This window comes from Pseudomonas sp. GV071, from assembly GCF_003050835.1.
Classification (GTDB): domain Bacteria; phylum Pseudomonadota; class Gammaproteobacteria; order Pseudomonadales; family Pseudomonadaceae; genus Aquipseudomonas.
Map to the genome: position 1 here is coordinate 1 of NZ_QAOJ01000019.1, position 55,577 is coordinate 55,577.

General features: G+C 58.8%; 56 protein-coding genes and 1 pseudogene. 26 read left to right on the forward strand and 31 right to left on the reverse strand.

Annotation, left to right across the window (positions count from 1 at the left end; all coding sequences use genetic code 11):
* From C8K61_RS25570 to C8K61_RS25590, 5 genes and pseudogenes are all read right to left on the reverse strand, one after another.
* Positions 1-131, reverse strand: a pseudogene (locus C8K61_RS25570) (electron transfer flavoprotein subunit beta/FixA family protein); the annotation flags it as partial.
* A 21-nt stretch (positions 132-152) separates the two neighbouring features.
* A complete protein-coding gene (locus C8K61_RS25575) occupies positions 153-1,391 on the reverse strand; it encodes a CaiB/BaiF CoA-transferase family protein (protein ID WP_108099686.1) in 1,239 nt (412 codons plus the stop codon).
* A gap of 26 nt (positions 1,392-1,417) precedes the next feature.
* Positions 1,418-2,620 (reverse strand): 3-oxoadipyl-CoA thiolase, encoded by a 1,203-nt coding sequence (locus C8K61_RS25580; protein ID WP_108099688.1) that lies wholly within the window; start codon positions 2,618-2,620, stop codon positions 1,418-1,420.
* 22 nt (positions 2,621-2,642) lie between these two features.
* Complete coding sequence (locus tag C8K61_RS25585; protein ID WP_108099690.1) at positions 2,643-4,172, reverse strand: 3-hydroxyacyl-CoA dehydrogenase; 1,530 nt, start codon at positions 4,170-4,172, stop codon at positions 2,643-2,645.
* 2 nt (positions 4,173-4,174) lie between these two features.
* Positions 4,175-4,960, reverse strand: coding sequence for an enoyl-CoA hydratase (locus C8K61_RS25590; protein ID WP_108099692.1), 786 nt, complete (start codon positions 4,958-4,960; stop codon positions 4,175-4,177).
* A gap of 236 nt (positions 4,961-5,196) precedes the next feature.
* Between C8K61_RS25590 and C8K61_RS25595 the strand changes: the two genes are divergently transcribed.
* Entirely contained in the window at positions 5,197-6,063 is an 867-nt protein-coding gene (locus tag C8K61_RS25595; protein WP_108099694.1) for an IclR family transcriptional regulator, read from the forward strand.
* A 60-nt stretch (positions 6,064-6,123) separates the two neighbouring features.
* Positions 6,124-7,278 (forward strand): acyl-CoA dehydrogenase family protein, encoded by a 1,155-nt coding sequence (locus C8K61_RS25600; RefSeq protein ID WP_108099696.1) that lies wholly within the window; start codon positions 6,124-6,126, stop codon positions 7,276-7,278.
* 40 nt (positions 7,279-7,318) lie between these two features.
* Here C8K61_RS25600 and C8K61_RS25605 read toward each other — a convergent pair whose 3' ends face one another.
* The 3 genes from C8K61_RS25605 to C8K61_RS25615 all read right to left on the reverse strand — a co-directional run bounded on the left by C8K61_RS25605 (position 7,319) and on the right by C8K61_RS25615 (position 11,487).
* A complete protein-coding gene (locus C8K61_RS25605) occupies positions 7,319-8,731 on the reverse strand; it encodes a UvrD-helicase domain-containing protein (RefSeq protein WP_108099698.1) in 1,413 nt (470 codons plus the stop codon).
* Positions 8,724-10,481 (reverse strand): ATP-dependent endonuclease, encoded by a 1,758-nt coding sequence (locus tag C8K61_RS25610; RefSeq protein ID WP_158272542.1) that lies wholly within the window; start codon positions 10,479-10,481, stop codon positions 8,724-8,726. Before C8K61_RS25610 ends, C8K61_RS25605 begins: the two co-directional genes overlap by 8 nt.
* A gap of 121 nt (positions 10,482-10,602) precedes the next feature.
* Positions 10,603-11,487, reverse strand: a complete 885-nt coding sequence (locus C8K61_RS25615; protein WP_108099702.1) for a LysR family transcriptional regulator — start codon at positions 11,485-11,487, stop codon at positions 10,603-10,605.
* 143 nt (positions 11,488-11,630) lie between these two features.
* On the opposite strand from C8K61_RS25615, the gene C8K61_RS25620 reads away from it, so the two are divergent.
* Genes C8K61_RS25620 through C8K61_RS25635 form a run of 4 tightly spaced genes read left to right on the forward strand, consistent with a single transcriptional unit; the run spans position 11,631 to position 15,283 of the window.
* Positions 11,631-12,635: an LLM class oxidoreductase gene (locus C8K61_RS25620; RefSeq protein ID WP_108099703.1), complete on the forward strand. Its 1,005-nt coding sequence runs from the start codon at positions 11,631-11,633 to the stop codon at positions 12,633-12,635.
* A 1-nt stretch (position 12,636) separates the two neighbouring features.
* Positions 12,637-13,437, forward strand: a complete 801-nt coding sequence (locus C8K61_RS25625; protein ID WP_108099705.1) for a sugar phosphate isomerase/epimerase — start codon at positions 12,637-12,639, stop codon at positions 13,435-13,437.
* A gap of 47 nt (positions 13,438-13,484) precedes the next feature.
* Positions 13,485-14,249, forward strand: coding sequence for a sugar phosphate isomerase/epimerase (locus C8K61_RS25630; protein ID WP_108099843.1), 765 nt, complete (start codon positions 13,485-13,487; stop codon positions 14,247-14,249).
* A gap of 47 nt (positions 14,250-14,296) precedes the next feature.
* Complete coding sequence (locus C8K61_RS25635; protein ID WP_108099707.1) at positions 14,297-15,283, forward strand: LLM class flavin-dependent oxidoreductase; 987 nt, start codon at positions 14,297-14,299, stop codon at positions 15,281-15,283.
* On the opposite strand, the gene C8K61_RS25640 is transcribed toward C8K61_RS25635, so the two are convergent.
* From C8K61_RS25640 to C8K61_RS25650, 3 genes are all read right to left on the reverse strand, one after another.
* On the reverse strand, positions 15,280-15,564 hold the full coding sequence (locus C8K61_RS25640; protein WP_108099709.1) for a YciI family protein: 285 nt from the start codon (positions 15,562-15,564) through the stop codon (positions 15,280-15,282). The genes C8K61_RS25635 and C8K61_RS25640 overlap by 4 nt on opposite strands.
* Before the next feature lie 79 nt (positions 15,565-15,643).
* Positions 15,644-16,258, reverse strand: coding sequence for a nitroreductase family protein (locus C8K61_RS25645; RefSeq protein ID WP_108099711.1), 615 nt, complete (start codon positions 16,256-16,258; stop codon positions 15,644-15,646).
* Between the two features lie 53 nt (positions 16,259-16,311).
* Entirely contained in the window at positions 16,312-16,668 is a 357-nt protein-coding gene (locus C8K61_RS25650) for a putative quinol monooxygenase (protein WP_108099713.1), read from the reverse strand.
* Between the two features lie 165 nt (positions 16,669-16,833).
* On the opposite strand from C8K61_RS25650, the gene C8K61_RS25655 reads away from it, so the two are divergent.
* On the forward strand, positions 16,834-17,733 hold the full coding sequence (locus tag C8K61_RS25655) for a LysR family transcriptional regulator (protein ID WP_108099715.1): 900 nt from the start codon (positions 16,834-16,836) through the stop codon (positions 17,731-17,733).
* Here the strand turns inward: C8K61_RS25655 and C8K61_RS25660 are convergent.
* Positions 17,730-19,085: an MFS transporter gene (locus C8K61_RS25660; RefSeq protein WP_108099717.1), complete on the reverse strand. Its 1,356-nt coding sequence runs from the start codon at positions 19,083-19,085 to the stop codon at positions 17,730-17,732. The genes C8K61_RS25655 and C8K61_RS25660 overlap by 4 nt on opposite strands.
* Positions 19,086-19,300: 215 nt before the next feature.
* Here C8K61_RS25660 and C8K61_RS25665 point away from each other — a divergent pair, with 215 nt between their 5' ends.
* From C8K61_RS25665 to C8K61_RS25685, 5 genes are all read left to right on the forward strand, one after another.
* Positions 19,301-20,125, forward strand: coding sequence for a class III extradiol ring-cleavage dioxygenase (locus C8K61_RS25665; RefSeq protein WP_108099719.1), 825 nt, complete (start codon positions 19,301-19,303; stop codon positions 20,123-20,125).
* Positions 20,122-20,793: an alpha/beta hydrolase gene (locus C8K61_RS25670; protein WP_108099721.1), complete on the forward strand. Its 672-nt coding sequence runs from the start codon at positions 20,122-20,124 to the stop codon at positions 20,791-20,793. The genes C8K61_RS25665 and C8K61_RS25670 overlap by 4 nt, the downstream gene beginning before the upstream one ends.
* Positions 20,794-20,804: 11 nt before the next feature.
* On the forward strand, positions 20,805-21,107 hold the full coding sequence (locus tag C8K61_RS25675) for a helix-turn-helix transcriptional regulator (protein ID WP_108099723.1): 303 nt from the start codon (positions 20,805-20,807) through the stop codon (positions 21,105-21,107).
* Between the two features lie 21 nt (positions 21,108-21,128).
* Positions 21,129-21,416, forward strand: a complete 288-nt coding sequence (locus tag C8K61_RS25680; protein WP_108099725.1) for a LysR family transcriptional regulator — start codon at positions 21,129-21,131, stop codon at positions 21,414-21,416.
* 166 nt (positions 21,417-21,582) lie between these two features.
* Positions 21,583-21,903 (forward strand): hypothetical protein, encoded by a 321-nt coding sequence (locus C8K61_RS25685; RefSeq protein WP_108099727.1) that lies wholly within the window; start codon positions 21,583-21,585, stop codon positions 21,901-21,903.
* 66 nt (positions 21,904-21,969) lie between these two features.
* Here C8K61_RS25685 and C8K61_RS25690 read toward each other — a convergent pair whose 3' ends face one another.
* The 5 genes from C8K61_RS25690 to C8K61_RS25710 form a co-directional block, all read right to left on the reverse strand.
* The gene (locus tag C8K61_RS25690; protein ID WP_108099729.1) at positions 21,970-22,614 is read right to left on the reverse strand and encodes a thioredoxin domain-containing protein; all 645 of its coding nucleotides are present in this window, start codon (positions 22,612-22,614) and stop codon (positions 21,970-21,972) included.
* Positions 22,611-23,042, reverse strand: a complete 432-nt coding sequence (locus tag C8K61_RS25695) for a disulfide bond formation protein B (protein WP_108099731.1) — start codon at positions 23,040-23,042, stop codon at positions 22,611-22,613. Before C8K61_RS25695 ends, C8K61_RS25690 begins: the two co-directional genes overlap by 4 nt.
* 139 nt (positions 23,043-23,181) lie before the next feature.
* Positions 23,182-23,511, reverse strand: a complete 330-nt coding sequence (locus tag C8K61_RS25700) for a hypothetical protein (protein ID WP_108099733.1) — start codon at positions 23,509-23,511, stop codon at positions 23,182-23,184.
* A gap of 73 nt (positions 23,512-23,584) precedes the next feature.
* A complete protein-coding gene (locus C8K61_RS25705) occupies positions 23,585-24,544 on the reverse strand; it encodes a cation diffusion facilitator family transporter (RefSeq protein ID WP_256589557.1) in 960 nt (319 codons plus the stop codon).
* Positions 24,545-24,639: 95 nt separating this feature from the next.
* Positions 24,640-25,494 carry a DNA-binding protein gene (locus C8K61_RS25710; RefSeq protein WP_108099737.1) on the reverse strand — a complete coding sequence of 285 codons (855 nt, stop codon included), beginning with the start codon at positions 25,492-25,494 and terminating at the stop codon, positions 24,640-24,642.
* A 78-nt stretch (positions 25,495-25,572) separates the two neighbouring features.
* Between C8K61_RS25710 and C8K61_RS25715 the strand changes: the two genes are divergently transcribed.
* The 3 genes from C8K61_RS25715 (at position 25,573) to C8K61_RS26710 (ending at position 28,512) form a co-directional block, all read left to right on the forward strand.
* Entirely contained in the window at positions 25,573-26,694 is a 1,122-nt protein-coding gene (locus C8K61_RS25715) for a site-specific integrase (RefSeq protein ID WP_108099739.1), read from the forward strand.
* A 402-nt stretch (positions 26,695-27,096) separates the two neighbouring features.
* Positions 27,097-27,573, forward strand: a complete 477-nt coding sequence (locus C8K61_RS25720; RefSeq protein ID WP_146174336.1) for a hypothetical protein — start codon at positions 27,097-27,099, stop codon at positions 27,571-27,573.
* A gap of 45 nt (positions 27,574-27,618) precedes the next feature.
* The gene (locus tag C8K61_RS26710; RefSeq protein ID WP_146174337.1) at positions 27,619-28,512 is read left to right on the forward strand and encodes a hypothetical protein; all 894 of its coding nucleotides are present in this window, start codon (positions 27,619-27,621) and stop codon (positions 28,510-28,512) included.
* A gap of 59 nt (positions 28,513-28,571) precedes the next feature.
* Here C8K61_RS26710 and C8K61_RS26715 read toward each other — a convergent pair whose 3' ends face one another.
* The 6 genes from C8K61_RS26715 to C8K61_RS25745 form a co-directional block, all read right to left on the reverse strand.
* Positions 28,572-29,618 (reverse strand): hypothetical protein, encoded by a 1,047-nt coding sequence (locus C8K61_RS26715; protein ID WP_146174338.1) that lies wholly within the window; start codon positions 29,616-29,618, stop codon positions 28,572-28,574.
* Positions 29,619-29,627: 9 nt separating this feature from the next.
* Positions 29,628-30,497 (reverse strand): TniB family NTP-binding protein, encoded by an 870-nt coding sequence (locus C8K61_RS25725; RefSeq protein WP_158272543.1) that lies wholly within the window; start codon positions 30,495-30,497, stop codon positions 29,628-29,630.
* An 8-nt stretch (positions 30,498-30,505) separates the two neighbouring features.
* Positions 30,506-32,332 (reverse strand): Mu transposase C-terminal domain-containing protein, encoded by a 1,827-nt coding sequence (locus C8K61_RS25730; protein WP_108099745.1) that lies wholly within the window; start codon positions 32,330-32,332, stop codon positions 30,506-30,508.
* Positions 32,333-32,618: 286 nt separating this feature from the next.
* Positions 32,619-32,861 carry a hypothetical protein gene (locus C8K61_RS25735; RefSeq protein WP_108099747.1) on the reverse strand — a complete coding sequence of 81 codons (243 nt, stop codon included), beginning with the start codon at positions 32,859-32,861 and terminating at the stop codon, positions 32,619-32,621.
* Positions 32,862-32,960: 99 nt separating this feature from the next.
* On the reverse strand, positions 32,961-33,260 hold the full coding sequence (locus C8K61_RS25740) for a hypothetical protein (protein ID WP_108099749.1): 300 nt from the start codon (positions 33,258-33,260) through the stop codon (positions 32,961-32,963).
* Positions 33,261-33,316: 56 nt separating this feature from the next.
* On the reverse strand, positions 33,317-34,327 hold the full coding sequence (locus C8K61_RS25745) for a TerC family protein (RefSeq protein ID WP_108099751.1): 1,011 nt from the start codon (positions 34,325-34,327) through the stop codon (positions 33,317-33,319).
* A gap of 235 nt (positions 34,328-34,562) precedes the next feature.
* On the opposite strand from C8K61_RS25745, the gene C8K61_RS25750 reads away from it, so the two are divergent.
* Positions 34,563-37,118 (forward strand): EAL domain-containing protein, encoded by a 2,556-nt coding sequence (locus tag C8K61_RS25750; protein ID WP_371920029.1) that lies wholly within the window; start codon positions 34,563-34,565, stop codon positions 37,116-37,118.
* 10 nt (positions 37,119-37,128) lie between these two features.
* On the opposite strand, the gene C8K61_RS25755 is transcribed toward C8K61_RS25750, so the two are convergent.
* The 3 genes from C8K61_RS25755 to C8K61_RS25765 all read right to left on the reverse strand — a co-directional run bounded on the left by C8K61_RS25755 (position 37,129) and on the right by C8K61_RS25765 (position 40,142).
* Complete coding sequence (locus tag C8K61_RS25755) at positions 37,129-39,294, reverse strand: bifunctional diguanylate cyclase/phosphodiesterase (RefSeq protein WP_108099755.1); 2,166 nt, start codon at positions 39,292-39,294, stop codon at positions 37,129-37,131.
* Positions 39,291-39,839, reverse strand: a complete 549-nt coding sequence (locus C8K61_RS25760) for a heme NO-binding domain-containing protein (protein WP_218277843.1) — start codon at positions 39,837-39,839, stop codon at positions 39,291-39,293. The genes C8K61_RS25755 and C8K61_RS25760 overlap by 4 nt, the downstream gene beginning before the upstream one ends.
* A 141-nt stretch (positions 39,840-39,980) precedes the next feature.
* Entirely contained in the window at positions 39,981-40,142 is a 162-nt protein-coding gene (locus C8K61_RS25765; protein WP_108099757.1) for a DUF2986 domain-containing protein, read from the reverse strand.
* A 133-nt stretch (positions 40,143-40,275) separates the two neighbouring features.
* On the opposite strand from C8K61_RS25765, the gene C8K61_RS25770 reads away from it, so the two are divergent.
* On the forward strand, positions 40,276-41,169 hold the full coding sequence (locus C8K61_RS25770; RefSeq protein ID WP_108099759.1) for a hypothetical protein: 894 nt from the start codon (positions 40,276-40,278) through the stop codon (positions 41,167-41,169).
* Here the strand turns inward: C8K61_RS25770 and C8K61_RS25775 are convergent, their stop codons facing one another.
* Positions 41,170-41,874 (reverse strand): FadR/GntR family transcriptional regulator, encoded by a 705-nt coding sequence (locus C8K61_RS25775; RefSeq protein ID WP_108099761.1) that lies wholly within the window; start codon positions 41,872-41,874, stop codon positions 41,170-41,172.
* Positions 41,875-42,147: 273 nt separating this feature from the next.
* Between C8K61_RS25775 and C8K61_RS25780 the strand changes: the two genes are divergently transcribed.
* From C8K61_RS25780 to C8K61_RS25795, 4 genes are read left to right on the forward strand one after another with little or no spacing between them, the layout of a single operon-like run.
* Positions 42,148-42,933: a transporter substrate-binding domain-containing protein gene (locus C8K61_RS25780; RefSeq protein ID WP_108099763.1), complete on the forward strand. Its 786-nt coding sequence runs from the start codon at positions 42,148-42,150 to the stop codon at positions 42,931-42,933.
* A gap of 13 nt (positions 42,934-42,946) precedes the next feature.
* Positions 42,947-43,612, forward strand: a complete 666-nt coding sequence (locus C8K61_RS25785; protein ID WP_108099765.1) for an amino acid ABC transporter permease — start codon at positions 42,947-42,949, stop codon at positions 43,610-43,612.
* On the forward strand, positions 43,609-44,259 hold the full coding sequence (locus C8K61_RS25790) for an amino acid ABC transporter permease (protein ID WP_178086510.1): 651 nt from the start codon (positions 43,609-43,611) through the stop codon (positions 44,257-44,259). Before C8K61_RS25785 ends, C8K61_RS25790 begins: the two co-directional genes overlap by 4 nt.
* Positions 44,246-44,974, forward strand: coding sequence for an amino acid ABC transporter ATP-binding protein (locus C8K61_RS25795; RefSeq protein WP_108099769.1), 729 nt, complete (start codon positions 44,246-44,248; stop codon positions 44,972-44,974). Before C8K61_RS25790 ends, C8K61_RS25795 begins: the two co-directional genes overlap by 14 nt.
* Positions 44,975-44,992: 18 nt before the next feature.
* Here the strand turns inward: C8K61_RS25795 and C8K61_RS25800 are convergent, their stop codons facing one another.
* Complete coding sequence (locus C8K61_RS25800; RefSeq protein ID WP_108099771.1) at positions 44,993-45,898, reverse strand: LysR family transcriptional regulator; 906 nt, start codon at positions 45,896-45,898, stop codon at positions 44,993-44,995.
* Between the two features lie 321 nt (positions 45,899-46,219).
* On the opposite strand from C8K61_RS25800, the gene C8K61_RS25805 reads away from it, so the two are divergent.
* The 5 genes from C8K61_RS25805 (at position 46,220) to C8K61_RS25825 (ending at position 52,638) form a co-directional block, all read left to right on the forward strand.
* The gene (locus tag C8K61_RS25805) at positions 46,220-47,350 is read left to right on the forward strand and encodes an MFS transporter (protein WP_108099847.1); all 1,131 of its coding nucleotides are present in this window, start codon (positions 46,220-46,222) and stop codon (positions 47,348-47,350) included.
* Between the two features lie 175 nt (positions 47,351-47,525).
* A complete protein-coding gene (locus C8K61_RS25810; RefSeq protein WP_108099773.1) occupies positions 47,526-47,996 on the forward strand; it encodes a (2Fe-2S)-binding protein in 471 nt (156 codons plus the stop codon).
* Positions 47,996-50,242 (forward strand): molybdopterin cofactor-binding domain-containing protein, encoded by a 2,247-nt coding sequence (locus C8K61_RS25815; protein ID WP_108099775.1) that lies wholly within the window; start codon positions 47,996-47,998, stop codon positions 50,240-50,242. The genes C8K61_RS25810 and C8K61_RS25815 overlap by 1 nt, the downstream gene beginning before the upstream one ends.
* A 15-nt stretch (positions 50,243-50,257) precedes the next feature.
* Positions 50,258-51,604, forward strand: coding sequence for a cytochrome c (locus C8K61_RS25820; protein ID WP_108099777.1), 1,347 nt, complete (start codon positions 50,258-50,260; stop codon positions 51,602-51,604).
* Between the two features lie 14 nt (positions 51,605-51,618).
* Positions 51,619-52,638, forward strand: coding sequence for an XdhC family protein (locus C8K61_RS25825; RefSeq protein WP_108099779.1), 1,020 nt, complete (start codon positions 51,619-51,621; stop codon positions 52,636-52,638).
* On the opposite strand, the gene C8K61_RS25830 is transcribed toward C8K61_RS25825, so the two are convergent.
* The 3 genes from C8K61_RS25830 to C8K61_RS25840 all read right to left on the reverse strand — a co-directional run bounded on the left by C8K61_RS25830 (position 52,623) and on the right by C8K61_RS25840 (position 55,310).
* Complete coding sequence (locus C8K61_RS25830; protein WP_108099781.1) at positions 52,623-53,201, reverse strand: NTP transferase domain-containing protein; 579 nt, start codon at positions 53,199-53,201, stop codon at positions 52,623-52,625. The genes C8K61_RS25825 and C8K61_RS25830 overlap by 16 nt on opposite strands.
* A gap of 36 nt (positions 53,202-53,237) precedes the next feature.
* Complete coding sequence (locus tag C8K61_RS25835) at positions 53,238-54,908, reverse strand: hypothetical protein (RefSeq protein ID WP_108099783.1); 1,671 nt, start codon at positions 54,906-54,908, stop codon at positions 53,238-53,240.
* A gap of 141 nt (positions 54,909-55,049) precedes the next feature.
* The gene (locus C8K61_RS25840; protein WP_108099785.1) at positions 55,050-55,310 is read right to left on the reverse strand and encodes a DUF3077 domain-containing protein; all 261 of its coding nucleotides are present in this window, start codon (positions 55,308-55,310) and stop codon (positions 55,050-55,052) included.
* Positions 55,311-55,577: the final 267 nt, after the last annotated feature.

Genomic DNA, 55,577 nt, shown 5'->3' on the forward strand with positions numbered 1-55,577 from the left:
TCTACGGCGATTTCGCAGAAGGGATTCATCGACATTTTGACGTTGGCGAGATCAACGCCGGAGTTGTCCGCTTTGACGCGAACCTTGACGTTGTAATCGACCACACGCTTGATCGCTACGAGGACTTTCATAAACGCTCCAGTTGGAAAAATTCAACGATTGCCGAGCTGCTCGATAATGCCTTGGGCTTTGAGCTGCGCCAGGCGTTCATCGTCCAGACCCAGCTCCCGCTTGAGCACTTCATCGGTGTGTTCGCCCAGCATCGGCGCCGGGCGCAGGTATTCGACCGGGGTGCCTGACAACTTGATGGGGCTGCCAACCGTGACGAAGTCGGCCTTCAACGGGTGAGGAATATTCACCAGCATGTTGCGGGCGAGCACCTGCGGTTCATCCAGCGCCTGGGCGATGCTGTTGATGGCACCAACCGGTACGCCCTGCGGGTGTATGCGCCCTACCCACTCGTCTGCACTGGCGCCGAGGAAATGCTTGGCCAGAATGGCCACGATGTCTTCGCGGTTGCTGACGCGGTCGGCGTTGCGGGCAAAGCGTGGATCTTTTGGCAGGTCGGGCAAACCAATGGCGTTGCACAGCGAGACAAACTGAGAGTCGTTGCCGCAGGCGATGATGAAGTCGCGGTCGCTGGCGCGGAACACCTGGTACGGCACGATGTTGGCGTGGGCGTTGCCGTAGCGGCCTGGCGGCTTTCCGGACGCCAGGTAGTTCTGGCTTTGGTTGCACAGGGTGGCTACCTGTACGTCGAGCAGGGCCATGTCGACATGTTGGCCGAGGCCGGTCTTTTCCCGGCTCAGCAGCGCGGCCTGAATGGCCACTGTCGAGTACAGGCCGGTCATCAAGTCCGCAAAGGCCACGCCTACTTTCTGTGGGCCTCCACCGGGAAGATCGTCGCGTTCGCCAGTGATGCTCATCAGGCCGCCCATGCCCTGAATGATGAAGTCATAACCGGGCTCTGCAGCGCGCGGGCCTGTCTGGCCGAAGCCAGTGACCGAGCAGTACACCAGGCGCGGATTGATCGCAGCGAGGCTGGCGTAGTCCAGACCGTACTTGGCCAGGGAGCCTGCCTTGTAGTTTTCGATCAGTACGTCGCAACTGGTGGCCAGGGCACGGATCATTTCTTGCCCTTCGGGGCTGGCGATATTCAGCGCCACCGACAGTTTGCCGCGGTTAGTGGACTGGTAATACGACGCCTCGCCAGAGGACTCGGCGTTCTGCCCTTTCATCCAGGGCGGCCCCCAGCCACGGGTGTCATCACCCGCACCAGGGCGTTCAATTTTGATCACTTCGGCACCCAGGTCAGCCAGGGTTTGGCCACACCAGGGGCCGGCCAGCACGCGGCTCAAATCCAGCACGCGAAATCCAGTCAAAGCACCCATTTCAATTCACCTTTGCTTGCGTGCGCTTACACACGTTCGATGACCATCGCCAGGCCTTGGCCGACGCCGATACACAGGCTCACCACCGCGTAGCGTTTGCCACCCTGTTGCAAGGCACGTGCAGTGCTCAGTGCCAGCCGCGCGCCAGAAGCGCCCAGCGGGTGGCCAACAGCAATGGCGCCGCCGTGAGGGTTTACCCGTGGGTCGTCGAAGGCAACGTTGAGGCCTTTCAGGCAACCCAGTACCTGGCTGGCGAAGGCTTCGTTGATTTCGATGATATCCATGTCCGCCAGGCTCAGCTCGGCGCGTGCCAAGGCTTTGTTGATCGCCTCCACCGGGCCGACGCCCATGATGCGCGGGGCAACGCCGGCTGCGGCGGCAGACAAAATGCGCGCCATCGGTGCCAGGCCGTGACGCTCGCCCGCAGCGGCCGAACCAATCAACAAGGCCGCTGCGCCGTCGTTAACGCCAGAAGCGTTGCCGGCAGTCACCACGCCGCCTTCGGAAAGCGGCTTCAGGCGGGCCAGGGCTGTCAGGTCCGATTGCGGGCGCGGATGCTCGTCGTGTTCAACCAGGTTGGGTGGGGACTTGCGCCCGGTGGGCACGCTGACCGCAAGCAATTCGTCCTGGAAGAAGCCGGCACTGCGCGCAGCTTCATAGCGGGCTTGGGAGTTGGCGGCAAAGGTGTCGGCTTGCTCGCGGGTGATGCCGTATTCCTGGGCCACGTTGTCGCCGGTCTGCGGCATGGTGTCGTTACCAAACTCGGCGACGATTTTCGGGTTCGGAAAGCGTGCACCAATGGTGCTGTCGAACACCGTCAGCTCGCGGCTATAGGCCGCCTCGGCTTTGGCCATGACGAAGGGGGCGCGGGACATGCTTTCCACACCACCCGCCACAAACAGATCGCCTTCTTTGCAGGTGACGGCGCGGGCAGCATCAATCACTGCAGCCAGGCCGCTGGCGCACAAGCGGTTTACGGTTTGGCCCGGGACGGTCACTGGCAAACCCGCCAGCAGCGCGGCGTGGCGAGCAATGTTGCGGCTGTCTTCACCGGCCTGATTGGTATTGCCCAGAATCACGTCTTCAATGGCTTCGCCGGGAATGGCGTGGCGGGACAGCAGTTCGCGAATAACGTTGGCAACCAGATCGTCGGGGCGAACCGGTGCAAGCGCGCCGCCGTGGCGGCCGAAGGGGGTGCGTAATCCGGCAAAAATGTAGGCGTCGAGCATGGAGAAATCCTGGCGTTGAAAGTCAGTTAAGGGACGGTTCGGTATGGCGCAGCGACAGGCCAAGGGTGGCGCGGCGACGCAACCAGGGGCCGGGGCGATAGCGAGGGTCGCCGGTAAGCTGTGTCATGCGCTCGAGTACGGTGTGCAAGCGCTTGGGGCCGACACTGTCGCCCCACGCCAGCGGACCTTGCGGATAACCCAGGCCGCGGCGCACGCCCTCATCCAGGTCATCCACGCTGGCAATGCCTTGTTGCACGATATCGCCGGCGAGGTTGACGATCATGGCCAGCACGCGTTGGGCCACAAAGCCAACGCTGTCATTGATCACACTCACGCCCACGCCATCGCTGGCCAGCAGCGCATGGGCCGCGTCGCGCATGTCGCTGCGGGTAGCTGGGTTAAGCATCAGCGTGCGGTAGCGGGCGGTGTCCAACAACGGGTCGATGCACAGGGTACGAGCGGCGTCAGTTCCAAACAGGCCAACGGCGCTGGTGGCGTCCAGCCCGTAGGGTGCCAACAGGCACAGTGCGTCTGCACTGGGCTGGGCACCCTCTTCCACCTGTGCGCCCAGTTGTTGCAGCAGTTCGCTAAAGCGGGTGTGGTCTTCTTTGTTCTCGGTACCCAGCCAAACCGGTGGCAGGCTGGTCACGCTCGGCACAGGTTGTGGCGCAGGAGGATCAATCATCTTGCCGTCGGCGTAACGGTAGAAGCCGCGGCCGACTTTGCGACCCACATAACCGGCGTCGAGCATTTGTCGGGTTAGCGCTGCCGGTCGATACCGCGGTTCTTGGTAGAACTGGTTGTAGATCGACTCGATCACCGGGTGGGAGACGTCCAGCGCCGTCAGGTCAAACAACTCCAACGGCCCCATGCGAAAGCCCAGACCTTCACGCAGGATGCGGTCTATTTCGGCCGGCTCGGTAACGCTTTCCTTGAGAATCTGCAGGGCTTCGGTGCTGTATGCGCGGCCGGCGTGGTTGATGATAAAACCGGGGGTGTCTTTGGCGCGGATGCCGCGATGGCCCATGCGGGTGGCCAGCGCTTGCAGGCAATCGCCCACCAGTGGGTCTGTGGCCAAGCCGTCAATGACCTCGACCACTTTCATCAGTGGCACCGGGTTGAAGAAGTGAAAGCCTGCCACTCGCTGTGGCACACGGCAGTTGCGTGCGATGGTAGTGACCGACAGCGACGAGGTATTGGTGGCCAGAATGCAGGTATCCGCCACCACGGCTTCAAGGTCGGCAAGCAAGGCTTGCTTCGCGTCGAGGCGCTCGATAATGGCTTCTACCACCAGGTCGACCTCGCCCAGCTCGGCAAGCACCGTTGCCACCTGAACCCGGGAAAGCGTCGCCAGCGCATCGGCAAACGGAATTTTGCCCTTCTCTACCAGCTTATCCAGCGTGCCTTTCAGGGTGTCACGGGCGGCTTGCGCGGCGCCTTCACGGTTGTCGAACAGCATCACGCGCACGCCTGCCTGGGCGGCGATCTGGGCAATGCCGGTGCCCATGATGCCGGCGCCGACTACGGCCATCTGATTAATGGTGCGTGTCATGGTCACTCTCCCGAGAAGATCGCTTTGCGTTTTTCCAGGAAGGCTTGAGCGCCCTCTTTCTGGTCGCTTGAATCGAATAGCAGTTGGAACGCTTTGCGCTCCAGCACCAAGGCGCTTTCCAGCGGCAGGTCGGCGCCGGCGAGCATCACTTCTTTGATTTGCGCGACGGCCAGTGGTGGCAGTGCGGCAATTTCAGCGGCTAGTTCCAGCGCGCGGTTGATGGTCTGTTCGTCGTCCACCACTTCACTGAGCATGCCTATAGCCAAGGCTTGTTGGGCGGACACCAGGCAGCCCGTCAATGCGATGCGCATGGCTTGGAATTTACCTACCGCGCGTATCAGTCGCTGGGTACCACCGGCACCCGGCATCAGGCCGAGCTTCACTTCCGGCTGGCCAAAGCGCGCCGAGGCGCCAGCCACGATCAGGTCGCAGTGCATGGCCAGCTCACAGCCGCCCCCCAGGGCGAAACCGTTCACTGCAGCAATAATCGGCTTGGGGCAACGTGAGATGGCTTCCCACAACAGCTCGGTGTGGCGCAGGTACATCTCAATCGGGCTGGCTTGCGCGAATTCACGAATGTCCGCCCCCGCCACAAAGCACTTGGCGCCGCCGGTCAACACGATGGCTCGCACCTTTGGGTTGCGGGCGACGGCACGGAAGTGCTCGGCGAGTTGTTCACGCACGGCGCTGTTAAGGGCGTTCTTGGCTTCTGGTCGGTCGATGCGCACAACGGCAACGCCGTCGTCGCGAATATCCAGATGCACTACAGATTCAGGTTGCTGACTCATACCCACCTCTAAAAGTGTTTCGCTATACGAAACTGCATTCCGTATTTACGAATTATCATAGAGACGGCCTGGAATTCGTGTAAACCAAAAAACCAAACTATTTATATAAAGCCTTTATTTACAGCTATTTAGGCTCACTAAAAACGCTATTCCATTTCGGTAGCGCTTTAAAATATAATTTCGCCAGACGAAACACGGTTTTATTTTCTTGCATTTGCCAAAAGTGGGGTTCTACCATGGCTCGCAACAAAGCGGATCAGCAGAACGCTGAGAGCAGCACGGGAGCGGATGAAATCGGCTTACTGAAGATGGGCATGCTCGACCCGGCCACGGCGCTCGGCGAGGACGAAGCCGGTGGCCAATTTGTCACCGCGCTGGCCCGTGGCCTGGAACTGATGCGCTGCTTTACCCCGCGCGACAACGTGCTGGGTAATCAGGATTTGGCGCGCATGACCGGTCTGCCGAAACCGACTGTCACTCGTTTGACCAACACCCTGATGCGCCTGGGCTGCCTCAAGCGTGAAGTGCACTCGGGCAAGTACCAGCTGGATGTCGGCGTGCTGGGGTTTGGCTACGCCATGCTGACCAACCTGTCGATTCGTTCGGTAGCCCATCCGCTGATGGAAGAACTGGCCAACCACGCGCAAGCCGCCGTGGCGATGGCAGCCCGAGACCGCTTGCAGATGGTTTATCTGGATGTGGTGCAGGGCCAAGGCAACACCACGATGCGCCGCCAGATCGGCAGTTATCTGCCCCTGGCACAAAGTTCGGCAGGCCGCGCGTGCCTGGCAGCGATGCCGGAAAGTGAGCGGGAGTTTCTGCTCGACCACATTCGCCAGCGCGAAGCGGACCAGTGGCCGGCCATTCGCAAAGGCCTGGACCGTGCGTTTCGCGATTACACCGATTACGGCTTTTGCCTGTCGATCGGCGAATGGCACCGCGACGTCAACTCCGTTGCCGTGCCGTTATTACACCCGCAGTTCGGGTTACTGACCTTCAACTGCGGTGGCCCGAGCTTTCAACTGCCACGGGACAAGCTTGCAGACGATATCGGGCCTCGCCTGATCAACATGGTTAACAACATTGGCGCCGCTGCCCGGTAACCGTTCAGGGGTCGGCGCCCCTTACGAAACAGGCCCACGTGTTGGGCCACAGGAGCGCACATGATCCGTGATACCGAAACCCTGCAGATACTGGTGGATTCGCTTCGCCAGTTCGTCAACGAAGTGCTGATTCCCCGTGAAAACGAGGTGGCCGAGACTGACGCGATACCTGCCGATATCGTCGATCAGATGCGCGACATGGGCCTGTTTGGTTTAACCATTCCGGAGGAATACGGCGGCCTGGGCGTGACGATGGAAGAAGAGGTGAACATCGCCTTTGAACTAGGCCGCACCTCGCCGGCGTTTCGCTCCTACATCGGCACCAACAACGGCATCGGCTCCATCGGCATCTTGCTCGACGGCACCGAAGAACAACGCCAGCACTACCTGCCCATACTGGCCAGCGGCGAGCTGCTCAGCTCCTTCTGCCTGACGGAGCCAGACGCCGGCTCCGACGCTGGCTCGTTAAAAACCACCGCCGTGCGCGATGGCGATTTCTACGTGCTCAACGGCACCAAACGCTTTATTACCAATGCGCCCGAGGCCGGCATCTACACCGTCATGGCGCGCACCAATCCGGCAATCAAAGGCTCTGGCGGCATCAGCGCTTTTATTGTTGAGCGCGGCACCCCTGGCGTTGTGCTGGGCAAGGCCGACCACAAAATGGGCCACAAAGGCGCCCACACCTGCGACGTGATTTTCGACAACGCCCGTGTGCCCGCCAGCCAACTCATCGGCGGCGTAGAAGGCGTCGGTTTTAAAACAGCGATGAAAGTCTTGGACAAAGGCCGTCTACACATCGCGGCCCTCAGCGTTGGCGCTGCCGAACGCATGCTAGACGACGCCCTGCACTACGCCCTGGACCGTAAGCAATTCGGCCAACCCATCGCCGAATTCCAGCTAATTCAAGCGATGCTCGCAGACAGCAAAGCCGAGATCTACGCGGCCAAGTGCATGGTGTTGGACGCTGCGCGCAAACGTGACGACGGTAGGAACGTCAGCACCGAGGCCTCATGCGCGAAGATGTTCTCCACTGAAATGTGTGGCCGTGTCGCTGACCGTTGCGTGCAAATCCACGGCGGTGCCGGCTACGTCAGCGAGTACGCCATTGAGCGATTCTACCGTGATGTGCGGTTGTTCCGGATCTACGAAGGTACGACGCAGATTCAGCAGGTGGTGATTGCGCGGAATATGATTCGCGAAGCGCAGCGGTAACCAAGGTATGAGGCCTCGCGAGCGGGGCCTTTGCAGTTACCTACCAAGTTAGCGTGGGGGACTTCGAGCAGATAATTAACTGCTTGCTACCTCGAGTCATTGCGACGTAAAGGTTTTTAGCATTCATCTTCTCGGGCTCGAGAATTATGGCTACGTCAGCTTCGAGCCCTTTCAGCAGCAAGGTACTTCCCACGGATTTGGAGTTCATCGTACGAGGCATATGCCGAAAGCGCTCTCGCTCCCGTACCACAGCTTCTTGGAATGTAAATGTCCCGCTTACTGCTCGGAGCGCCCTCGAGCATAACCGAACAATGTCGGGTCGGAACGCGAAAACACCAGCAGCTTTTTGAAAAGCATCCAACATATCCGCGGCACTTCGATGCGAGGGCGCGCCCAAGTACGCCAACGCAATAGCCTCAATCTTTGTGGCGCTAGTCTTCGCCCTCCCCCCATGCAAAGAACGGCTCCGCGCAATCAACTGCACAGGAGATAGCCCTGATAACAACGTGCCAAAGAAGGCCACTGCATCGTCCAACGACGATTCTGCAACTGGATCAAATGCTGCAGCAAACTTCATGAAATCCACCATGTCATTTGCTTCAACCATTGTCGCTCGTGCTCTCCTAGCAGTTTCCCATTGAGCTTCCTTGTTTTTCGAGTCAGCAATGATTAGGGCTGAGCCCGAAAATTTTCGCTTCGCAATTGTCAGCCGCGTTTCACTCATTTGCGCTGGCGTGCCTTCAATGCAAACCCATTCCACGCCCTTGGGGGCCTTGGAAAGATCAATCGAGCCGCTAGCTTGACTCAACGCCGGACGAACTGAATTGAGGAGCCAATTTCCTAGCTCAGGGGCGTCAGCGTTTTTCCAGCGCCAAGGCTCGGGCTTCCAAGCTAAAGGAGGAAATGAAACGACAACGTCTTTTTGCCAATCAACAACTGGACCTGCAAAGTCAAAGATGACTTGGAGGGGATCACCTAAAACTACTGTTGGGAGCAACCCCGCAAGCGAAAGAACCATTTGATGTTGCAGGCTCCCACAGTCTTGGTACTCGTCAACAATGATCCTCGAGTATGTCGCTACCACGATTTCGTCTACATGGCCGGCGGCAAGAATTTCCAGCGCGGCCTCCCGAATCGCCACATAGTTCGCGTTGTTTCCCTTGACCTTCAATATTGACGGGGAGAGACGAGATCGCCCAGGAAGGCTCTGGACCAAGCGAATAGCCCAACTATCGAGCGTAGCCACACGCACAGTGTTACCGCCTACGCCGCGCCGCTTTAGGCGTTGTTCAATAGCTGCTCTGCCTGCATTGGTGTGGGTCAACACAAGAGCGGGCTTGCTATCGCCGCTTCGCAGGAGCGCTGAGGTTATAAGCTCCGTTTTGCCACATCCCGCAGGAGCACTGACACTCCCACGACGATGTACAAGAATGTCCAATTCAGCGTCACGCATTGTCTTGCCTAAACAACTGAGAAATCGGCTTTCTGAGTGCTGGATCGGCACTCTTCAAATATGGCCCAAGGACTTTCTCCCCCACCCATTCCATTTTACTGATGGACTTGAACCACCCCTTACGACCTGGGCCAAGCTTGGAGTCCTTGGTGGTTAGTTTGGCAGCCCGACCTAAAACTGCTCGCTCGTCGTCGTCGTATGCTGCGTCCCCGCCAACAAGGCCTAAGACATACTCCAAATCGAACATTTTCTTAGAGACCTCTTCCAAAGCCCCACCGACCAAGTCACCTGAATTGAGCTCAATAGCCAGATTAATAAGTTCATCTACTCCGTCATCAGGCAGCCACTTGAAAAGTGCTTCCTCAAGGGCAAGCGACTCACCCCACGTGCAAACCGTAACACCCTCTGCCTCCGCGGCATCTCGAGATGGCTGAGGGATAGGTACATCTGCGTCCAAGAACGCTTTGGTTCGATACCCCCACTGTGCGAATACCAGAGCCCGTTCTAGGATGTGCTGCGGACTTCTTCCGCCAGCATCCACAAAAGCTGTGGCATTTGCATAAGCGGATGGCCGTCCTAGCGACACTCGGTATCGATCAAGCCCTCTGAGAAGCCCAACCTCGCTGGCCCCTTCACAAACAATCACAGATCTCGCCAGAAACGCTTCAGGATAAAGCCGAGCAACACCTTGAATGGCGTCTTCACTGCTGACCACTTTCATCTCGTGCTGTCCGTCAGCCCCTTTACGAACAATGATGAGCTGATCACCACTGAGCTCGCGCACAACTACTGCAGAGTGGGTTGTCATGAAAACCTGAAGCGGCGTATCGGCTTCTTTCGAGCCAAGAGAGTGCAGAAGCCGGATGATTCGATGCGGCTCAAGACCATGCTCTACTTCGTCAACCAACAGGCAAGTCGCTGCGTCCGAAGCTTCCCTATGAAGAGCTGCAAGAAGAAGGCGGCTCGAGCCCGTTCCGAGATTTCGCAGGGGAATCCCACCTTCAGAATGTAGAGCAATCGCCCCGTCTGAGAACGAAAGCGCTCTGGGGTCCAGCAAAGCCTTGGCCTCGTCTCCCACGTCAATGCCCATTTCCTTGGCTTTCTCCACAACCAGCTTGAGCATGTCGCCTATCGTCGCACCCGCCTTATCGCCAAATGCGAGACGAGCCTCTCTTGCCGCGGAGACTAAGTCGTTTCCTATAGCCAGTTTTTCTTCTGACAGACGCGTCAATACAGAGTTTTTTGTCCACGAAAGATTCGTGCTCGCGTGGTTACCAATCCGGTTCGGTGCGAGCTCAGCTTTGTCCTTCCATTGGAGTTGACGCTGATAGGGGTCGAGCTCCGTGCGCTGTGAATACAACGCCCGCTTGGGCTCCAAGTCGTCTCCGACCACTAACTGGAAGGTAAGAACGACTTCCAGACCTTCACCTGGTTCATCTTCGACCGATCCATCGTCGATGTTAAAGCCGCGCAGCATCTCACCAAGAGTGTCCAAATCCATCAGGCGATCCGGGAGCGCGCCAACAGTGACTCTTATGATGATGGGCTCGGATACATCCATCTCGAAGAAATCAGCATCCGAAAACTCCGTGGTCCGGCGAACTGACATGCAGGATTCGATGGCATCTAAGATTGATGTTTTTCCACTATCCCCTGGGCCAATAAGACAATTGATGCCTTCGCTGGGAGCCCAACTCAGTTGTTTGATACCTCTGAAATTTTTAACTTCGACATGTCTTATCTTTGCCATCCTTGACCTCTCACTACGCAGCGGGATTTTATTTTTAGAAGTACATCGCCATCTTACATACATGTCTGCGGTCGGACGTTCTACGGGCACTTGAGTTGCGCTTGACGATTTCTGTAGTGGGTCAGGGCGTCAGCCGCGCCGCAATAAAATCGACAAACGCGTTTATCTTTGGCAACGGCTGACGGCTGGAAGGCCAGAGAATGCAGAAGGTGCGCCGGTCCTGAATAAAGCTATCGAGCAACGGCACCAGGCGCCCCTCCTCGATCGCGGATGCCAAGATAAAGTCTGGCAAACACGCAATGCCTTGTCCCGCTTCGGCCATGGCCAGTAACGGGTCGATGGCATTGGTGACGGCGGTTTGCGGCAGGTCCAGGTTTAGCTGTTTGCCCTCGGTGTACAGCGGCCACGGGTCCAGCTTGCCGCTGGAGGGATAGCGGTAGTGCAGGCAGGCGTGGGCGCTCAGATCGGCTGGTTTTTTGGGTGGCCGGTGAGTCTTGAGGTAGGCCACAGAAGCCACCAGGCGATGGCTGAAGCCATTTAACTTGCGCATCATCAGGCGCGAATCCTGTAACTCTCCGATGCGCATCACCGCGTCAAACCCTTCTTCGATGACATTCACCAGCCGGTCGCTGAAATCCAGTTCCAGTTCGACGGCGGGATAGGTCTGCTGGAAAGCAATCAGGTGCGGCATCAACCGCATGCCCAACTGCGGCAGGCTGATGCGTAGTTTGCCTTGAGGGTTGCCCGCGGCCTGGGTCAGTTCACGCTCGGCCACTTCCAACTCAGCAAAGATGCGGTGACAGCGCTCGAGAAACAATGCGCCTTCAGCCGTCAGAGTGATCGCCCTCGTGGAGCGATGAAACAGGCGTACGCCCAGTCGTTCTTCCAACTTGGTGATCGCTTTGCCAATCGCCGATGACGACACCTCTAATCGTCGCCCTGCTTCGGTAAAACTTCGCCCATCGGCCGCATGCACAAACGCCGACAGCGCGCCCAGCTGATCCATTTTTGCGCTCACAATTCCATCCTTACGTTCCGCAATGTTTGGAATTCTAGCTTATTTTTCTTTCTCGCCTGGCAGCCTATAGTCCCTGGCATTCTGACTAGGGCCTTCGCTGCCCTGGGTCTCTCGTCATTGTCGAGGTATCCATGACCTATCCCGAACTTCCCAAAGAGCTGGCCGAGCACCGTGGGTATGCCCGCGTTTTCCAGCCTGGCCACCTGACCTTCGGTTTTATCGCACCGTTGGAAAGTTACCCTGATAGCCCCGGCCCTACCCTGGCCAATCACGCGGATATGGCGCGCAAGGTTGACCAGGCCGGCTTCTCGGCAATCTGGCTACGCGACGTGCCGTTTTATGATCCGAATTTTGGGGATGTGGGCCAGGTGATCGATCCTATGGTGTACGCCGGTTACCTGGCCGCCATCACCGAGAATATTGCTATCGGCACGGCTGGCATCGTGCTGCCGCTGCGCGACCCGCTGATCGTGGCCAAACAGGCCGCCAGTGTCGATCAACTGCTGGGTGGGCGTTTTATTCTCGGCTTGGCCACCGGCGATCGGCCCGTTGAGTACCCGGCCTTCGGCGCCGATTTCGACAACCGCGCCGACCGCTTTCGCGATGCGCTGGCGCTGGTTCGTGCCGCCACCGAGCGTGCGTGGCCGGTGCATGGTTCTGCTTATTACGGCGAACTCACTGGCAACCTGGACCTCGTGCCCAAACCTGTGGCGCCGCGCCTGCCTACCATTGTGGTGGGCATGGCCGGCCAGAGCATGGAGTGGATCGCAGAAAACACCGACGGTGTGCTGTGGTATTTCACCGACCCGGCAAAAATCCCCGACATGATCAACCGTTGGCAAGACGCCAGCCGTGGCCAGCCGTTCAAACCCTACGGTTACGGCACCTTCTTCGACCTGGCGGCCGACCCCAACCTGCCCCTGCAAACCGGCCGCGTGCTGCGTGCCGGGCGTAACACCCTGATCGACCTGTGGCGCCGCCAGCAAGACCAAGGCGTCAATCACGTGGCCCTGAACTTCAAGCCACAACAACGCCCCGCTGCTGAAGTGATCGACGAGATGGGCGAGTACATCCTGCCGCACTTCCCCAGCCTGGAACCGGCCCTGACCACCTCTTCTTCGCTACGGAGCCGTTGATATGCAGCACGCCGCTCACGCCATGGATTTTATTTTCCAGACCAAGCTCGGCACCTACCCGTTGGCGGTGCAGTGCGAGATGCTCGCCGAACTCGGTTACCAGGGCATCACCGTTTCGTCCTGGAGCAAAGAGCTCAAGGACTTGCCCAAGGTTAAGGCCCAATGGGGCCTTGATGTGGGCGGTGTCTATGCGATCTACCGCCAGGGCCTGGAGGCCTGGCTGACCCACTTGTTCGAAACCATCGAAGGGTGCAGCACCATCGAATTGGCGTTGCATTCCGGCGACAAAGTGCAGGAGCAGGACGTGCGCATGCTTGAGCACCTGTTGCTGATTTGCGAACGCCGCAATCTGAACATCGCCCTGTACCCGCACATTCGCTACGGCATGCAAACCACAAGCGAAGCGGCGCAACTCTGTGAGCGTTTCAACCATCCGCGCCTGGGCATTGTGTTCAATGGTTATCACTGGTTCGCCGCCCAGGAAGGCGAGCTGGAGCAGCGTCTGGACGCCCTGTGGCCGTGGCTGAAGCAGGTAAATATTGCCGGCTGCCGACTCTCGCCATTGGGTTGGGGCGGCGCGGCCACCATTGAGCCGTTGGATGAGGGCGAGATGGATAACTTTGTGTTGCTGGGCGCGCTGAAGCGCCGGGGTTACACCGGCAAAGTTGGCTTTCTCGGCTGGGAAAGCATGGGCGGCGATGTGCACGGCAACCTCAATCGGTCGATCAACGCGTTTCGCTCCATGGAGCGGCGCCTGACGCGCAATCCGCATTGGGCATTGATGGCGGACGTTCCCCGGTGAGCGGCGCCAACCCCATTCACGCCCTGGACTCGTTTTTCTACACATCCATGGGGGTGTACAGCTTTCAGGCGCAGTGCGAGATGGTCGCCGAAGTGGGCTATGACGCCATCACTGTCGCGGCCTGGGGCGGTACGCCGCTGACTGATCTGACCCAACTCAAACACGTCAAAGACCGGCATGGCCTGGATATCGCCGCGCTGTACCTGGTGCTGCACGAGGGGCGCAACGATGCCTTGGTGCGGCAAATTGTCGAGTCGGTTGAAGGCGTTGAGCTTATTGAACTGGCGGTGCAGACCTCAGTGAATGGTCTGCCGGCCATCCTCGCTGTGATCGAACGCTTGTTGCCGATTGTCGAGCGTCGCGGCCTGCGACTTGCCCTTTACCCCCATCGAAACCACGTCACGCAAACCACGGCACAGGTAGTGGACATCTGCACCTATTTCCACCACCCGCGGCTTGGCGCGGTGTTCAACGGCTACCACTGGTACGCCAGCCAGGAAGGTGACTTGCAGGGCTGCCTGGACGCCATGGCGCCGTGGCTGATGCAGGTCACCACCTCCGGTTCGGCCCTCTCGCCGCTGGGTTGGGGTGGCGTCGCCACCATGGAGCCGCCAGACCGCGGCGAACTGGACAACTTCGCCCTGCTCGCCGCGCTCGCCAACATGGGCTACAGCGGCCGAATCGGCGTACTGGGTTGGGATTACGGCGGCGATGTGTACCTGAAACTGCAGCGCTCGTTGAATGCCATGCGCGGTATTCAGCAGCGCCTGGCCAATCATCCGAACTGGGGTGATATCCCGCTCAATCGTTAACCCGGGCAAGGCGTCACCTCGCCGGCCTCTACCGAACTGGAGTTGTTATGACTGCACTGTCCGTGCTGGACCTGATGATGATCGGCGAAGGCAAAACCTACGCCGACACCCTTGAGGGCGCACGTCTGCTCGCGCGCCACGTTGAGCAACACGGTTACAACCGCTACTGGATTGCCGAGCACCACGATCTGCCGGGTATCGGGTCCATGGCCACGCCTCTGATCGTGCAGCACCTGGCTGCCGCCACCAGCACGCTGCGGGTGGGCGCCGGCGGCGTGATGCTGCCCAACCATTCCCCGCTGATTGTGGCCGAGCAGTTCGGCACGCTGGACACCTTGTTCCCGGGCCGCATCGACCTTGGCCTCGGCCGCGCACCCGGTAGCGGCGGCGCGACAGTGCGCGCCATTCGCGGCATCGCGCCGGAACGGGACTTTGACCAGGACGTACAAAAGGTGCGCAACTACCTGGAAGACAATGGCCGTGAAGCTGTGCACGCCCTGCCTGGCCGTCACGACATACCGATGTGGATTCTGGGTTCCAGCCTGCAAGGCGCCGACCTGGCCGCACGGCTGGGGCTGCCCTACGCGTTCGCCTCGCACTTTGCGCCACAAATGCTGATGCACGCCCTGGCCCATTACCGGGAAAATTTCCGCCCCTCCGCGTACTTGCAAAAGCCGTACACCATGGCCGGGGTGAACGTCATTGCCGCCGATACACGCGCCCAGGCGCAATATCTGGCCAGCTCTCATCAACAATGGGTGGTGAGGCTGCACGCAGGGCGTCCAACGCTGCTGCCGGCACCGGAGGAAGGCTACCTGGCAAGCATCACACCAAGGGACCGACAGGGACTCGACCAGGCCATGGCCTGCACGGCTATCGGGGATAAAGAGGATGTCGGCACGTGGCTGCGCGAATTCATCGCCACCACCGGCGTAGACGAGTTGATGATCGATGCGCGCATCTACGATTCAGCTGCGCGTTGCCGCTCGTATCAGTTGGCGGCGGAATCGATTGGCGACCTGCTCACTCGTTAACGGTTGTCGACGCGCTTGATAAAGGGACGGACGTCGATAGAGGCCCAGACATTCGCCTGGTTAAAGGGGTCGTTTTGCAGAAAGCGGGTCACGGCTTCTAGGCTGGCGGCTTCATAGAGAAAGAAGCTGCCGATCATGGTGATGCCGTCCGGTTTGGTCAGCGGTCCCGAGATGAGCGTTTTGATCGGGGCCGTATTGAGGTACGCCTTGTGCGCCTCGTAGTGTGCCAGTCGCCGCTCCAGAGCATCGTCGTGATCCAGGCAATAGACGGTGATGTTCATCCGTTCATTTCTCCGAGTTCGCCTTGATAAGGGTGTGTCCGGTCGCCGCGACCGAACACACCGCTCAGCCTAAGGCTGCTTAAGCAAAGGTCAGTACTTGAGTAACAGCCAGACGCGGCTTTTTCGGCCAGTTGTCTGCAGCGGCACGCCCGACGGTAACCAGCATGACAGGCACATCGCTAGCCTCAAGATTGAATGCCTCAGTCACGGCGCCCGCATCAAAACCAATCATTGGGCAAGAGCCCAGATCCAGACCTTTGGCAGCGAGCATCAGGGTCATGGCAGCGAGCGATGCGGAGCGAACCGCTTCATCGCGCTGGAACGCCGGGCTTGGGCCGTACATGTTGCTTGCCGCGCCTACCCAGCCTTCGTACGTGGCGTCGTCAAGGATACCGACGGATTTTGCTGACGCCAGGGCGGCGGGCAAGGTCTCTTGAATGCCCAGTTTGCCGCACACGATAAAGGTGACAGCAGCGTCCAGCACTTTCTGCTGACCGTAGGCAGCAGGATGCAGACGGGCTTTGGCTTCGGCCGAGCGCACGGCGATGAACTTCCAGTTTTGACCATTGAACGCGCTGGGCGCTTGGGTGGCCAAGGCAATCAGCTCGCCGATTTCTGCATCTGATAACTGATGGGTTGGGTCGTAGTTGTTGACCGATGTGCGGGAGGTAATGGCTTCAATAACGGGGTTCATGGTTCATCCAAAAAGGCCGGGGAATGAGAAGAGATGGCTGCCTGGGCGGAGCCTCAGGTGCGCGTAAAACCGTCGAACGAATTCATGTACACCGCGCCGAAGGCGTCGAGGTGTTTGCGGGTTGGCGCGTCTGGATTGCCGTAGACCAGCAGGCTGGTGATCTCTACCAGTTCAAGAAATTTGGCCCCATAGGGCGCGAAGGTTTCTTCGATATGGCTGACCACAGCGTCGGCACGGTAGCGCTCAATGATGTGCGCCTCGGTGTGCGCATCGTTCACGCTGTATTCGTACATCAAAGTGCCGGGCTCTTTGCTGGTGGCGGCGACGATCTTGGCCACAAGTGCTTTGAACTCAGGGAAGTTCTCTGGCGCCAGGCGCAGGGTAAAAATGCTGATGACTTCGTCTTTCATGGTGGCGTCCTCACAGAGGTAAAGGGCCAACCGTGCTGCAGATGCAGGCGGCCGGTTATAGCGTCAGCGGCCATGCTAAGGTAGAGCGACAGGCGGATAAACAGCCTACAAATCACAGATAGGTAGCATCATTTGCTACCAGCGTTTACTTCCAGGAAAGCGGCAATGACCTCCGAAGATTCGTTCAGCGGCATCCATATTTTTCTCGCGACCGCGCGCTCGGCGACTTTTACCGAGGCGGCGGAACGACTGGGACTTTCGAAATCGGCGGTGGGCAAGGCGATTGCCCGCCTTGAGGCTCGGGTGGGTACCAGCTTGTTCTATCGCTCCACCCGGCGCTTGTCGCTGTCGCCGGACGGCGAGGCCTACTTCACCGTGTGGTCTGCCGCCTTGGAAGAAATCAAAGCCACGGAAAGCAACCTGGGCAACAAGCTCGGGGTGCCCACCGGACGCTTACGGGTAGACATGCCGGTGGCCTTTGGCAAACAGGTGGTACTGCCGGTACTGCTGGAAATGAGCAAACGTTTTCCGCAACTGCAACTGACCCTGACGTTCAGCGATCAACTGGTCGACCTCACCGAAGAAGGCATCGATCTGGCCATTCGTTTTGGCAGCGTAGACAGCGTGCCCGGCCTGGTCGCCCGACGCCTCACCTCGCACCGCTGGGTCACCTGCGCATCGCCTGCCTACCTGGCCGAACACGGCACCCCGCTCGCTCTTGAAGATTTGGCGCACCATCGCGGCATCGTTGGTTATCGACGCGGCAGCCTGATGCCCTGGAAGATGACCCAAGCCGGTCAGCCGGTAAAATTCGCGCCGCCACCGACTTACCAATTCGACGATGCAGAAGCGATGATCGAAGCCGCCCGCGCCGGCCTCGGCATTTGCCAAATGCCGCTGTGCCTGTTTGAAAAAGATATCGCGCGCAACGCAGTGGTTACGGTACTGGAGCCGTTCGAGCCGGCACCGGTAGAGGTGCATGCGCTGTGGTCAAAGAGCAACCACTCGCGGCCGAAGATTCGCTACCTGGTGGACGAGTTATTGAAGCTCCACGGCCGGGATTAGGCCTTACCCCGGTTAATCAGCGTCATTGCGACGATGCAGACCACCAGAGTGATTGCGGACACCAGCATGGCATTGGACATGCCGTGGGCAAAAGCCGCCGCATCGGCTCGGGCGATCAGGGTTCCGAACACCGCCACGCCAATCACCCCGCCCAACTGCCTGGCCGACGCCATCAGCCCGGACGCAATGCCGGCATCGTGCTGAGAAACCGAGGCCAGCATGGTGTTGGTGATCGAAGGTACCGAGCAGGCGCTGCCAATACCCACCAGCATCAAGGCGCCGTTCAGCAGCCACAGCGACGAGTGCGGACCGATTTCTGCCAGTGCCAGGAAGCCGATTACCTGAATGCTGAAGCCGGTGGTGATGATGCGTTTGGCGCTTACACGACGGGCAATTCGCGAAGACAGTAAGGTCGACAGCGTGAGTACTGCCGTCAGCGGAATAAACGACAGGCCGGTTTTGAAGGCGTCGTAATGCAGCACAGTCTGGAAGTAGATGCTGAACACAAACACGGTGCCGTAGAAGGTGAAATTGATCACCGCCCCGGCCAGCGACATGCTCACCAAACCGGCGTTGGTGGCCAGGCGTGCGGGCAGCATCGGTGCGTTTACATGGCGCTCCACCCACACAAATACCCCTAGAAAACACACCGCGATAGCCAGCGCCGAATACGTCAACAGCGTCCAACCTTGGCCGCTGGATTCAGTCAGCGCATAGGTCAGCGACGCCAGGCAGACCGCGATGCTGAACTGCCCTCCTGCATCGACACTTTTTTCCACCCGTGGCGATGGCGCGGCGTAGCGGCTGATAAGCCAGATCGCCAACACACCGATGGGCACGTTAATCAAAAACACGCTGCGCCAGCCCAGGTAGTCAATCAGCAGCCCACCCAACACAGGCCCTGCGGCCAGCGCGATGCCGCCGCACGCACCCCACAGTGCCACGGCCGACTTGCGCCGCTGCGGGTCTTCGAAAGAGATGCGAATGAGCGTGAGCGACGTCGGCACCAAAAAGGCCGCGCCTACGCCTTGCACCAAGCGCATGGCAATCAGCATCGGCATGTTCTCGGCCAGGCCGCAGCCGATGGAGCCCAGAGTAAACACAGCAAAGCCGGCGGTGTAGGCAGTTTTCGCACCCCATTTATCACCGCAGGCACCGCCCAGTATCAGCAACGCCGAGAACACCAGCGCGTAGCTGTTGATCACCCACTGCAAACCGGTGAGGTCGGTATCAAAGGCCTGTTTAAGGGCGCCGAGGCCCACGTTGACCACGCTGACATCGAGCTGGACGACGAGAAAGCCTAAGCAACAAGCCAGCAGGATGGGCTTGAGAGATGGCGAGGTTGTAGTCATGGGCGCTCGAAAAAAAGAGAGGCGGCAATGCTAACCAAGGAAAAGCATCAGAAAAACGACCTTGAGCTCGCCAATGGGTAGACGTCAGGGCTACGGCCGCCCCATTTGATTGTTTCACTCAGCGGAACGGTTATTCACAAAGGCGCGTATTTATCGCCGAAACTGAATCTATAGACTTTGGCCCATGTCCATTAACCCCTAAACAGGATTCCATCATGAGCCAGGCCTTTCCCGTGCTGTTCGTGTCCCACGGCGCGCCGACCTTTGCCATCGAGCCCGGCCTGGCCGGCGCGCGCCTGGCTGAGCTTGGCCGTTCGCTGCCACGCCCCACCGCAATTGTCATTGTCTCGCCGCACTGGATGACCCGCGGTGGTGTGCGGGTTGGCAGCAGCGCAACGCCGGAAACTATTCACGATTTTGGTGGCTTCCCGCAGGCACTGTATCAACTGCAATACCCGGCACCGGGAGAGCCGCAATTGGCTTCGCAGATCTGCCACCTGTTGTCCGGACGCGGCATTACGGCAACCACCGAAGCGAACCGCGGCCTGGACCACGGCGCCTGGGTGCCGCTGTTGCACCTGCTGCCCGACGCCGACGTTCCGGTTGTTCAAGTGTCGATGCCCTACCCGCTCAGCCCGCAAGGTGCCTGGGAATTGGGCCTGGCGTTGAAGCCGCTGCGCGAACAAGGTGTATTGATCATTGGCTCCGGCAGCCTCACCCACAACCTCTATGAGTTCCGCGGCCACGATGGCGATCCGGCCGAGTACGTTGCACGGTTTGCCGACTGGACCCGCGACGCGCTTGAAGCAGGCGACCTGCCAGCGCTGCTCGACTACCGAAACACCGCCCCCCAAGCGGAGCGTGCGCACCCCAGCGACGAACATTTCCTGCCGTTGTTTTTGGCACTTGGCGCCGCCGGCGAAGATTACAAGGTGGATGTGCTCGAAGGCGGTATCGCCCACGGCGTATTGGCCATGGACAGCTACCTGTTCAACAGCCCATCCGCGTCCACTGTTATTGAGGAGTCCACTGCAGCATGAACGCACCATTAGCCATTTCCGACCTCCAGCAAGAGCCCGAATCCGGCCTCCAGTACCGCCGGGTGCTTAGCGCTGATGCGCCACGCGCGCGCTTGCTGCTGTTACACGGTGTGGGCGGCAATGAAAGCAACTTGGCCGGCCTTTCCAGCTTTATTCCGCATGACGTGGAAGTGCTGCTGGTACGCAGTCGGCTACAAATTGGCGCCGACGGCTTCGCCTGGTTTCAAGTGAGCTTCACCACCACCGGGCCGGTGATCAACGAAGAGCAAGCCGAAGTCAGCCGCCAGAGCCTAGTGCAATTCGTACAAGCGTTGCCGCCACTGCCAACGGTGATTGCCGGCTTCAGCCAGGGCGGAATTCTCAGTGCCAGTGTGGGTCTTAGCGCGCCGCACTGCGTGGCGGGCTTTGGTCTGCTCAGTGGGCGAATTCTGCCGGAACTGGCGCCACACATTGCCGACGCCAACACGTTGAGCACACTCTCGGCCTTTGTCGCCCATGGTCATGCAGACAACAAACTGCCGGTGTCCTGGGCACAGAAGGCCGACGCCTGGCTTAACCAATTGAACGTGAAACATGAAACGCACCTGTACGACATGGGCCACGAAATCACCGCCGAAGAGGTGGAAGATTTTGTTCAGTGGCTGAAACCCTTGCTGGGAATCGTGTGAGGGTTGAGCCGATGAAAGCCGACGTCGATGTGCTGCTCAAAGCCTTGGCCAGTCCGATGCGCCGGCAAATCCTCGGTTGGCTGCGCGACCCGGAAAAGCACTTCCCGCAGCAGGAACATGCATTCCTGCTTGGTGTGTGTGCCGGGCAGATCGAACGCAAGTGTCAGTTAGCCCAGTCGACGGTGTCGGGCCACCTGACCACGTTACAGAGTGCCGGTTTACTGACCTGCCAAAAGCTTGGCCAGATCCATTTTTTCAAACGCCGCGAAGACACCATCGCGGAGCTGGCGCGAACGATGGAAATGCGGCTGTAAAGATGGGGGCTGAGTACTGACATGATTATCTGCGAAGACACATTCGACGCTCTCGACCTCAATCTGCTGATGGTTTTTCTGCGTATCTACAAAGAGCGGAGTCTGACCTTGGCCGCAAAGAGCCTGGGCGTAACACAGCCCGCCGTCAGCAACTCTCTGGCAAAACTGCGCGAAAAATTTGGCGACCCCTTATTTACCCGTGTGGGCCGAGGCGTTTCACCCACTCGCGCTGCAGATAAAATCGCTGCCGAGCTATGCCCCGCAATGAGGCAGATCGAGGTCACCCTGCTCTCGTACCTCAAGAACTAAGTAAGTGCCGCCATATCAGTCCATCAGGCCAAACACCTGGCGGTGTCCATCCATCCGTGCCATCGATAATTGGCATTACCCAATACACGTTCCATCTGGCCGTCAGAGCGGGAAAATAGTGCCATCGAAAAACCCACACTCGGCGTACCGCCACAAGGACATCCCCATGCGTATGGTTCTCTCTGCTTTGGTTGTTTTAACGCTGCTGACTGGTTGTGCCTCTGTGCTTGACCAGCCAACAGTCGCGTTGGCAACGGATAAATCCCCGGAAGAATTTGCCGGATGCGTCATGCCGAAGCTTGAAGCACAAGCCCTCAATCCTTCCCTCTCTCAGGGGCAGCGGCACTATAGGATTTCGCTCACCAGCGCCGTCGCAGCGGACAAGGTCATCGACGCCTTCAAGGCATCGGCAGGTAGCAAGGTGTTCGTTTATGAGCGCACGGTGCTTGCTGCTGAGTTTGAGCAAGCGGCCAGAGATTGCGTTTAAAGACAGACGACATGTGAGTGTCTTGGCCGATAGCCGCCCCGAGTGATCAGGGCAGCTAGCCTGGCACTACTTGGCTTGGGCCATTTCGCTTTTGATCAAATCGTATAACGGCTGAGCGCCAAACTCGGGCAGGGGCTTGCCGTTCACGAAAAAGGTCGGCGTTCCTTGCACACCCGCGGCCTTCGCATCGGCCGCATCTTGCGCCAACACCGCATCGATCTTGGCGGACGTCATCTGCTCCCTGGCTTTCTGCACATCCAGCCCCGCCGCTTGCGCCGCAGCCCAAGCCTTTACGATCTGCGGGTCGTCATGCCAGCCCGGTTGCGCTTCCAGCACGGCCTCCAGCACCTGCGGGAACACGCCTTGCTGGCGTGAGGCCTCTAGGAGCCGCACGGCTTGCTCCGAACCCGGATGCAGAAGCACATAGCGCAGCACCAAACGAATGCTGCCAGGGTTCTTCGCCATCATGTCTTTGACGATGGGATAAAACGCCCGGCAACTTTCACAGGAGGGATCGAAGAACTCCACCACGGTCACTGGCGCATTGGCGGGGCCGAAGGTTGGCGAGTGGAAACGCACCAGGTAGCTCACGGTTTGTGCGGGCACCTGTGGCATGGGTTTCTCTACCGTCGCACGGTAGAAATAAGCTGCAGCAGCAAAGCCGACAACAGCAAGGATCAGAACGGACAGTACGGTGGCGCGTCTGCTCATGGCAGGAGTCTCCGGCGAATCTGGATAAGAAGAATGATGATCAGGGTGAACACACCCACCGAAAGAAGCGGTAACGGCAGGCCGCCGAGAATGGTCATGTCGGCGCCTGAACAGGACGGCCCTGCCCCACAGGGCTTCAGGCTTTCGGTGATGAGGCCGGTGTAAAGCAGGCTGTGGTACAGCGCGATCAGCCAGCCGGTGGCCGCAACGGGCAAGGCGTAGCGCCACACACTGAAGTCGGTCAGGTAGCAGGCCACGCCGAGGATCACCACCAGCGGGAACATGAATGCGCGCTGAAACCAGCACAGTACGCAGGGCGCCTGGCCCATCACTTCACCGACAAACAACACGGCCAGGGTCGAGGCAACCGCAAGGAGCCAGGCGGCCAGAAGCAGCCACCAAGTGTTCAAGGATCGCTCAGTGGTCATGGTCAAAGACCTCTGGTTTCGTCACGGTGGGCAGCAGGTAGCAGCGCTGCGAAGGCGGGACGAGCCCGTCCGCCGCTGCGAAAAAATTGCGAATACATGGAAGGTTCCTGAATGAATGAGTCCGAGCCCCAAGGGGCTATCAGGTCAGCATCCAGGCCCGCGGCGGGCGTTTGATCAGGAAGATGGGCGACGGCGGCAGCGCGTGCTGCGCAGCGTCTATGCGAGCAGACTTCCTGCCCGGGGAGGTAAAGGACAATACAGCGATCAGATGAGGAATGTCGTGGTGATGGTCGCCCAGGTGCGACGCATGTAAATGCTCCACGCCCGCAGCCTGCTGCAATGGCTCGGCAAACTCGCACGTAGCACTCAACACTCCGGTAGCTGGCGAAACCGTATGCGCCGCCCAGACCGTGAACAAGGCGATCACGAGGGCAAACAGCAACAGTGCGGGTTGGGTTCTACCGGGCATTTGCGTTCTTCATTCAAAGCAGCGAGGCATTATCACCACGAACAGGGAAAGCTGAAAGCCTGTGTGCGCTCCGCTAGTGCTTATGATCATGGTCGTGCTCGTGCTCGCTTTCAGTGTCGTGCGCACGCAGGCTTCCTGGCGGGTCGACCTGCACGGTCACATGATCGATGGCGTAACGCTCGCGCAGTCGTGCTGCAACCTGCGCAGGGAGCGCTAGCGTATCCGCCCCTGCCAGAGGCGTGACATGAATGGTGGCCACAATACTGTCGTCGGTCAGCGTCCAGGCATGGAAATGCCCGGCCTCGGCAACGCCCGGCACTTGCGTGACATCACGCTCTGCCGCCTGGATATCCAGGCCCTGCGGCACTGCCTGCAGCAGCACCCGCAGTGAATCCGCAACCAGTGACCACGCCGACTTCACCACCAGCACGGCTACCAACACCGATAACAGCGGGTCGAGAAAACTCCAGCCGGTGAACATGATGCCGATCGCTGCCGCGATTGCGCCGACCGAACCCAGCAAATCACCCATCACATGAATCAGTGCACCACGCAGATTGCTGTCGCTGGAGCCGCCCCTGCTGAGGATCAATGCACCGACGATGTTTACCACCAGCCCGATTACCGCGACCACCAACATCGGGCCGGCGAGGATTTCGGTGGGACTATTGAGGCGGCGGTAGGCCTCCCAGGCGATCCAGATCACCAACAGCAGCAACGCGACGCCGTTGGCCAGCGCAGCGAGCACCCGCACGCGATGAAAACCGTAGGTGCGTTGTGAGTCCGGCGCGCGTGCGGCCACGCGGTAGGCGATGAGTGCCAACAACAACGCCGCTGAGTCGGAGGCCATATGGCCGGCGTCGGCGATCAGTGCCAGCGAGCCAGAAATGGCGCCACCTAGGGCCTGGATACAGGCATAGGCGGTAGTCATTACAAAGACGATGAGAATTCGACGGGCGTTGGCGGAAGATACCGAGACGGCGTGGGAGTGGCCGGGCGCGGAATGATTACGGCCCGCTGATTTTTCGTTCAAGGTATGCCTATTTGTCTGTCTGGCTAGTGAAGGTCAGAACGTGTGGGGCGAAAGAGGTTCTTCAGAAGAACGACGACATGTGAGTCGACTCTCAATCACACAGGCTTCTTTGCACGCGGCTTACGCTTGGCCGCCGCATTTTGCTGCTTCTGGGAAAGCTGCCGCTCTAAGGTATCGCCCCTAGCTTGTTGCGCGGCTGCTTTCTGTTCAGCCTGGCTGAGCTCGACCTGTATCGCAGCCAATCGGCGTTGGACTTGCTCCAGTTGACGGTTGGCAGACTTGAGTTGCGCAAGAACGCCTTTGTTTTCCTCGCGGGCACGATCTACTTCGCGGTGAGCACGCTCCTCTACACCTCGTGCATAAATTTCCTGGGCTTCCCTTTCTCGTTCCGCCTTTATCTGAGCGTTCTGCAACTGCTCTTGGAGCGTCAGCCCCTGTTGCTGTGCGGAATCACGCTCGCTAACTAGTGTTGCTCGCTGCTGTACCAAATCTTCAATTTGCAGCTGGCGATGTTCCAACAAAAGCTCCAGATCAGCTAAACGTGTCTCGGCTGATTGCCTGGCATCGGCTGCTTCAGCCGCACGTTGGCGAAAAGTGGCCGACTCACGCCGTGCCTGCTCCTCAACCTCAGCAACTCGCTCACGCTCGGCCGCGACGACCTGACGTTGATCGCTAAGGCTGAGTTCGGCGACGCCGGATGCCAGGTGAATTGCTTGCTGCCACACCTGCACAAACGCTTGCGACACCTCCGCCGGCAACGCCGGCAGACGTGTTTCCCCGCTAAGTCGCTCGGCGAGCCGCGCCCACCAGATATCAAGCAGCCCGCCAACGCGCGCCGGACTGCCCCGTCCGAGTTCTAGCCGCACACGTTCAACCGTGGGGCGCTCACCGCGTGCCAACACAGCGTCAGCAGCCGCAAACACGTCAGTTTCGGGTACGCCTACCGCCATGGTTCACCTCGGGCTATATTAGGTCTGATAATGAAAGATTATCCGACCTTATTTGATTGATAATGGAATAATAATACGTTGAACGTATTGGAAATTACACAGCAGCTTCCGTTGAGCGACGAACCGCTGCTAGAGCCGCATTTGCTCGCTGAAAGCGCCCAGGAAGCCGCCAAGGCGTTCATCGCCGGCGGCACTGCAGCGAACACTGTTCGAAGTTATCAAAGCGCCCTCACCTACTGGTCCGCCTGGTTGCGACTGCGTTACGGCGTCGCATTGGGCGATAAGGCGTTGCCCGCAGAACTGGTTATTCAATTCATCGTCGATCACTTGGCGCGCCCTCTAGAAGACGGCTCATGGACGCATCTACTGCCTGCGTCGATCGACGCAGCGCTGGTAGCAGCGCGCGTGAAGGCAAAGCCTGGTCCGCTGGCGCATAGCACTGTCAGCCATCGTCTAGCGGTGCTAAGCAAATGGCATCGACTCAACGATTGGGATAGTCCCGTCGAAATGCCTGCGGTTAAAACCCTACTGCGAGATGCCCGAAAGGCACAGGTGCGCCAGGGCATAACCGTACGCAAGAAGACGGCTGTGGTGGCTGAGCCTTTACAAGCAATGCTGGCCACGTGCACAGATGGCGTACGCGGAATTCGAGACCGCTCCCTCCTCCTTCTAACCTGGAGCGGCGGCGGCCGTCGGCGATCAGAAGTGGTAGCCATGCAAATAGGCGATGTCCGCGCGCTAGACGCTGACACGTGGCTTTATGCATTGGGAGCTACGAAAACCGATAGCAGTGGTGCTAGGCGGGAAAAACCCCTACGCGGGCAGGCAGCCGTCGCGCTAGCGGAATGGCTGGCGGTCGCCCCTGCTGATTCGGGGCCTCTGTTCAGGCGCATGTTTAAGGGAGACAAGGTAAGTACTCTTGGCCTTTCAACCGATCAGGTCGCGCGCATTGTGAAACGGCGGGCAAAGCTGGCTGATTTGGACGGTAACTGGGCTGCTCACAGCCTTAGATCGGGCTTCGTGACAGAGGCTGGCCGGCAAGGAGTACCTTTAGCCGAGGTCATGGCGATGACTGAACATCGCAGCGTTGGAACAGTTATGGGGTACTTTCAAGTCGGCACTCTTTTGAACAGCCGCGCAACGACCCTGCTAGCCGAACCGTTAACTCCGCCTGATCAGCGCGAACACGAGCACGGCTAGTCACCCACCACAAATCAAGCCGAGCCGAGCCGAATAGCGCAACATATGACGACGAAGGCGAGTTATGAATAATTTTGCGTGCTTTAACTACCGATCACTCAACCTATAGATTGGGGACACCTATTCGACATGCCGCAATCGCCATGAGTTAGTAGATCAAGGAGTGATAGCTGGCGCCCCATATTTCGATTAATTCTAACTAAATCCTTGGAAGTACGCGCATACCACGATAATAGAGATTAGCTTTCAACTACTAATCAGCTTGGGGTACAAAGCATGAGAACTGACGGCAAATCGATAGCTCCAGTTACTAGGCTAAAGGTTCATACCGTGTTCAGCCTCGCAGCGGACCCTCGAGATTGCATTCATGAAGAACTTGTACGAACTTATCGGATGAGAGTGATGGCCTTTGACGAGCGCAGCAGCTATGACTTAGAGGAGGTGCAAGTCGGACTGCTACATATCCAGATCCTGCGTTTCGGTGTAGCACTCGATCTCGGATATGACCCCGCAGACTTAGCTAAAGAGGTAAGCGAAGATGTCTTCAGAATCTATTCGGCGCTTCAGGAAGACTTCGGAAACATAGGCGACGGAATGAATCAAAATTGTCTCATGGTGTCGCACCTGTCTTTCGACGAGCCCTATCGAGGCAGTACCTTTGAATTAAGCACGCTTAGAACTGCCTTGATCGGGTTAAGCTCAGGTGTGTCTCGTGTGTTTCTTCCTCTAAGCGTGGTTAATCCTCACATAAACCCTAGGGACCTCAAAGAACTGAATGCCACTGCTCTGCCGTTTTGCAAACTAGGGTTTAAGCCGCTTAAGTTGGGAAGTTGTATTCTATGGCTCGACCTAGAGTTGCTCAGTTTTTGGAAGGCATAAAATCGCAAAAATGGCAGTGGGAAACGAGAGAGAGAGAGAGCAAAATTGGATTACTCGACTAAATATCTGCGCTGGCTCGCAGCGAAGAGATTGCTTGAGTCTCAAGGAATTGAGTCTCCGCCCTTTACTCAGCTGAAAAAAACGCTCAGTAAAAACACTTTGAAATCTTATGCTGACGCTGTGAGACGCTATCAATTTATATGCGGAGGCCCTTTGCCAGCAAAAACGGAAAACATTCTCAAGTATTTAAACGCTCAAAAACAATCAATGTCTCCAGGGTCGTTGAAAGTTTTTATTGCTGCAATATCCAAATGGCACAGCGACATTCACTTTGAAGACCCTACACAGCATTTAGCCGTACGCATACTAATGGACCACATACAGAACACAAGCAGCCACGAGAAGCGAAGCCAACTGCGCATAGAATTTTCAGATCTAAAAAAAATGATGGGCTTCCTTGATGAGGTCTCTTACGAAGATAAAGTAGAAGACTTTCTGCCTCACTCGGTTAAATACTTATCTTCTACAAGAAATAAATGCATACTGCTGCTAGGCTATTGGTGCTCGCTCACCCATCAACAGATTGTGAACATTCATTTCAGCGACCTGCAATTTAGCGATAATGGATTAAGTATTAGACTATCTGACCTCCCCGGCGAGGATAAACATATTTTCGTTAGACGAAAGAAATGCTGCTGTCCCACTAGATCGATAGAAGAATGGATTAGTGCTTCCTTATTGAAGAAAGGCCCCTTATTTCGAAAAATTTCCAGATGGGGAATAGAGACGGGATGTCTCGCACCTGAATCACTGAACTCAATTGTGAGCTCAATTTCAAAACAGGCGGGAACTGCGAACATATTCACTTATACTGCGGTACGAAAAGGTCTTGCTGTGAGCAAAAATAATATCAATAAAAAAAGATCAACGAATTTTTGAGGAGAAGATCCGGTCATCTGAAAATAAACAGCGCTGCTGATTACGCGCGCTAGGTAAAATTAAGAGTTATCCACAAACCTTTTGCACAGGGCTCGCAGCTCCAAAGGATACATTTGAATTCGACTTTCAAACCACCTCCTTCCTCCAACTTCCGGATTGCCCGAAACCAACAGATATAAAAGCGCTTTATTTTTTGGAATCATCATACCCTTATAGCCTAACAAAATTCTCACACGATCCCAGCGTTTTGCCGCACCAGGCAATCCTAAAAGGAAAGAAATAATTGCTAAGGCCAAAAGTCGAGGGTATGGCTCCTTTATTTCTAGGTGAGCTGAGAACCTATCATCCTCGTGCCTGAATACTGTTCTCTCAACTGAAAAGTTTCGGCCTGTTATTTTTTTTGCAACTTGAAAGCAAAAAGGGCGAGGCTCAACATAATGAGTATGGCCTCTTAATATGAGCGAAAATAAATCGTATACAACAGCAAGCTCAGGACCAGCAATGCTCTCCTCCCAAGCGACAAGTAGCATAATTCTCTGTTGAAGCAATAGAGCTAAATTAACAACCTCATGATCAAGTCTGCTCAATAAAGCAGCACCATTTACCGAGGACTTCGCGTGAATTGGCCAGACTGAAGACGTGACTTCATGCTGATACTCTTGATCAATGACAATTCGGCAAGCTTCAGTGGCCCTATGCTCCGTAGATCTACTTAAATTAAAACCAAGGCTGCACATTTTAGTACCGTGGATCTCGCAAATCACGTACCAACCGTAAGACCAAGCCTCTCTCCAAACCGCTGTTTTAACTGCTTTCATGTCACCCTTTACGCAGTCTGAGCAGAAATTAACTCGCCTTAAGGGCGGCGCGAGCATGAACCCCGTTTTTGATTTAGACCTGAAAAAAATATCTGGAGGCGCAAAAGGTAGTAAAGCAATAAGCTCCGAAATTTCTGAGTCTGAGTAATAGTCAATATCACTAACCTCAGGAGATTCCAGTAGCCTCCGAACGCCTTTGATATTGACATTAGCCCCATCCTGTGAGGCGTAAACTATCTGTCTCTCAAGCCAAGAGGATATGGTCTCACCAACTTCAAATTCAGTCACTAATTCCACCTACTCAGAAAAAGGCATATCCCGGCCCTTCTTGATCAACTCCAAATCTATTTCTTCACGCCCTTCTAGAACTGCCCATGATGCTGCGTTACACAGGATTTTAACAATCGCATCCAGCACGCCGTCCGACTCTTTAATTAAGTGCCTTACAATTGCCGGCTTTCCTAACTTGGATGGAGATTTAAGAGGAAATGTCATAGCATAACTTTCGACAAACGAACGAACACCTTGCTCGTCTTGCCAGCGGGCCAATTCAATCTTGGTGAACCTCCGAGAAAACTGAGCATCAGAATCGATAGCATCATGGCAGTCCTCAGTACCGAGCCCTATTACTATGAGGTGATAAGGCGACCCCGAAAGCTCTTTTAATAGCTTCATATTTTTAGCTTGATCCGAGCGATTAGCATGGAGCATGTCATTCACTTCGTCTAACACTATCCCTCGGACATTACGCGCTGATAAAGCTGCAGCGATTCTTCCATCCTCAGTTTTTCCGCTCCGGTATATGTTCCCTGTAAGAGCGCCTACTAAATCATCGCTAAAGACTTTATGGCCTGTCGCGTGCCTTGCTCTGATGGTCATTGAGGCAAGAATCTCTTCATTATTATTACCTCCACTACCGTGCAACTTTACAATTCTCTGGTAAATTGAGCTCTTCCCCATCCCTCCAGCGGAAGAAATTAGTAAGCAAGGAGATTGATGCTTGTCAGGCAAGCGCATCATATATCTGACGTATGCTAATATTTTAGCAGCCTGAGGGTATTCCACCCAAATATCCTCGTTTATGGCTTGAATGCGTATCGCGTCTTCGGCCTCAACGATTATTCTGCGAGATGGAACAACATGAGCATATTTATCTGAGTCACTCATATCAGCCCTCATACGTCCACTGGAAAAAAATTAACTGCGGACGTGTAGTTCTCCGGCTCAGACAGTTCTTCTATGTTGACGCATGCAGGCATTGCTCTTGCCGCAACATCGAACCCTGTTGCATTTTCTCGATGCTCCTTCGTTTTTTTAGCTTTTTTTGTTAAAGCTTTTGATCTGTCAACCAACTCCCGATTTTTACGCACCATAAGAAACACTTCTTCAGAGGTGGCTCTTGATCCGCTTTTTCGGTCGCGAGCTAGCTCTCTTTTAGCTGACTTAAGTTCCTCAAGCGAAACATTAGGGCGGGTTATATCGCTGTAAGCAACTTGGATGTATCGCCCGCCCGATGGGTTAACCCATACATGTCGCAATGAGTACGGATTATACTTGACCGAATGTTTTCTATTTGAGATGAACGAAGCCAGTGCAGGCGACCAATACTTAACACCCCAAATCTCTATCCCTTGCCTAGAAATAACCCTTCTCTGCTCTGGCAGGAAGTCGATCATAAAATCATTGGCGTTATTAATCAGAGCGGGATGGGACAACGCCCCTTTATCATCGGTCCAACCCTCGATCCATTTTTCATGAGGGCTTTTACCATTTAGCATTCGATGCTTAGTATGATGATACGCCTGAATGGCACGAGCAAACCAAAGCCTAAACTCCGAAAATGTTAGACACGCCTTCCCTTCGCTATCGTAGTCACCCCTTAATACCACATTAGACAGTGTCATTCCGGGTAAGAAATTAATATAACTCATATTGAGAGTTCCATTTAGACGTTCGATATGACCACCCCACCATGGCTTACCAATCGGCCTCCAAGCTAGTTTTATATTGTTTTTCTTGGCAGCAATTCGAAAAGGCGTGGACTTAAATTCTTTAGCGTTGTCCATTGCTATTTCTTCGGGCTTTCCGTAATAAGGATATTTAATATCCTCGTCCTCAAGCGCCTCAATCCATTTGCCCTTCGGAAGCACTGCATGACTGATTGCCATTGCCACGTTATAAGAGCTTGGCGCATCGAGAGAAAGGTAATAACCCGGGACAACTCTAGAGTTAATATCTATAATTAAGGTCGCCCATGGCCTGCACAGAGGCTTTCGGGTTTTTTCGTCAACTATAATACAATCGATCATACAATGATCCATTTGCCATTTAGCAAGGGGTCGCTCGGATATATTGCTCTTTGGTCGAGCCGCATATTTATCATTTGCTCGTTTGAAACCAATTTTTGATCTTGCGAGATCCGATTCAGGCAACTCATATAATCTTTTTTTAATACTTGTGTACGACGGCGCCTGTTCACCAGCACATCGGCACATTTCTTCCACTCTTTTGTATATGCTGACTATTGTGCTGCCCGGCCCCTTCCATTCACTCTTAATCGCGGCACTAATTATGGCTTCGATATTTTGAGGTAAAAATTTCGTACCTGCCGGCCTTCCTCTCTTCGCTCTAAGAAGTGTCTTTGGACCTTCATTTTCGTCATATTGACGCAGAAGGACGTATGTCTGAGGCACACTCAGAGATAACGAAGAAGTTAATTCCTTGAAGGCACCCTTTCTTTCAGGTTGCTGCAGATACTGCTTAATTTTTTCGTGACGAGATTCGGCAAGCTCCCACTCAGCTAAAGAAGCTCCGGTTTGTTTTTTACGCGGTTCTGCTCCCAAGATTGAGGTCGGGGGGACTGGTTCGAGGTTAGACGGCTCAGTCTCGATGAATTTGTGATCCGACTCACAGTAGAGTTGCACAGAGGTTTCGCTCAGCGAGGAGACGTATGCCCACACGCGGCCTCCATACAAAAAACGATCACCCTTTTGTATTTTCATGACCAATGAACTTTGGTTTAAAAGTAATAATTCAAGCAGAACCCTACTTAAACACAATAAAAACTGCTCCTGGGTCGGTTAGTGATGACTCAGAATCTGCAAAAAATTATAATTATCAGAAGGTTGCAAATTATTCTTTTTAAGCACTTACGACAAATTTACCCTGGGCAAACCCAGGATCGCCTCAGCCCAAGCCTGTCCTCCACGAATTGCCCGTTGTGAAGGATCGGCTGGAACGTCGGCCGGTATGGCGTTGAACGGTACTGTGAAACGGTCTTGCTGTGGCTCAGCCCTTGGGCATCACCACGGTATGTGCGTGAAACCCTTTGGTCTTCAGGTCCAGCATCAGTTGAGTAATGTCCGGGCCACCCATCCAGGTGTCGCCCATGTGGTATTGCGTGGTGCCGCTGGTGATTTCGCCAGTGCCCAGGTAGTCACGGGCTTCCTTGGGCAGTGCTGACAGTTCGACGCCAACCTTGGCGTAGACTTCCTTGCCGGTCGTTCTGTTTTTGAAAAGACTGGCTCTCATGGGTATTCCTTAAAGGCGATATGCCCCGTCACTGTACGCTACCAGCCGCCAAATCCCCGCAAGAATCTGTGACTGCAACGCATGCTGCTGGCGCCAGCCTCAGGTTTCGATACCTTCGCCGGGGACCGCAGCAGGCGCCTCTGCCTTGTCTTTAGGCGGCGCGTCAGCCCCCTCTTCCACCGGTTTGCCAAGCAGTTCGCTCGTCGACTTTTGCGCTTGGTCGATCTTCTCGTTCAGCGTGTTGACGGTGTCGCTGATGGTTTCGCGAGCCAGTTCCTGTGCGGCTTGGCCGGCTTTCTCGGTGAGTTTTTGCGCTTGCTGTTCAGCGGCGTCGCAGCCGGCCAGGGTCAAGCCGATGAGGGCCGTGAACGTGAGTGCGGCGAGGGGTGATGCATGCATGGTGTTCTCCAACGGTGTGCGGTTGAGCGCCCAGGCAGCCCTGGGCGGCTCGTTGATCAGGAACGGTCGGTTTCGACCGCGGTTTCGGCCGGTGGTGCGTCGTGGCGGGTTTTCCATAGCGACAACAGCACGCCGCCTAGCAGCAGGCCGAGGGTCACACTGAGGGAAATCACCGGCGGGGTTTTGCCGATGATGCCGACCAGGAAGATCTTGCAGCCGATAAACACCAGCACCAGAGCCAGGGCGTACTTGAGGTAAGCGAAACGGTGAATCATCGCCGCCAGGGCGAAGTACAACGCGCGCAGACCGAGGATCGCGAAGATGTTCGAGGTGTAGACAATGAACGGGTCCTGGGTGATGGCGAAAATCGCCGGCACGCTGTCCACCGCGAACACCAGGTCAGCGCACTCAATCAGCACCAACGCCAGCAACAGCGGCGTGGCCCACAGTACTGAGCGGCCATTGGCATCCGCCTGACGGACGAAAAAACGCCCCTCGTGCAAGCGGTCGGTCACCCGCAGATGGCGACGCAGGAATTTCACCAGCGGGTTCTGGCTGAGGTCCGGGTGATCGTCGACCTTGCTGAACAACATCCGTACCCCGGTGAGCAGCAGGAACGCGCCAAACACAAACAGAATCCAGCTGAATTCGGCGATCAGCGCCGCGCCCAGGCCGATCATCAGGGCACGCAGCACGATGACCCCGAGGATGCCCCAGAACAGCACTTCATGTTGGTACTTACGCGGGATGGCCAGGAAGCTGAAGATCATCGCCATGAGGAACACGTTGTCCATCGACAACGATTTTTCGATCAGAAAGCCGGTGTAGAAATCCATCCCGGCGTCGCCGCCTTTGAGCTGCCACACCCACAGGCCGAACAGCAGGCCGGCGCTGATGTAGCCAGCGGATAACAACAGGCTTTCTTTGACGCCGATTTCGTGGTGCTCGCGATGCAGTACACCGAGGTCGAAAATTAGCAGGCTGATAACGATGGCGATAAACGCCAGCCATAACCACGTAGCGGTGCCGAGGAACTCGGCCATGAAGAACGGTTCTAGGGTGCTCATAAGCCCCTCCTGAGTCGAAGTTGTACAAACTGCAACTCCGACATGGCAGCTAAAAAGCTGTCAGAGGGGCCCGGTGTCGCCGCGCCAATTTACCAGCCGAGGCAGAAGGCTCAAGCCTGTAGTCGTTGCAAAGTGTCTCATCGGCCCTCGCCTGGCGCTCTGGCGTTGCTCGCATAAACTCAAGAAGCCAATGAAACGGGGATGCCCTTGCTGACCATCATCGATGAGCGACGCCATGCCGTCTGACCACCACGCCGTGCCTAACCGCAGCAGTGAAGCGCTGACCCGTGCGTCGCTGGTGAAGTTTGCCGGGCTGTTCAGTTGCGTGTTTTTACTGGCCGCCTATCTGCTCATCTACCTCAGCCATGACCTGGACCATACCGAGGAAGTTGAAAGCGCCTTCTACACCGAAAAAGCCATGCAGGCGTTTGAGAAGTCACTGCGCTCGACGGTCAAGGACTACGCCTTCTGGGGCGATGCCTATAAACACCTGCACAGCGAAGTGGACCCGGAGTGGGCGTACGTTCGCCGCAACATCGGGCCCACCCTGTATGCCGACTTTGGTTTCCAGGCACTGTTTGTTGTCGATGACAGCGGTCGCACGGTGTACTCGGTGATTCAGGGTAACTTGCAGGCCGTTCAGGCCGAGCAATGGCTGCAGCAACCGCTGGACGCGATCCTCAGCAAGGCCCGCGCCGGGGCCGAAGCGGAAACGCCCGCCACGGCGTTTATCAATGTCGGCGGCCTGCCCGCACTGGTCGCCGCCGCCGCGATAACGCCAGGAACCGACCCCACAGTGGAGCCAGATGAGCGCCTACCGTCGGTGCTGCTATTTGTCGATGTGCTGGACGCTGCCCGGCTGGAAATGATCGGCAAGGACTACGGTGTCGACGGCCTGCGCATGGCAACGGCCGATGAGCTCAACGAGTCATCGACTCTGGCCCTCGGCGAGCATGGCGCCGCCGGCATTCTGCACTGGAATCCGGCCAGGCCGGGGCAGCGTTTATTGGCCCTGGGTTTACCGCTGTTAGGGCTGATTGCCTTGCTGGTGGCGCTGATGGCCTGGGGCTTGTTGCGCCGCACCACCCGCGGCGCGCAAGCGTTAGATAGCAGCTATGGCTCCCTGCAACGCAGCCAGAGTGCGCTGGCCATCAGCGAAGCGCGCTTTCGCGACATCGTCGAAATCAGCTCGGACTGGATCTGGGAAATAGACCCAGACTGGCGCTTCACCTACCTGTCGGAGCGCTTCGAAGACGTTACCGGGCTGTCGCGTGAGCGTTGGATCGGCGCGCCCATAGACGAACTACTCAGCACCGAAGCCGGCAGCGTGTCGCAGTGGCTGAGCAGCAATCGCCGCCCCGACACCCGCATTCACTGCCGCTACCTCGACACCCGCGGCCAACAGCGGATTACCCGCGTATCGGCACGGGCCATGGCTGAACACGGTTTTCGCGGCACCGCCACCGACGTCACCGGCGAAGTCGAAGCGCAGCGGCAAATCGAGTTCCTGTCCCGGCATGACGCCCTCACCGGACTGGCCAACCGCACCCGTTTGCAGGAGTTCCTCGACGGCAAACTGAAAGCCCTGCCCACCCTGGAGCAACCGCTGGTGATGCTCAGCCTGGACCTGGACCGGTTCAAACCGGTGAACGATCTGCTCGGCCATGCGGCTGGCGATCGGGTGCTTAACGAGGTCTCCAACCGGCTCGCCGCCTGCGTGCGCCAGGACGACCTGGTGGCTCGAATCGGCGGCGATGAGTTTGTGTTGATCCTCTGCGACCTGCACTCGCAAAGCGACGTCGAACTGTTGTGCCAGCGCTTGCTGGAGTCCATCGAACAGCCAATCGATGTGGAGCAACAGCAAACCTTCGTCAGCGCCAGTATCGGCATCGCCATGGCGCCCAGCGATGCGCTGGAGGCCAGTGAGCTGCTGCGCTACGCCGACATCGCCCTGTACGAAGCCAAGGCCGGTGGGCGCAGCACCTGGCGTTTTTATTCCGGCGACATGAACTCCAAAATCGTCGAACGCCGGCGCCTGGAAACCGACCTGCGTTTTGCCATCCAACACGACGAACTGCGCCTGCACTTCCAACCGCGTTATCGCGTGGCCGATGGCCAGATGGTCGGCGCCGAAGCCTTGGTGCGCTGGCAGCACCCCGAGCGCGGCTTGATCCCACCGGACACCTTTATCCCGATTGCCGAACAAACCGGCCTGATCATCGCCCTCAGCAACTGGGTGCTCAGCACCGCCTGCCGACAGGCAGCGCAGTGGCCCTCCTCACTGTTTCTGTCGATCAACCTGTCGCCCATCGAGTTCAAAAGCGGCAGTCTGCTGGAACGCATTCAGACCACCCTCACCGACTCGGGCCTCGCCCCTGCCCGCCTGGAGCTGGAAATCACCGAAAGCGTGATGCTCGACGATGGCGTCGGCGCCCTGGAGGTGATGCACACCCTCAAAGACCTCGGCGTGCGTTTGGCCATGGACGACTTTGGCACCGGCTATTCGTCCCTCAGCTACCTGCACACCTTCCCCTTCGACGGTCTGAAAATAGACCGCAGCTTCCTCAGCCGGATGGTCGCCAGCGACGACGACAAAGCGATCATCCTGGCCATCGTCGACCTGGGCCACGCCCTGTCGCTCACCGTCACCGCCGAAGGCATCGAAACCGCCGAGCAACTGCAGATGCTGAAAACCGTGGGCTGCGACGAAGGCCAGGGCTACTTCCTCAGCAGGCCGTTGTCTACAGAGGCGTTTAACGCGTTGTTGCAGGCTGCTCACACGCCGGGCTGATACCCCGCCATCAGGCTTCGCGGTGCGAGGTTTGCAGCAGCCGATTGAACGCATCGATGGTCAGTGGCGGGTAGTAGTAATAGCCCTGCACCTCATCGATCCCCTCGGCTTGTACCAGTTGCAGTTGCGCCGCCGTCTCGACACCTTCGGCAGTGGTTTGCAGCGACAGTGCTCGGCACAGCCCGGCGATGGACGACAGCAGCGCGCGGCCGCGCGGTGATTGCTCCAGGTCGGAGATAAAGCTGCGGTCGATTTTTACCCGGTCCAGCGGTAGCTCTTTGAGGTAACTCAAGGACGAGTAACCGGTGCCGAAGTCGTCCAGGGCAATGCGAAAGCCGGCGTCACGCAGGGCCTGCAAACGCTGACGGGCAAAGGCCGCGTCTTCCAGCAGAATCGATTCGGTGACCTCCAACTCCAACGCCTCAGGCGGCGCGGAGCAGTCGGCCATGCTCTCGCACAGCACGCTGAGCAGTTGCTCATCGCGCAACTGCCGGGCCGATAAATTGATCGCCAGGGTCAACGGCCAACCCTGCGCCTGCCAGCCATTGAGCAGCAGAGCCGCCTCGCGCACCAGCCAATGGCCGATCGGCACGATCAGGCCCAATTCCTCCGCCAGCGGAATAAAAGTATCCGGCGGCACCCGCCCGAATTCCCGGGTGTCCCAGCGCAATAACGCTTCGGCGCCGACGATGCGCTGGTCACTCAGGCGGATCTTCGGCTGCAATGCCAGGCTCAGTTCCTGTTGCGCCAGGGCGCGGCGCAGCAGGTTGGCCAGCTTGATCCGGTGCACCAATTGCTCATTCAGCTCCGGGCGGTACAAGGCATAGCGGTTGCGGCCTTCGCGCTTGGCCACATACATCGCCGCATCGGCATGGCGGAGCAAGTCGCCGGCTTCGTTGCCATGTTCGGGGGCCAGGGCAATGCCGATGCTCGGCGTCGCGGTGAGGATGTGGCCGGCCAGATCCATCGGTTCATTGAGCGCCTTGATCAGCTTGTCGGCAACCAACAGCACCTGCTCCTGGCTGCGCAGCTCCAACAGCACCACAAACTCGTCGCCACCCCAGCGCGCCACCAGATCACGCTGGCGCAAGGCCTTCTGCAGCCGTTGCGCCACCTGCTGCAACAGCGCATCGCCGATATCGTGGCCGAAGGCATCGTTGACCTGTTTGAAGTCATCGAGGTCAACGAACAGCAGCGCCAGGTACAAGTCACGCGGCTGGTACTGCAAGGCGCGTTGCAGGTGTTCCTGAAATTGCAGGCGGTTGGGCAGTTGGGTGAGCACATCCAGCCGCGCCAGGTGCTGCAAATGATCCGCCGCGCGGCGCCGCTCGCTGATGTCGCGCAACGACAGGACCAAATGACCGATCTGCTGGTCGCGGCTGCGCACCAGCGTGCTGCTCAGCTCCACCGGCGTGCGCTGGCCGTTCTGGCGCAAGCAGGTCAGTTCACCCTGCCAGTGTTCGGTATTGCTCAGGGTCGCCCACGGGCACTGATCGTCGGCGTCCAACAGCAACTGGTCGAGCTGCAGCGCAGGCAATTGCGCGGCACTGATGCCGATCAGTTCGAGGAAGGCGGCGTTGGCTTGCAGCACGCGTTTGTCGCTGGCCAGCACCGCATTGGCATCTCGGTTGTTGGCAAAGGCGGCGGCCAGTAGACGCAAGTGCTCCTCGGCTTCGCGCTGTCGGCTGATGTCTTTGCAGGTGCCCGTGACGCGCTGCGCCAGGCCATCACTGCCCCGCTCCACCGCGCGGCCCTGGGTGCGCAGCCAGCGCCAGGCCTCGTTGGGGGTGCTGCGGGCGCGAAATTCGAGGTCGTAATAGTCACAGCTGCCGCACAGGTGCTCGTTCCAATCGCGCAGCGCCGCGCCCTGGTCGTCCGGGTGCAGGCGTTGCAGCCAGTCGCTCCACAGCAAGGTTTCGCAGAGGGTTTCGCCCGGTTGGCTGGAGAAATAGTGCAGGTGCATCAGGTTGTCCTGCGCCTGCCATTCCCAGATCAATTCGCCGCTGCCCCACAGCGCCAATTGCAGCCGGCGCTGGTCTTCCGAAGCGGCCAGAGCATGTTTGAGCTCGACCGCGCTTTGGTAAAGCTCGCGGGATTTTTCCGTGAGCAGGTGCTCAGCAGACTTGCGCGCCTGTCGCTCGCGATCCAGGCGGCGCTGCCAGAGTTCGTCGCTCATTGGCGGGTCATGTCAAAACGTGTGACATACGTGCCCGACCCGCCGGGCAGGTCTTCGCGGTGCACGCGAATGGCCTCGCCGTAGTGACCAATACAGCCACGAATCAGACCTTCGGCGAGATCCGCCAGGCCGCGACTGGAACGGTAGATCAGCACCAGGTGCTGCGGGGTGTGTTCGGCGGTTTCGAAACTGGGCAGTTGCGCCTGTGGGTAGAGTTTGTGCACCTCCTGGTGCACATGCCCGTCGACGCTGGAGAGCAAGCTGAAGGCGTCATGGCAGTGCTGCAGCATCTGCGGGTAGAGCTCGACAAACCGCAGGAACAAGTGCTCGCCGTACACCTGCACCAACATCGACACACTGCTGCCCGTCAGCCTGGCCAGGGTTACGACCAGCGCCTGCATTTCTTCGTGGGGGTAATAGCCGACTGCGGTATAGGCGCCGCCATTGGGCAATTCGGTTTCGCTCAGCATCTGGTCCGCCAGTTCCGGCGAAAAGCGCTGCTCGACCATCTCCAGGAACTCGGTGAACACCATGCCCAGCATCATGCGTCCCTTCTGATAAAGCGGCTCTACAGGGTATAGATGGTGGCTGAAGGGCCCGCAAGTACTGGGAGGCACTGCTTTTTTAGGCTAACGGCTGCGGCGGCTTTCGCTCTGCATAGAACCGCTCAAATTGACTGGCTCGAATCAGCCCTCGGCAGATACTGTCGGCTCGTTTTCAGCGTCCGCCGCCAGCTTCGCGCGGTCGGCCTTGCTGATGTATTTGGGCTTGTTCTTTGGCGCCAACTTGGCGTTGGCCTTTTTCGCGTGCGCTTCCAGCAGCTGTTTGATTTTCTTGCGGCGGTTCATGGGGTTCTGCTCTGGCTTAAAAGGAATATGGCGGCGATTCTAACGCCTGCACGCCAGTGCCCCCTAGCTGCTAAATTGCCCCGTGGGCGCCGTTAGTGCTCCCACCCACGCCGGTTTACTGGAGAACAACAGCATGGAAGCCCGCTCGCTCGCCACTCGCTACCTGGCCTCACTCGGCATCGTACTGCTGTGCAGCCCCGCAAGTCCGGCTTTTGCCTTCGCCCCCGAGCTGCATTTGGAATTCGCCCGAAAAGCCGCGCAGGCCTACCAGACCTGCCCCGGGGTAACGCTGCCTGCGCAGATGGGCAAGGCGTTAGCCGAGGGAGCGAAAGCAGAAGACACAGACCCGTTGACGTTCTTTCAGCGCATCACCAATTGGCACTTCTACAACCGCAACGACGCGCTCAAGCCGTTCTGGTTCGCCAACCGAAGCCTGGATAAGATTTTTATCACCCGCACCGAGGCGCTGGACGATCTGCTGGAAGGCCCCGATGCCGACCCGATTGAAGTCTACAAACAGGCCGGTCGGGTATTGCACTACATCCAGGACATGAGCGTGCCCGGCCATGTGGTGCCCACTTACCACATCAAAGATCCCTTTGATGGCTTCGGCAGCATCGACGCGCTGCCCAAGTTCAGCTTGTCGGCAGAAGAGTGCCAAAAACTTCACGATGACGCGGCTACAGAAACCGCCTCCCCTGGAGCCTTTTTGGAAAATGCAGCGAAGGCAACCTTGCGGCAGATTGAGCAGACAGGCGCCGACGATAAACCTGTCGTCAACGGTGCGTGGGCAAATTACTGGGTCTACCCCAGCCCGGACTCCGCCGACGCGCAAAAGGGCTGGGGCGACTACGGTGTGTGTCCGTTTTCCAAGGGCAGTGGCATCGCTGGCTGCAAACGGGACGAGCAGCTGGTGGCGTTGTTCAACTACCAGTATGAGCAGGCCTTGAAGAACTCGGTGTGGATGCTGTTTTATCTGCAAAAGCGCCTGGACGCCTCTGCGGTAAAAACGTCGGCAGCGCAGTAATCAAATCGGAAAAATGATGCCCGTACGCGATGCCGCATTGCGGATGTGTTCCTGCATTGCTTTGCGTGCGGGGTCATTGGCGTGACGGGCGAGTTGGCGAAGAATTTTGCGGTGTTCCTGCCAGGTCTCCATCGCTCGCTCGGGGCGGATAAACGGCAGCTTCTGGCTCTCCAGAAATACCGACTCGTTGGCGCTGATGATGTGCTCGATGGCCAGGTTGCCGCTGGCCTGCAGCAGGCGCCGGTGAAACTCGAAGTCCAGGCGGGCCGCTGCCTCGAAATGCTGGGCTCGCAGTTCCAGGCGCATGGCTTCGACGTTGTCGTGCAGCTCGTCAATGTCCAGCGCGGTTAGCGAGCTGGCTGCACGGCCGGCGGCAAAACCTTCCAGCACATAACGCAACTGAAAGGTGTCAGCAGCGGAAACCTGCTCAGCGTAGGGCCAGGAGAATGCTTTCGCGCTCGCCCCATTGGCGGCCGCCGTGGCTTGCACATACACACCCTTGCCCGCTTGCACACTGACCACGCCCAGCGCGCTCAACGACGACAACGCCTCGCGTAACGAGGCCCGGCTTACGCTTAGGCGCTCGGCCAGGTCACGTTGCGACGGCAAGGCATCGCCAGGCTGGTACCCACCTTCGCGAATCAATTTCTGGATGGCCTGCAGGGCCTGTTTCGGCACTGCGCCACGCGCTGCTGTATCGGTCATCTGTTCAGACCAGTCAGAAGAAGTTACTGCTTTTTACGCTGTTTTTTACGCGCTTAGCAAGTCGCGCACCAGGCTGGGTCCTTCGCTGAAACCCTTGCCCCGCTTGGGTGCGAGCAAATGTTGACGGCTCAATCAGGAAGCGCCAACTGTTCAGACCAGTAAGACCTTTAAAATCAACGAACGAAGCCCTGAGGCCTCGCGTTGCGGAAAAATCTGGCATGCCCTGTGCTATCGCCCTTGCACTCTTTCTTGCGACGCCACGAGGTTTTCCCCATGCGTACAGTTCGTCATTTCCTGCTTACCGCCCTGCTCGCCAGCGGCACCTTTATGCACGCAGCGGCCAATGCCGATGCGCTCGCCGACATCCAGGCCAGCGGCACTCTGAAAGTAGCGGTACCGCAAGACTTCCCACCCTTCGGTTCGGTGGGCCCGGATATGCAGCCGCGCGGCCTGGACATCGACACGGCAAAACTGATCGCCGACAAGCTCGGGGTAAAGCTGGCGCTGACGCCGGTGAACAGCACCAACCGCATCCCCTTCCTGACCACCGGCAAGGTCGACCTGGTGATTTCCAGCCTGGGCAAAAATCCTGAGCGCGAGAAGGTCATCGATTTCTCCAGCGCCTACGCGCCCTTTTACTTGGCCGTTTTCGGCCCGGCTGAGGCCGATATTGCCAACACCGACGCACTCAAAGGCAAAACCATCAGCGTGACCCGTGGCGCCATCGAAGACATGGAGCTCAGCGCCGTGGCGCCGGCCGGCACCACGATCAAACGCTTCGAAGACAACAACTCCACCATTGCCGCCTACCTGTCCGGCCAGGTCGATCTGATCGCCAGTGGCAGTGTGGTGATGAGCGCGATTGCCGAGAAAAACCCGAAAAAAGTGCCGGTGCTGAAACTGAAGTTGAAAGACTCGCCGGTGTACGTCGGCCTGGCCAAAGAGCAACCGGCGCTGCTGGAAAAAGTGAACGGCATTCTGACCGCCGCCAAGGCCGACGGCAGCCTCAACGGCATTGCTGAAAAGTGGCTGAAACAACCTCTGCCTGCTGACCTCTGAGCCGCCGAAGCCGATGGCCTACACATTCGACTTCGCCGCCGTTCTGGCCCACAGCGACCAGTTGCTCAAGGGCGCGCTGTTCACCCTGGAGCTAACCGCCATTGGCGTGTTTGCCGGGGTGGCTATCGGCGTGCTGGGCGCGGTGATGCGCGCCTGGCAGGTACGCCCCTTCAACTGGCTGTTCAGCGCCTATGTCGAGCTGATCCGCAACACGCCTTTTATCGTTCAGCTGTTCTTTATCTTTTTCGGCCTGCCCTCGCTGGGCGTGCGCATGACGGAGTGGCAAGCGGCGTCGCTGGCCATGGTGATCAACCTGGGCGCCTACTCCACGGAAATTATCCGCGCCGGTATCCAGGCCATTCCTGCCGGCCAGATCGAAGCCGCCTCGGCGTTGGCCATGACGCGCTACGAGATCTTCCGCCATGTGGTGTTGCGCCCAGCGCTGGCCAAGGTGTGGCCGGCGCTTTCGAGCCAGATCATCATCGTCATGCTGGGCTCGGCGGTGTGTTCACAGATCGCCACCGAGGAGCTGTCGTTTGCCGCCAACTTTATTCAGTCGCGTAACTTCCGCGCGTTTGAAACCTACCTGCTCACCACCCTGCTCTACCTGCTGATGGCCATCGCCCTGCGCCAGGTGCTGAACCTGGTGGGGCGTCACGTGATTGTGGGGAAACGCTGATGGATTTCACCTTATGGGACATCATCCGCAACCTGCTCACCGGCCTGCAGTGGACGGTGCTGCTGTCGCTGGTGGCCTTCGTCTGTGGCGGCGTGGCTGGGCTGCTGGTGATGCTGGCGCGCATTTCAAACCTGACCGCCTTGCGCATGTTGGCGCGTGGTTACATCGAGCTATTCCAGGGCACGCCGCTGCTGATGCAGCTGTTTCTGGTGTTCTTTGGCATCGCTTTGCTGGGCGTCGACGTGTCGGCCTGGATGGCCGCCGCGGTGGCGCTCACGCTATTCACCAGCGCTTATCTGGCCGAAATCTGGCGCGGCTGCGTCGAGTCGATCACCAAGGGGCAATGGGAAGCCTCGGCCAGCCTGGCGCTGAACCGTTTGGAGCAATTGCGCTACGTGATCCTGCCGCAAGCGCTGCGTATTGCCGTGGCACCGACCGTGGGTTTTTCGGTGCAGGTGGTAAAGGGCACGGCGGTGACCTCGATCATCGGTTTTACCGAACTGACCAAGACCGGCAGCATGATCGCCAATGCCACCTTTGAACCCTTCCTGGTCTACGGGCTGATCGCCCTGGGCTACTTCCTCTTGTGTTTCCCGCTCTCCATGGGCGCCCGCTACCTTGAAAGGAGGCTGCATGTCGCTGCTTAGTATCACTGGCCTGCACAAGTATTACGGCCCTAACCATGTGCTCAAAGGCGTCGACCTCTCGGTCGAGGAAGGTGAAGTGGTGGCCATTATCGGGCGCAGCGGCTCGGGCAAAAGCACCCTGCTGCGCACCCTCAATGGCCTGGAGTCGATCAATGACGGGGTGATTGAAGTCGATGGCCAGTACCTCGACGCCCAACGCTCCGACCTGCGCGCACTGCGGCAGAAAGTCGGCATGGTGTTCCAGCAGTTCAACCTGTTCCCGCACCTGAGCGTGGGCGAAAACGTCATGCTCGCCCCCCAGGTGGTGAAGAAAACCGATCGCGCTGAAGCGCGGCGCCTGGCAGAAAAAATGCTCGAGCGCGTGGGCCTGGCGGACAAATTCAACGCCTTTCCCGAACAGCTGTCCGGCGGCCAGCAACAGCGCGTGGCCATTGCCCGGGCGCTGGCCATGTCGCCGCGTGTATTGCTGTGCGACGAGATCACTTCGGCGCTCGACCCGGAGTTGGTCAACGAAGTGCTGAGCGTGGTGCGCGAACTGGCCAAAGAAGGCATGACCCTGATCATGGTCACCCACGAAATGCGCTTTGCCCGCGAGGTCGGCGACAAGCTGGTGTTCATGCACCAGGGCCGGGTGCATGAAGTGGGCGCGCCCAAAGACCTGTTCAACGCGCCAGCGACGCCGGAGCTGGCCAACTTTATTGGCAGTATCGGTTAACGCCGCTGCGCCTGGCCGTTACCCCGGCGGCAAACGATCAACCCGCAAGGCATCCACCACCAGCGAAAATGCCTGGGAGGGCTGGCGGCGGCTGGGGTAGTACAGGTGGAAGCCGCTGAACGGTTCACACCAGTCTTCCAACACCCGCACCAACCGCCCGTCAGCCAGTGGCTGAGCAAACTCATCCTCGGGCAAGTAAGCGATACCCAGCCCGCTCACCGCCGCATCGGCGATATGGGTGGTGGAGTTGAAGATCAACTGGCCGCCTACCCGCACTTTCAGCTTCTTGCCTTGGCGCTCGAATTCCCAGGCATCGACACCGTCGTAGGTGGGAAAACGAATGTCGATGCAGCGGTGGCTGGTCAAATCGCGCGGGTGTTCAGGCGCGGGGTGTTCGGCGAAGTAGCTGGGCGCGGCCACCAGGGCCATGCGCACGGGCGGCCCGATGGGCACGGCAATCATGTCCTGGGCCACCGTGTCACTGAAACGCACACCGGCATCGAAGCGGTCGGCGACGATGTCGCGAAAGCCATAGTTGATATCGAATTCCAGCTTTATGTCCGGATACATCTTCAGCAGCGGCGTGAGCTTGGGCAGCAGCGTGGTCTTGATGATGTTGTCGCCGCAGGTGATCCGTACCGTGCCGGCCGGTTTGTCACGCAGCTCGGTCAAGGCCTCCACTTCAGCTTCGATTTCATCGAAACGATGGCCCACAGCATCCAGCAGGCGCTCGCCCGCCGCGGTCAGCGAAACGCTGCGCGTTGTGCGGGTCAGCAAGCGAATTTTCAGGCGCGCCTCCAGGGCCGAAACCACCTGACTTACAGCCGATTGCGTCACCCCCAGTTGCACCGCTGCGCGGGTAAAGCTGCCCACCCGCGCCACCGTCACGAACGCCAGCAGGTCGTTGAAATTGGGTTTGGCCATAGCGAGTTCGCCCAGTCAATTGATTAGACCTAGTTATATCCGCATTAAGGACTCATTAGCTAATCAAAATCTCGTTATTGCGTAACACTAGCCGCCATTCCAGCCCCTCGGCATGCCCAGGGGCGAGCCTCGCGCTAACGGCCTGCTCGCCGTTGCCCATCCGCCAGGAAAGCCCATGAAAAGACCGTTGCCAATGCTCGGTTTTCTGCTCAGTTCTTTCGCCGATAGGGACTCCCTCCAGTGACCGCCGACATCCGCTTGCCAACCACCACCCTCCGCGCAGCCGATGCGCAAACCGCGCACTGGGGCGGCGTTTACGCAATGACGTTGTGCGTGTTCGCGCTGATCGCTTCCGAGTTCATGCCCGTCAGCCTGCTGACGCCTCTGGCCAACGACCTGCAGGTCAGCCAGGGCATGGCCGGCCAAGGGCTGGCCATATCAGGCGCTTTTGCGGTGCTGGCCAGCCTGTCGATCAGTTGGCTGGCCGGCAGCGTAAACAGGAAGACGCTGCTGCTGGCGCTCACCGCGTTGATGGCCGTGTCGGGCGCCATCGTCGCGCTGGCTCCGAACTACCTGACCTACATGGTTGGGCGCGCCCTGATTGGCGTAGTTATTGGCGGCTTCTGGTCGATGTCGGCCGCCACCGCCATGCGCCTGGTGCCAGCCGCCCAGGTACCCAAAGCGCTGGCGGTGTTCAACAGCGGCAATGCCCTGGCGACCGTGGTGGCCGCCCCGCTCGGCAGTTATCTGGGCTCAGTGGTGGGTTGGCGCGGCGCGTTCCTGTGCCTGGTTCCGGTGGCGTTGATTGCGCTGGTCTGGCAGTGGCTCAGCCTACCCAGCATGGCCACGCAGGAGCGCTCGCCGGGCGCTGGCAATGTGTTCAAGCTGCTGGGCAACCGCACGGTGGCGCTGGGCATGGCCGCTGCCGGGTTGTTTTTCATGGGCCAGTTTGCCCTGTTCACCTACCTGCGGCCGTTTCTGGAAACCGTCACCCACGTCAGCGTGCCGACCCTGTCCCTGCTGCTATTGGTGATCGGCGTAGCGGGCTTATGCGGCACCACGCTGATCGGTCTGGTGCTCAAGCGCAGCCTCTACGGCACCTTGGGTGCTATCTCGCTGCTGATGGCAGTGATTGCGCTGGCGCTGATTCCTGCTGGCAGCCGGGTTATCGCGGTAGCGGTATTGCTCGGCCTCTGGGGGTTGATTGCCACCGCTGCTCCAGTCGGCTGGTGGAGCTGGATTGCCCACGCCATGCCGGATCACGCCGAGGCCGGCGGCGGCCTGATGGTGGCGATTGTGCAATTGGCTATCGCCGTGGGCTCCACGGTGGGCGGCGTGCTGTTTGACACGCTCGGCTACCAGAGCACGTTTATCGCCAGCGCGGCGGTGTTGATGCTCGCTGCCCTGCTCACCGGTTTAACCGCTCGTTCGCCAGTGCCGCACAGCCGCTAGAACAACAGCGGCACGGACCATTGTTGGCGACGGGCAATTAATGAGCTCAGCTAATAACGGCTATCGCAATCTGTGGGTTCTGAAACGGCGAGCGAATGCTAAGTTCCTAAGGCACAGAGGCCGCCAGCTAAAGGCCTTCACTCAACAGACTAATTCTCGTGAAAGCAGGTGAGCCATGGAACTGCGGATAAACCAGAAAACCTACCAGGTCGATGCCGAGGCGGACACGCCGCTGCTGTGGGTTATCCGCGACGACCTGGGCCTGACCGGCACCAAGTACGGCTGCGGCCTGGCGCAATGCGGCGCCTGCTCGGTGCTGGTCGATGGCAACGTGGTGCGCGCGTGCGTGACGCCGGTAGCGGGCGTAGTCGGCCGTGAGGTGACCACCATCGAGGCGGTCGAAGCCGATGAGGTCGGCAAACGGGTGGTCGCTGCCTGGGTTGAACACCAGGTGGCGCAATGCGGCTACTGCCAGTCTGGCCAGGTCATGGCCGCCACTGCCCTGCTCAAGCGCAACCCCAAGCCCAGCGATCAGCAGATTGCGGCGGCGATGGTCAATCTGTGTCGCTGCGGCACCTACAACGCCATCAATGCGGCCGTCCATGAACTGGCAATCACCGCAGCGCCTGCCGGGGAGAATGTCTGATGAGTACGCCCATGGATACCGCCCTTGGCGAGCCGATCAATCTGTCGCGCCGCCGCTTCCTGGTCGCCTCTGCCGGCACTGCGGTGGGCGCCCTGGTACTCGGTTTTGGCGTGCCGCTGGGTTCTGCCCGCATGCAAGCGATGGCGGCTGAACGCCAAGCGGCGGGCACCCAGGTGAGCGCGTTTCTGGAGATTCGCCCGGACAACAGCATCCGCCTGCTGTGCCCTTTTATCGAGGGCGGCCAAGGCACCTACACGGCCATGGCACAGATCGTCGGCGAGGAACTGGATGCTGATCCTTCGACCTTTGTCGTCGAAAGCGCACCACCCGGGGAAGCCTATGTGGTGATGGAGAATGGCCTGCGCATTACCGGCGGCAGCATGTCGGTGCGCATGAGCTACCCCACCATGCGCCGGCTGGGTGCCCTGGCCCGCGCGATGCTGCTGCAAGCCGGCAGCGCCCGCCTGAATGTACCCATTGCCGAATTGACCACCGAGCCTGGCCACGTGGTGCATGCCGCGTCGGGCCGCTCGCTCAGCTACGGCGAACTGGCCGGCCTTGCCCTTGACCTGGCCGTACCTGCTGCCGACAGCGTGACGCTGCGCGACCCCAGCCAGTTTCGCTGGATCGGCAAGCCGGTGCGCCGCCTGGACAGTTATGACAAGTCCACCGGCAAGGCGCAGTACACCATCGATCTGCACGTCGACGGCATGCTCCACGCGGCGGTGCAGCATGCGCCGCGTCTGGGCATGACCGTGGGCGAGTTGCGCAACGAAGCGCAGGTGAAGGCGATGAAGGGGGTGCACTCGGTGCAGCGCTTGCCGGGCGCCGTGGCGGTGGTCGCCGAACGCTGGTGGCATGCCAAGCGCGCGGTGGAAGCCATTCAGGTGCAGTGGCAGGAAGCGGCTGCCGACTCTCCTCTGCGGGTAATGCCGGCAGATTTCTCCAGCGTGGCATTTCGTGAGCGCCTGGCGAACGAACCAGGGCCTGGCCGTGAGGCGGAGCAAGAAGGTGACGTTGCCGGCACCTTGGCCATGGCGCCGACACAGATCGAAGCCACCTATCACAACCAGTACGTCAACCACGCTCAACTCGAACCCCCGTCGGCACTGGCCCGGTTCAATCCCGATGGCGGCCTGGAAGTCTGGTTGCCCAACCAGGCGCAGGATTTTTTCCTCGCCGATATCGCCAAGCGCACCGGTATGGACCCGGCAAAAATCACCCTGCACACGCCGCTGCTCGGCGGCTTTTTTGGCCGGCATTTTCTCTACGACACCGCCAACCCGTACCCGCAGGCCATCGAGTTGGCCAAGGCGGTCGGCCGTCCGATCAAGCTGATCTGGAGCCGTGAAGAAGAGTTTTTGCGTGATGCCCTGCGCCCCATGGCCGTGGTGAAGTTTCGCGCCGCGCTGGATGCCAAGGGCCTGCCCATTGCCATTGAAGCGGTCAGCGCCACCGAAGGGCCCACCGAGGGGCTTGCTGGCAAACAAGGTACAGACCTCGACCCAACCGCCCTCGAAGGCCTCACCGGCAAGCAGTACAGCATTGCCAACCGGCGCATCGCGCAGATCTACGTCAAAGGCCCGGTGATGCTGGGCTACTGGCGCTCGGTGGGTAACTCGCTGAACGATTTTTTTTACGAGGCGTTTCTGGATGAACTGGCCGACAAGGGCGGCCATGACCCCTATGAACTTCGTCTGCACTTGTTGCAAGGCAACCAGCGCCTGACCCATCTGCTGCAGTCCGTTGCAGAACTGTCCGGCGGCTGGAAGCGCGGGCCGTTCACAGCAGAAGATGGCTCGAAGCGCGCCCGGGGTGTGGCCATGGCCTCGCCGTTTGGTACGGAGACCGCGGTGGTGGCTGAGGTGTCGATTGAAAATGGCCAGGTCAAGGTTCACGACATCTGGCAGGCGATAGACCCCGGTAGCATCGTCAACCCCGCCATTGTCGAAGCGCAGGTCAATGGTGCGGTGGCCCTGGGCTTGTCCCAGGCGTTGGTGGAAGAAGCGGTGTACGTCGACGGCAAACCGCGGGCGCGTAACTACGACCTCTATCAGATTCTGCCGCCGGCGCGCATGGCGCGGGTGCACGTAAAAGTGATCGAGAGCGGCGCCAAGATGGGCGGCATCGGCGAGCCGCCGCTGCCGGCCGTTGCGCCGGCCGTGGCCAACGCGGTGGCCCGCCTGACCGGCCAGCGCCTGCGCAGCATGCCATTCTCCAGCTACACCTTCAGCCAACCGAGCTAACGGGAAGTCGAGTCCATGAGCAAACGGCACTACGCAAAAGCGGCCGGCACACTGGCATTGGTCGGGCTCCTCGTGTTGGTCCTGCTGGTCTGGTACGGCACCCGGGTGCCGGCTTCGGTGTTCGATGCCAGCGATGGCACCCGTTCAGGCGACGCGGCGCTGGTCCAGCGCGGCGAGTATGTGGCGCGCGCCAGTGACTGCGTGGCCTGCCACAGCCTGCCAGATGGCCCCGCCTTTGCCGGCGGGCTGAAAATGGCCACGCCCTTGGGGGCCATCTACGCCACCAACATTACCCCTGACGGCACGGTCGGCATCGGCCACTACAGCCTGGCTGACTTCGACCGCGCCATTCGCCACGGGGTTGCCCCTGAGGGCCGCCGGCTCTATCCGGCGATGCCGTATCCGTCATACGCCAAGTTGAGCGACGACGACATCCGCGCGCTGTATGCCTTTTTCATGCAAGGCGTCGGCGCTTCAGACGCCGCCAATAAGCCGAGCGACATTCCCTGGCCGCTCAACCTGCGCTGGCCCATTGCACTGTGGAATGCGTTGTTTACCGATTCCCAGCCGTTTGCCCAGCAGACCGAGCAAGACCCCGTGTGGAACCGCGGCGCGTACCTGGTACAAGGCCCCGGCCACTGTGGCAGTTGCCACACCCCGCGGGGGTTGGCGTTCAACGAAAAAGCCCTGAGCGACAGCGGTAAACAATTTCTCGCCGGCGCCCTGCTGGATGGCTGGTACGCCCCCAGCCTGCGCAACGACCCCAACACCGGCCTCGGGCGCTGGAGCGAGGCCGATATTGCGCAGTTCCTGAAAACCGGCCGTAACCAGCATGCGGTGGTGTTTGGTTCGATGACCGAGGCGTTCAACAACTCCACGCAATTTCTGACCGACGCCGACCTCACCGCCATCGCCCGCTACCTCAAATCCCTGCCCGGCGACCCACAGCGCGATGGCGCGCCCTGGCAATACCAGGCTGCTGAAGCCTCAGCATTCGCCAGCGCCGGTGGGCATCTCTACGAAACCCGCTGTGCCTCCTGTCACGGCCTGGATGGCAAGGGCCAGGCGCCATGGATGCCGCCCCTGGCCGGCGCTACGTCGGCGCTGACCGCAGCACCTGAGTCGGCCATCAACATCAGCCTTAACGGTTCGTTGCGGGTGGTGGCCGCCGGGGTTCCGGATGCGTACCGGATGCCCGCCTTTCGTGCGCAACTATCGGACGTAGAGATTGCCCAAGTGCTGACGTTTGTTCGCGCGACATGGGGCAATCAGGGCGGTGAAGTGAATGCACAGGCGGTCGCTAAGCTGCGCGCCCACACCGACCCGGCCAGCCCCACGCCGATTCTTCTGCACATGCGCTAAGCCACGGAGGCTGGATGGAAAGCATTGATCTGTTGGTACTGCGCACTGCCCGCGATTGGCTTGCTGCAGGGCAGCGCGTACTGCTGGTAACCGTTGCGCGAACCTGGGGTTCTTCACCGCGGCCGGTGGGCTCGATGATGGCCCTGCGCAACGATGGCCGTGTGGTTGGAAGCGTTTCCGGTGGCTGCATCGAAGATGACCTGATCCACCAATACACCACCGCTTACGGTGCCGCCGGCTTGCCTGAGCAGTTACCTGAAGTGGTTCGCTACGGGGTCAGCGCGGAAGAAGCCCATCGCTTTGGCCTGCCGTGCGGCGGCACGCTGGAGCTGGTCCTTGAGTTCCTGCCGACCCTGGCGCTGCTGGAACCGTTACTGCAGCGCCTCGACGCCGGCCAACTGGTGCGCCGCGAACTGGACCTGCGCAGCGGCCAGGTCACCCTGCACAACACCGCGACCCCCGCTCAATTCACCTTCGACGGCCAACGCCTGAGCAATACCCTGGGGCCGGGCTACCGCATGCTGCTTATCGGTGCCGGCGCATTGGCCGAGTACCTCGCGGTGATGGCGCAGTTCAATGGCTTTCAGGTCACCCTCTGCGACCCCCGCCCGCAATACTTGGAGACCTGGAGCGTGCCGGGTGTTACGCGCATTCAGGAGATGCCAGACGACGTGGTCAGAGCCTTTGCCCCCGACTTGCGCACCTGCATCATCGCCCTCAGCCATGATCCGAAGCTGGACGACCTGGCATTGCTGGAAGCGTTACAGAGCCCCGCCTTCTACATTGGCGCCATCGGTTCACGGCGCAACAGCCAGAACCGGCGCGACCGGCTGATCGAACACTTTGGCGAAACACAGGAATCACTGCAGCGGCTGCACGGTCCCATCGGCATCTACATCGGCAGCAAAACGCCGCCGGAGATCGCCGTCAGCGTGATGGCCGAAGTACTGGCCGCCAAGAACGCCGTAGCGCTGCCTGACGAAGTCTCCATATCCCAAGCCAAGCAAAGCAGAGACGTTCAACGCTGCGCATGAAGCGCGTGCGGCGTATCCACATCCTGCAAAACGCCGGGGTCATCCACCGGCACGCGCTGCACAGCCTCGGCATGGGCGTGCAGCACAGACCTGGCGCCTGTATCGCCGGTGAGTAGCAACAGGTCGGGCCAGAAACGCCGACCGAAGATCACCGGGTGCCCCGCCTGCCCCTGGTATTCCGGCAACACGATTCGATCCGCATCGGCAGCCGCCAGAAGACGCTCAATGCTTGCACCTGTGATCCAAGGCATGTCGCCAAGAAAAACAGCCACCGCGTCCGCATCCGAGTCACGACTGATGGCGGCCATTGCGCAGGCCAGACTATGGCCTAACCCCAACTCGGCAGCCTCGCAGCGAACCACGTTCACCGCGTGAGTGAGACCCAACGCCTCAGCATCGTCCGATGGCCGCAGCACAAGCCAGGTGTTTGCACAGCGAGCCGCTACCGTGGCGACGCTGCAACCTAACAGCGTCAGCCCGCTGCTCATCAGCGCGCGGCGTTTGTCACTGCCGAACCGACGGCCGAAACCTGCGGCTAAAACAAGGCCTGCAACGGAGCTCATGGAGTGTTCCTCGTGGGTGGCTGGTGACCGTATCAGTTAGAAGCTGCACTCGCTCACTTCGTTGACCTTCACCACCACCTCACTGGCCTTGCAGCTCAACTGCGGCGCGATTTCGGCGGTATCGCCCATAAAGCAGTCAGTGGATGCACCGAGGAAGGTTTTTATTACCCCAGTGGCGCCTTGCTGGCTGCCTGGGCAACGGGCGGTATACGCCACGTCCAGGCACTCGACCGGTGCTGGTTTGATCGCAGGCTTGAGCCCGACCACGTAGTACTTGCCTTCCCCGCCAGGGCAGGTGCGGGCGGCCAGTTTGGTGCTGTCGCGCAGTTGCGCCAGGTAGAGTTTTTTGCTCTGCGCGAGTTGCCGTGCCTCAGCTTCCTTCTCGGCCTTTTTCTTCGCGACTTCTGCGGCTGCCACGCGTTTGCGCTCGATGTCGTCCATGGTGCGCTGCACGGTTTTTTCGTGTTCCAACCGCTCGCCAGCGGCTTGCTGAGCGGCCTGTTCTGCTGCACCGGCCTCATCGCTCTGCGCGACGGCCGTGGCTTCGCTCGCCACGCTACGTGCGGCTTTATTGCTTTTCGCCTGGCTGACGCTAGCCGGTGCTTTCGCCGCCTGCGCCGCCTGCGTTTGTCGCTGGCTGCGCTCGCTGGCGGGGTCGGCATCCTGTGCGCTGATGAAGCTGGCGTAGTCGGCGTTGCGCTGCTGTTTAGCCTGTTCGATTTCGTAGGTGGTGCCGCGCGACGCGGCGTCAATGCGCGCCGCACTGGTAGAAACCTGGTTGGCCAGGTTGCCAAGGTCGGCGGCCAGCATGGCTTGCGCGTTGGCCCGGCCCTGGGCCATTTCGGTGTCCAGCTCCGACTGAATACCGTTGATGCGATCACGGGCTACGGCCAGCGTGCCAGGGCACTGTGCGAGCTCGTCGGCATAGCGCATGAAGTCCGCTTCGTTGGCATGCACCGGTGCCGTATGTTCGTAGGTTTCACCGACCAGGCCGACATAATCTGCCTTGCCCGGCTCCTTCAACACACCCTTGCCGTAGAAGGCGGACGAGACACAGGTGAGGTTGTCGGGGTTGATCATGCCGCGGTCCCGGTCGAACAAGTAGTAGCGGTACACCACCCCTTCAAAGGTGGCACCGTTGCTCCACCGCATGGTGCCCGTCCCTTCGAAGTAGCTGCCCACCAGCTGACTGGTGGCAAACATCACCCGCTCGCCAGGCGCATAGCTGAAGAGCGTCGGTTCATTGCCGAACTGACCTTTGAATATACGGCCGTCTTTGAATATCACCCTGCCCTTGCCCTTGAACCCGCCGTCATAACCGCCCTTGTAGGCAAACGCGCCTGGCGGCGTGTAAGTGGCGTTGTTATTCCACTCGGTGGTGTAAGTGACCGTGGTGTGCAGCAACTGGCCGTTACTGAACTCGCCCGCGAGTTGGCCGTTGCGCAATTGGGGCGGATCGTTGGTGTCGGTATAGCCCTGATGCGCGCGCGAATACTCATAGAACAGCGTGCCACGGCCCTGGAATTTCTCGCCGCTGTAGCCGCCCTCATAGCGCCCACCGTCACCGTAGTAAAAGGTGCCGGTGCTGGTTGCCGGGTCTTTGGCGACCCAACCCGTAGGCGCCCCAATGCCAACGCTGGCGCACGACGCGAGCAACAACGGCATGGGGGCAGCAGCAAAGCGGAAAAACCAGTTAACGCCGGGCATTGGCATACATCCCTGTGTGAGCGAGGTGTAGAGGAAGGCATAGTGCCAGCAATGTTCGCTGACAAGCCAGACCTCGGGCCTTCCAGCCCCCACAAAAAAGGCGCCCCGCAGGGCGCCTTTCTCACACACAGCTAACTGCTCTTAAGCAGTTGCCTCGCCCTCCCCCTGCTGGGTCGACTTGACCAACGCCTTGGCCATTTCGCTCAGCGTTTGCACGATGGCAGACCCAAGGCTCTTGTCACGAAAGGCGTCGGCAGCAGAAAGCGCCTCGACATACATCATCAAGTCAGCAGCGCGCTCCAAGGCTTCTTCGACCGGTACGTCTTCGTTAACGGAAAACAGAGGGAGGTCGTACAGATAGTCGAAGGGGTGGCGGGTGGTTACAGCGGTAGATGCTTTCATAGTGGTAACTCTCGGTATGGTTTTAGAAACCACTCCCTATCGCGACCAAGCAATGAGGAGGCAGCTGTACGCAGGTTGGTCGACCGGTACCGAGAGAGCCCGGCACACCCGAAGGTGTCCCGCGCACAGCTGCCATAAAGCAGACGTTAAAACCGCCTTGCCGTTATAGCAGACGCTTTTACTTTCGGTATCCCGGCGACCAAACCGGCATCGCTGAATAGTCAGCGATGGGGAACTGTAGGCCTGTGGACGGGATGAAAAAGTCGG

Bases quoted from the DNA above. Each gene is read 5' to 3' on its own strand.
- C8K61_RS25595 (WP_108099694.1), top strand. From the start codon at position 5,197: ATGGCTCGCAACAAAGCGGATCAGCAGAACGCTGAGAGCAGCACGGGA.
- C8K61_RS25805 (WP_108099847.1), top strand. From the start codon at position 46,220: ATGACGTTGTGCGTGTTCGCGCTGATCGCTTCCGAGTTCATGCCCGTC.
- C8K61_RS25670 (WP_108099721.1), top strand. From the start codon at position 20,122: ATGAACGCACCATTAGCCATTTCCGACCTCCAGCAAGAGCCCGAATCC.
- C8K61_RS25700 (WP_108099733.1), bottom strand. From the start codon at position 23,511: ATGCCCGGTAGAACCCAACCCGCACTGTTGCTGTTTGCCCTCGTGATC.
- C8K61_RS25625 (WP_108099705.1), top strand. From the start codon at position 12,637: ATGCAGCACGCCGCTCACGCCATGGATTTTATTTTCCAGACCAAGCTC.
- C8K61_RS25650 (WP_108099713.1), bottom strand. From the start codon at position 16,668: ATGAAAGACGAAGTCATCAGCATTTTTACCCTGCGCCTGGCGCCAGAG.
- C8K61_RS25785 (WP_108099765.1), top strand. From the start codon at position 42,947: ATGGCCTACACATTCGACTTCGCCGCCGTTCTGGCCCACAGCGACCAG.
- C8K61_RS25590 (WP_108099692.1), bottom strand. From the start codon at position 4,960: ATGAGTCAGCAACCTGAATCTGTAGTGCATCTGGATATTCGCGACGAC.
- C8K61_RS25575 (WP_108099686.1), bottom strand. From the start codon at position 1,391: ATGGGTGCTTTGACTGGATTTCGCGTGCTGGATTTGAGCCGCGTGCTG.
- C8K61_RS25630 (WP_108099843.1), top strand. From the start codon at position 13,485: ATGGGGGTGTACAGCTTTCAGGCGCAGTGCGAGATGGTCGCCGAAGTG.
- C8K61_RS25680 (WP_108099725.1), top strand. From the start codon at position 21,129: ATGATTATCTGCGAAGACACATTCGACGCTCTCGACCTCAATCTGCTG.
- C8K61_RS25690 (WP_108099729.1), bottom strand. From the start codon at position 22,614: ATGAGCAGACGCGCCACCGTACTGTCCGTTCTGATCCTTGCTGTTGTC.
- C8K61_RS25765 (WP_108099757.1), bottom strand. From the start codon at position 40,142: ATGAACCGCCGCAAGAAAATCAAACAGCTGCTGGAAGCGCACGCGAAA.
- C8K61_RS25620 (WP_108099703.1), top strand. From the start codon at position 11,631: ATGACCTATCCCGAACTTCCCAAAGAGCTGGCCGAGCACCGTGGGTAT.
- C8K61_RS25735 (WP_108099747.1), bottom strand. From the start codon at position 32,861: ATGAGAGCCAGTCTTTTCAAAAACAGAACGACCGGCAAGGAAGTCTAC.
- C8K61_RS25580 (WP_108099688.1), bottom strand. From the start codon at position 2,620: ATGCTCGACGCCTACATTTTTGCCGGATTACGCACCCCCTTCGGCCGC.
- C8K61_RS25695 (WP_108099731.1), bottom strand. From the start codon at position 23,042: ATGACCACTGAGCGATCCTTGAACACTTGGTGGCTGCTTCTGGCCGCC.
- C8K61_RS25610 (WP_158272542.1), bottom strand. From the start codon at position 10,481: ATGGCAAAGATAAGACATGTCGAAGTTAAAAATTTCAGAGGTATCAAA.
- C8K61_RS25795 (WP_108099769.1), top strand. From the start codon at position 44,246: ATGTCGCTGCTTAGTATCACTGGCCTGCACAAGTATTACGGCCCTAAC.
- C8K61_RS25810 (WP_108099773.1), top strand. From the start codon at position 47,526: ATGGAACTGCGGATAAACCAGAAAACCTACCAGGTCGATGCCGAGGCG.
- C8K61_RS25760 (WP_218277843.1), bottom strand. From the start codon at position 39,839: ATGATGCTGGGCATGGTGTTCACCGAGTTCCTGGAGATGGTCGAGCAG.
- C8K61_RS25600 (WP_108099696.1), top strand. From the start codon at position 6,124: ATGATCCGTGATACCGAAACCCTGCAGATACTGGTGGATTCGCTTCGC.
- C8K61_RS25645 (WP_108099711.1), bottom strand. From the start codon at position 16,258: ATGAACCCCGTTATTGAAGCCATTACCTCCCGCACATCGGTCAACAAC.
- C8K61_RS25665 (WP_108099719.1), top strand. From the start codon at position 19,301: ATGAGCCAGGCCTTTCCCGTGCTGTTCGTGTCCCACGGCGCGCCGACC.
- C8K61_RS25725 (WP_158272543.1), bottom strand. From the start codon at position 30,497: ATGAGTGACTCAGATAAATATGCTCATGTTGTTCCATCTCGCAGAATA.
- C8K61_RS25780 (WP_108099763.1), top strand. From the start codon at position 42,148: ATGCGTACAGTTCGTCATTTCCTGCTTACCGCCCTGCTCGCCAGCGGC.
- C8K61_RS25820 (WP_108099777.1), top strand. From the start codon at position 50,258: ATGAGCAAACGGCACTACGCAAAAGCGGCCGGCACACTGGCATTGGTC.
- C8K61_RS25710 (WP_108099737.1), bottom strand. From the start codon at position 25,494: ATGGCGGTAGGCGTACCCGAAACTGACGTGTTTGCGGCTGCTGACGCT.
- C8K61_RS25830 (WP_108099781.1), bottom strand. From the start codon at position 53,201: ATGAGCTCCGTTGCAGGCCTTGTTTTAGCCGCAGGTTTCGGCCGTCGG.
- C8K61_RS25660 (WP_108099717.1), bottom strand. From the start codon at position 19,085: ATGACTACAACCTCGCCATCTCTCAAGCCCATCCTGCTGGCTTGTTGC.
- C8K61_RS25770 (WP_108099759.1), top strand. From the start codon at position 40,276: ATGGAAGCCCGCTCGCTCGCCACTCGCTACCTGGCCTCACTCGGCATC.
- C8K61_RS25685 (WP_108099727.1), top strand. From the start codon at position 21,583: ATGCGTATGGTTCTCTCTGCTTTGGTTGTTTTAACGCTGCTGACTGGT.
- C8K61_RS25615 (WP_108099702.1), bottom strand. From the start codon at position 11,487: ATGGATCAGCTGGGCGCGCTGTCGGCGTTTGTGCATGCGGCCGATGGG.
- C8K61_RS25605 (WP_108099698.1), bottom strand. From the start codon at position 8,731: ATGCGTGACGCTGAATTGGACATTCTTGTACATCGTCGTGGGAGTGTC.
- C8K61_RS25755 (WP_108099755.1), bottom strand. From the start codon at position 39,294: ATGAGCGACGAACTCTGGCAGCGCCGCCTGGATCGCGAGCGACAGGCG.
- C8K61_RS25585 (WP_108099690.1), bottom strand. From the start codon at position 4,172: ATGACACGCACCATTAATCAGATGGCCGTAGTCGGCGCCGGCATCATG.
- C8K61_RS25675 (WP_108099723.1), top strand. From the start codon at position 20,805: ATGAAAGCCGACGTCGATGTGCTGCTCAAAGCCTTGGCCAGTCCGATG.
- C8K61_RS25640 (WP_108099709.1), bottom strand. From the start codon at position 15,564: ATGAACATCACCGTCTATTGCCTGGATCACGACGATGCTCTGGAGCGG.
- C8K61_RS25775 (WP_108099761.1), bottom strand. From the start codon at position 41,874: ATGACCGATACAGCAGCGCGTGGCGCAGTGCCGAAACAGGCCCTGCAG.
- C8K61_RS25815 (WP_108099775.1), top strand. From the start codon at position 47,996: ATGAGTACGCCCATGGATACCGCCCTTGGCGAGCCGATCAATCTGTCG.
- C8K61_RS25745 (WP_108099751.1), bottom strand. From the start codon at position 34,327: ATGAGCACCCTAGAACCGTTCTTCATGGCCGAGTTCCTCGGCACCGCT.
- C8K61_RS25840 (WP_108099785.1), bottom strand. From the start codon at position 55,310: ATGAAAGCATCTACCGCTGTAACCACCCGCCACCCCTTCGACTATCTG.
- C8K61_RS25800 (WP_108099771.1), bottom strand. From the start codon at position 45,898: ATGGCCAAACCCAATTTCAACGACCTGCTGGCGTTCGTGACGGTGGCG.
- C8K61_RS25730 (WP_108099745.1), bottom strand. From the start codon at position 32,332: ATGAAAATACAAAAGGGTGATCGTTTTTTGTATGGAGGCCGCGTGTGG.
- C8K61_RS25635 (WP_108099707.1), top strand. From the start codon at position 14,297: ATGACTGCACTGTCCGTGCTGGACCTGATGATGATCGGCGAAGGCAAA.
- C8K61_RS25740 (WP_108099749.1), bottom strand. From the start codon at position 33,260: ATGCATGCATCACCCCTCGCCGCACTCACGTTCACGGCCCTCATCGGC.
- C8K61_RS25825 (WP_108099779.1), top strand. From the start codon at position 51,619: ATGGAAAGCATTGATCTGTTGGTACTGCGCACTGCCCGCGATTGGCTT.
- C8K61_RS25655 (WP_108099715.1), top strand. From the start codon at position 16,834: ATGACCTCCGAAGATTCGTTCAGCGGCATCCATATTTTTCTCGCGACC.
- C8K61_RS25720 (WP_146174336.1), top strand. From the start codon at position 27,097: ATGGCCTTTGACGAGCGCAGCAGCTATGACTTAGAGGAGGTGCAAGTC.
- C8K61_RS25750 (WP_371920029.1), top strand. From the start codon at position 34,563: ATGCCGTCTGACCACCACGCCGTGCCTAACCGCAGCAGTGAAGCGCTG.
- C8K61_RS25835 (WP_108099783.1), bottom strand. From the start codon at position 54,908: ATGCCCGGCGTTAACTGGTTTTTCCGCTTTGCTGCTGCCCCCATGCCG.